The sequence below is a fragment of the Xanthomonas bonasiae genome (assembly GCF_014836395.1).
Classification (GTDB): Bacteria; Pseudomonadota; Gammaproteobacteria; order Xanthomonadales; family Xanthomonadaceae; genus Xanthomonas_A; species Xanthomonas_A bonasiae.
Genome location: NZ_JACSQX010000007.1, coordinates 80,344 through 138,014 on the forward strand (window position 1 = coordinate 80,344; position 57,671 = coordinate 138,014).

At 69.2% G+C, this 57,671-nt stretch carries 49 protein-coding genes (1 of these 49 running past the window's edge); 32 read left to right on the forward strand and 17 right to left on the reverse strand.

All coding sequences use genetic code 11. The annotated features are described in order from the left end of the window. Positions 1–76: 76 nt before the first annotated feature. From H9658_RS12600 to H9658_RS12620, 5 genes are all read right to left on the reverse strand, one after another. On the reverse strand, positions 77–1,618 hold the full coding sequence (locus H9658_RS12600; protein WP_191825594.1) for a GDSL-type esterase/lipase family protein: 1,542 nt from the start codon (positions 1,616–1,618) through the stop codon (positions 77–79). A gap of 134 nt (positions 1,619–1,752) precedes the next feature. Further along, a complete protein-coding gene (locus tag H9658_RS12605; RefSeq protein ID WP_179565825.1) occupies positions 1,753–3,330 on the reverse strand; it encodes a DHA2 family efflux MFS transporter permease subunit in 1,578 nt (525 codons plus the stop codon). Positions 3,331–3,338: 8 nt separating this feature from the next. Continuing rightward, positions 3,339–4,520: an HlyD family secretion protein gene (locus H9658_RS12610; RefSeq protein ID WP_179565827.1), complete on the reverse strand. Its 1,182-nt coding sequence runs from the start codon at positions 4,518–4,520 to the stop codon at positions 3,339–3,341. A gap of 10 nt (positions 4,521–4,530) precedes the next feature. Then, positions 4,531–6,015, reverse strand: a complete 1,485-nt coding sequence (locus H9658_RS12615) for an efflux transporter outer membrane subunit (RefSeq protein ID WP_191825595.1) — start codon at positions 6,013–6,015, stop codon at positions 4,531–4,533. An 8-nt stretch (positions 6,016–6,023) separates the two neighbouring features. Then, positions 6,024–6,473 carry a MarR family winged helix-turn-helix transcriptional regulator gene (locus tag H9658_RS12620; RefSeq protein ID WP_179565831.1) on the reverse strand — a complete coding sequence of 150 codons (450 nt, stop codon included), beginning with the start codon at positions 6,471–6,473 and terminating at the stop codon, positions 6,024–6,026. Positions 6,474–6,613: 140 nt separating this feature from the next. Between H9658_RS12620 and H9658_RS12625 the strand changes: the two genes are divergently transcribed. Together H9658_RS12625 and parC are read left to right on the forward strand one after the other, a co-directional pair. Then, positions 6,614–7,507: an AraC family transcriptional regulator gene (locus H9658_RS12625; RefSeq protein ID WP_191825596.1), complete on the forward strand. Its 894-nt coding sequence runs from the start codon at positions 6,614–6,616 to the stop codon at positions 7,505–7,507. A gap of 57 nt (positions 7,508–7,564) precedes the next feature. Further along, a complete protein-coding gene (gene parC, locus H9658_RS12630; RefSeq protein WP_191825597.1) occupies positions 7,565–9,808 on the forward strand; it encodes a DNA topoisomerase IV subunit A in 2,244 nt (747 codons plus the stop codon). A gap of 141 nt (positions 9,809–9,949) precedes the next feature. On the opposite strand, the gene bfr is transcribed toward parC, so the two are convergent. Continuing rightward, a complete protein-coding gene (gene bfr / locus H9658_RS12635; protein ID WP_191825598.1) occupies positions 9,950–10,435 on the reverse strand; it encodes a bacterioferritin in 486 nt (161 codons plus the stop codon). 222 nt (positions 10,436–10,657) lie between these two features. Here bfr and H9658_RS12640 point away from each other — a divergent pair, with 222 nt between their 5' ends. From H9658_RS12640 to H9658_RS12650, 3 genes are all read left to right on the forward strand, one after another. Next, positions 10,658–13,036 carry a penicillin acylase family protein gene (locus H9658_RS12640; protein ID WP_191825599.1) on the forward strand — a complete coding sequence of 793 codons (2,379 nt, stop codon included), beginning with the start codon at positions 10,658–10,660 and terminating at the stop codon, positions 13,034–13,036. Positions 13,037–13,141: 105 nt separating this feature from the next. Beyond that, positions 13,142–14,182: a right-handed parallel beta-helix repeat-containing protein gene (locus H9658_RS12645; protein WP_179565845.1), complete on the forward strand. Its 1,041-nt coding sequence runs from the start codon at positions 13,142–13,144 to the stop codon at positions 14,180–14,182. A gap of 216 nt (positions 14,183–14,398) precedes the next feature. Beyond that, positions 14,399–15,475 (forward strand): GGDEF domain-containing protein, encoded by a 1,077-nt coding sequence (locus tag H9658_RS12650; protein WP_191825600.1) that lies wholly within the window; start codon positions 14,399–14,401, stop codon positions 15,473–15,475. A 105-nt stretch (positions 15,476–15,580) separates the two neighbouring features. On the opposite strand, the gene asnB is transcribed toward H9658_RS12650, so the two are convergent. The 7 genes from asnB to map all read right to left on the reverse strand — a co-directional run bounded on the left by asnB (position 15,581) and on the right by map (position 24,100). Next, positions 15,581–17,275 (reverse strand): asparagine synthase B, encoded by a 1,695-nt coding sequence (gene asnB / locus H9658_RS12655; protein WP_191825601.1) that lies wholly within the window; start codon positions 17,273–17,275, stop codon positions 15,581–15,583. 298 nt (positions 17,276–17,573) lie between these two features. After that, positions 17,574–18,701: a succinyl-diaminopimelate desuccinylase gene (dapE, locus tag H9658_RS12660; RefSeq protein WP_191825602.1), complete on the reverse strand. Its 1,128-nt coding sequence runs from the start codon at positions 18,699–18,701 to the stop codon at positions 17,574–17,576. 157 nt (positions 18,702–18,858) lie between these two features. Further along, positions 18,859–19,215 carry an arsenate reductase gene (locus tag H9658_RS12665; protein WP_179565853.1) on the reverse strand — a complete coding sequence of 119 codons (357 nt, stop codon included), beginning with the start codon at positions 19,213–19,215 and terminating at the stop codon, positions 18,859–18,861. A 1-nt stretch (position 19,216) separates the two neighbouring features. Further along, the gene (locus H9658_RS12670; RefSeq protein WP_318241341.1) at positions 19,217–19,630 is read right to left on the reverse strand and encodes a hypothetical protein; all 414 of its coding nucleotides are present in this window, start codon (positions 19,628–19,630) and stop codon (positions 19,217–19,219) included. Positions 19,631–19,674: 44 nt separating this feature from the next. After that, the gene (gene dapD, locus H9658_RS12675) at positions 19,675–20,688 is read right to left on the reverse strand and encodes a 2,3,4,5-tetrahydropyridine-2,6-dicarboxylate N-succinyltransferase (RefSeq protein ID WP_191825603.1); all 1,014 of its coding nucleotides are present in this window, start codon (positions 20,686–20,688) and stop codon (positions 19,675–19,677) included. After that, positions 20,688–23,294: a [protein-PII] uridylyltransferase gene (locus H9658_RS12680; RefSeq protein ID WP_191825762.1), complete on the reverse strand. Its 2,607-nt coding sequence runs from the start codon at positions 23,292–23,294 to the stop codon at positions 20,688–20,690. The genes dapD and H9658_RS12680 overlap by 1 nt, the downstream gene beginning before the upstream one ends. A gap of 29 nt (positions 23,295–23,323) precedes the next feature. After that, a complete protein-coding gene (map, locus tag H9658_RS12685) occupies positions 23,324–24,100 on the reverse strand; it encodes a type I methionyl aminopeptidase (protein ID WP_225209945.1) in 777 nt (258 codons plus the stop codon). A 226-nt stretch (positions 24,101–24,326) separates the two neighbouring features. Between map and H9658_RS12690 the strand changes: the two genes are divergently transcribed. From H9658_RS12690 to H9658_RS12790, 21 genes are all read left to right on the forward strand, one after another. Then, positions 24,327–24,830, forward strand: a complete 504-nt coding sequence (locus H9658_RS12690; protein WP_191825604.1) for a Csu type fimbrial protein — start codon at positions 24,327–24,329, stop codon at positions 24,828–24,830. Positions 24,831–24,842: 12 nt separating this feature from the next. Beyond that, complete coding sequence (locus H9658_RS12695) at positions 24,843–25,580, forward strand: fimbrial biogenesis chaperone (RefSeq protein ID WP_191825605.1); 738 nt, start codon at positions 24,843–24,845, stop codon at positions 25,578–25,580. Continuing rightward, a complete protein-coding gene (locus H9658_RS12700) occupies positions 25,534–27,897 on the forward strand; it encodes a fimbria/pilus outer membrane usher protein (RefSeq protein WP_191825606.1) in 2,364 nt (787 codons plus the stop codon). Before H9658_RS12695 ends, H9658_RS12700 begins: the two co-directional genes overlap by 47 nt. Next, positions 27,894–28,910 (forward strand): Csu type fimbrial protein, encoded by a 1,017-nt coding sequence (locus H9658_RS12705; protein WP_191825607.1) that lies wholly within the window; start codon positions 27,894–27,896, stop codon positions 28,908–28,910. Before H9658_RS12700 ends, H9658_RS12705 begins: the two co-directional genes overlap by 4 nt. Positions 28,911–28,992: 82 nt before the next feature. After that, on the forward strand, positions 28,993–29,310 hold the full coding sequence (locus H9658_RS12710; protein ID WP_185822788.1) for a hypothetical protein: 318 nt from the start codon (positions 28,993–28,995) through the stop codon (positions 29,308–29,310). Further along, on the forward strand, positions 29,311–30,021 hold the full coding sequence (locus H9658_RS12715; RefSeq protein WP_191825608.1) for a fimbrial biogenesis chaperone: 711 nt from the start codon (positions 29,311–29,313) through the stop codon (positions 30,019–30,021). Positions 30,022–30,302: 281 nt separating this feature from the next. Beyond that, entirely contained in the window at positions 30,303–31,106 is an 804-nt protein-coding gene (gene rpsB, locus H9658_RS12720; RefSeq protein WP_191825609.1) for a 30S ribosomal protein S2, read from the forward strand. A gap of 148 nt (positions 31,107–31,254) precedes the next feature. After that, entirely contained in the window at positions 31,255–32,133 is an 879-nt protein-coding gene (gene tsf, locus H9658_RS12725; protein ID WP_191825610.1) for a translation elongation factor Ts, read from the forward strand. 114 nt (positions 32,134–32,247) lie between these two features. Next, positions 32,248–33,753, forward strand: a complete 1,506-nt coding sequence (locus H9658_RS12730; protein WP_191825611.1) for a sensor domain-containing diguanylate cyclase — start codon at positions 32,248–32,250, stop codon at positions 33,751–33,753. A 93-nt stretch (positions 33,754–33,846) separates the two neighbouring features. Beyond that, positions 33,847–34,569: a UMP kinase gene (gene pyrH, locus H9658_RS12735; protein WP_191825612.1), complete on the forward strand. Its 723-nt coding sequence runs from the start codon at positions 33,847–33,849 to the stop codon at positions 34,567–34,569. Between the two features lie 203 nt (positions 34,570–34,772). Further along, positions 34,773–35,330 (forward strand): ribosome recycling factor, encoded by a 558-nt coding sequence (gene frr / locus H9658_RS12740; protein WP_179565877.1) that lies wholly within the window; start codon positions 34,773–34,775, stop codon positions 35,328–35,330. A gap of 38 nt (positions 35,331–35,368) precedes the next feature. Further along, on the forward strand, positions 35,369–36,106 hold the full coding sequence (uppS, locus tag H9658_RS12745) for a polyprenyl diphosphate synthase (protein ID WP_179565878.1): 738 nt from the start codon (positions 35,369–35,371) through the stop codon (positions 36,104–36,106). Then, positions 36,103–36,927: a phosphatidate cytidylyltransferase gene (locus tag H9658_RS12750; protein WP_179565879.1), complete on the forward strand. Its 825-nt coding sequence runs from the start codon at positions 36,103–36,105 to the stop codon at positions 36,925–36,927. The genes uppS and H9658_RS12750 overlap by 4 nt, the downstream gene beginning before the upstream one ends. A 2-nt stretch (positions 36,928–36,929) precedes the next feature. Next, positions 36,930–38,117, forward strand: coding sequence for a 1-deoxy-D-xylulose-5-phosphate reductoisomerase (dxr, locus tag H9658_RS12755; RefSeq protein WP_179565880.1), 1,188 nt, complete (start codon positions 36,930–36,932; stop codon positions 38,115–38,117). 26 nt (positions 38,118–38,143) lie between these two features. Continuing rightward, on the forward strand, positions 38,144–39,508 hold the full coding sequence (gene rseP, locus H9658_RS12760) for an RIP metalloprotease RseP (protein ID WP_191825613.1): 1,365 nt from the start codon (positions 38,144–38,146) through the stop codon (positions 39,506–39,508). An 86-nt stretch (positions 39,509–39,594) separates the two neighbouring features. Next, positions 39,595–41,961: an outer membrane protein assembly factor BamA gene (gene bamA, locus H9658_RS12765; protein WP_179565882.1), complete on the forward strand. Its 2,367-nt coding sequence runs from the start codon at positions 39,595–39,597 to the stop codon at positions 41,959–41,961. Between the two features lie 411 nt (positions 41,962–42,372). Next, entirely contained in the window at positions 42,373–43,395 is a 1,023-nt protein-coding gene (gene lpxD / locus H9658_RS12770) for a UDP-3-O-(3-hydroxymyristoyl)glucosamine N-acyltransferase (RefSeq protein WP_179565884.1), read from the forward strand. Continuing rightward, positions 43,392–43,847, forward strand: coding sequence for a 3-hydroxyacyl-ACP dehydratase FabZ (gene fabZ / locus H9658_RS12775; RefSeq protein ID WP_179565886.1), 456 nt, complete (start codon positions 43,392–43,394; stop codon positions 43,845–43,847). Before lpxD ends, fabZ begins: the two co-directional genes overlap by 4 nt. Before the next feature lie 19 nt (positions 43,848–43,866). Then, positions 43,867–44,658, forward strand: coding sequence for an acyl-ACP--UDP-N-acetylglucosamine O-acyltransferase (gene lpxA, locus H9658_RS12780; protein WP_179565888.1), 792 nt, complete (start codon positions 43,867–43,869; stop codon positions 44,656–44,658). Further along, positions 44,655–45,965, forward strand: a complete 1,311-nt coding sequence (gene lpxB, locus H9658_RS12785; RefSeq protein WP_225209946.1) for a lipid-A-disaccharide synthase — start codon at positions 44,655–44,657, stop codon at positions 45,963–45,965. Before lpxA ends, lpxB begins: the two co-directional genes overlap by 4 nt. Beyond that, positions 45,962–46,681 carry a ribonuclease HII gene (locus tag H9658_RS12790; protein ID WP_191825614.1) on the forward strand — a complete coding sequence of 240 codons (720 nt, stop codon included), beginning with the start codon at positions 45,962–45,964 and terminating at the stop codon, positions 46,679–46,681. The genes lpxB and H9658_RS12790 overlap by 4 nt, the downstream gene beginning before the upstream one ends. Positions 46,682–46,962: 281 nt before the next feature. Here H9658_RS12790 and H9658_RS12795 read toward each other — a convergent pair whose 3' ends face one another. Continuing rightward, positions 46,963–47,145: a hypothetical protein gene (locus H9658_RS12795; protein ID WP_191825615.1), complete on the reverse strand. Its 183-nt coding sequence runs from the start codon at positions 47,143–47,145 to the stop codon at positions 46,963–46,965. A gap of 577 nt (positions 47,146–47,722) precedes the next feature. On the opposite strand from H9658_RS12795, the gene dnaE reads away from it, so the two are divergent. From dnaE to H9658_RS12810, 3 genes are all read left to right on the forward strand, one after another. Further along, a complete protein-coding gene (dnaE, locus tag H9658_RS12800; protein ID WP_191825616.1) occupies positions 47,723–51,313 on the forward strand; it encodes a DNA polymerase III subunit alpha in 3,591 nt (1,196 codons plus the stop codon). A 187-nt stretch (positions 51,314–51,500) separates the two neighbouring features. Continuing rightward, a complete protein-coding gene (locus H9658_RS12805) occupies positions 51,501–52,460 on the forward strand; it encodes an acetyl-CoA carboxylase carboxyltransferase subunit alpha (protein WP_179565896.1) in 960 nt (319 codons plus the stop codon). Positions 52,461–52,484: 24 nt separating this feature from the next. Continuing rightward, the gene (locus H9658_RS12810) at positions 52,485–53,243 is read left to right on the forward strand and encodes a tetratricopeptide repeat protein (protein WP_191825617.1); all 759 of its coding nucleotides are present in this window, start codon (positions 52,485–52,487) and stop codon (positions 53,241–53,243) included. Positions 53,244–53,306: 63 nt separating this feature from the next. Here H9658_RS12810 and H9658_RS12815 read toward each other — a convergent pair whose 3' ends face one another. Next, positions 53,307–53,762, reverse strand: coding sequence for a CopD family protein (locus tag H9658_RS12815; RefSeq protein ID WP_191825618.1), 456 nt, complete (start codon positions 53,760–53,762; stop codon positions 53,307–53,309). Positions 53,763–53,843: 81 nt separating this feature from the next. On the opposite strand from H9658_RS12815, the gene H9658_RS12820 reads away from it, so the two are divergent. Both H9658_RS12820 and H9658_RS12825 read left to right on the forward strand, forming a co-directional pair. Continuing rightward, the gene (locus H9658_RS12820) at positions 53,844–54,449 is read left to right on the forward strand and encodes a class I SAM-dependent DNA methyltransferase (RefSeq protein ID WP_179565902.1); all 606 of its coding nucleotides are present in this window, start codon (positions 53,844–53,846) and stop codon (positions 54,447–54,449) included. Between the two features lie 63 nt (positions 54,450–54,512). Beyond that, positions 54,513–55,823, forward strand: a complete 1,311-nt coding sequence (locus tag H9658_RS12825; protein ID WP_191825619.1) for a polyhydroxyalkanoate depolymerase — start codon at positions 54,513–54,515, stop codon at positions 55,821–55,823. 46 nt (positions 55,824–55,869) lie between these two features. On the opposite strand, the gene H9658_RS12830 is transcribed toward H9658_RS12825, so the two are convergent. Together H9658_RS12830 and H9658_RS12835 are read right to left on the reverse strand one after the other, a co-directional pair. Then, a complete protein-coding gene (locus tag H9658_RS12830) occupies positions 55,870–56,790 on the reverse strand; it encodes a sensor domain-containing protein (protein ID WP_191825620.1) in 921 nt (306 codons plus the stop codon). After that, positions 56,787–57,152, reverse strand: a complete 366-nt coding sequence (locus tag H9658_RS12835; RefSeq protein ID WP_191825621.1) for a PadR family transcriptional regulator — start codon at positions 57,150–57,152, stop codon at positions 56,787–56,789. The genes H9658_RS12830 and H9658_RS12835 overlap by 4 nt, the downstream gene beginning before the upstream one ends. A gap of 160 nt (positions 57,153–57,312) precedes the next feature. Here H9658_RS12835 and H9658_RS12840 point away from each other — a divergent pair, with 160 nt between their 5' ends. Next, positions 57,313–57,671: the start of an XVIPCD domain-containing protein gene (locus H9658_RS12840; protein WP_191825622.1), read on the forward strand. It continues 1,411 nt past the right edge of the window; only the first 359 of its 1,770 coding nucleotides appear in the window; its start codon is at positions 57,313–57,315; its stop codon lies beyond the right edge, outside the window.

Genomic DNA, 57,671 nt, shown 5'->3' on the forward strand with positions numbered 1-57,671 from the left:
CCGCCGCGACAGGCCCCTTCGGCACGCTCCGGGCGCGGCCGAAGCCGCTCCTACAGGGGCTTCCCGGCAGCGCGCTTCAACCGCCGACGCCGATCTCGCGCAGCGCCTCGCCCCAGATCCGGTAACCGTCCTCGCTGGGATGGGTGCTGTCGGGCATCAGCGCCTGCGGCAGGCGCCCGTCGGGTTGCAGGAAGCGCGCGCCGATGTCCAGCCAGCGCACCGCCGGATCGTGGCCGAAACGCGCGGCCAGCAGGCGGTTGGTCTGCGCGATCGGGGCGCGCAGCGGCGCGTCGGCGGCGAAACCGCGCGGCAGGATGCCCATCAGCACGATCTTGCTGCGCGGCAGCCGCTGGCGCACCTCGGCGACCACCGCGGCCACGCCGTCGGCCGCTTCCTGCGGCGTGCTGGCCCGCGCATGGTCGGTGCCGGTCAGGTTGTTGGTACCGATGTTGATCACCACCCAGCGCGGCGCCAACCCGTCCACTTCGCCCTGCCGCAGCCGCCACAGCACGTTCTGGGTGCGATCCCAGCCGAAGCCCAGGTTCAGCACCCTGGACGCGCCGAAGGTGCGCTGCCAGGCCTGCGCGCCGCCGACCCGGGTGGCCTGCGGCGGCCCGCCCCAGAAGTGGGTGATCGAGTCGCCGAGCATCACCACGTCGGGCCGCAACCCACGCGCCGCCTCCAGCGCCGCATGGTGGCGCGCGTACCAGTCGTAGGAATCCTGCTCCAGCCACGGCACCGGCACGAGCGCGGGATTGACCTCGGTCATCGCCGCCAGCGGCACCCGCGGCGGCTCGCCGAGCAGGCGCGCCAGGGTCGGCTCGATCGCCTCGGCCATGCGCCGCTGGCCGCGCGTATCCGGGTGCAGGGCGTCGCCCGGCGGATGCAGCCGCGGATCGTAGAACAGGCTCTGGTCGAGCGCGCCGTCCTTGCGGAACACCGCGCCGATGTCGAGATAGGCGACGCGCGGATTGTCGCCGTAGCGCACCGCCAGCGCGCGGTTGACCTCGGCGTCGCGTGCGCGCTTCTGCGCCGATCCGGCGCTGGGCAGCAGGCCGAGCAGCAGGATCCGCGTCTTCGGCAGCCGCTGTTCCAGGGTCGCCACCACCGCGTCGATGCCGAGCACGGTGTCGGCGGCGCTTTGCCGCTCGTGGCCGGTGTTGTTGGTGCCGATCAGCAGCATCGCGACCTTGGGCTGCAAGCCATCCACTTCGCCGTGCTGCAGCCGCCACAGCACATGTTCGGTGGCATCGCCGCTGAAACCCAGGTTCAGCGCGCCGCGGCTGCCGTAGAAGGTCTGCCAGGTCGGCTGGAAATCCTCGTCCGGCGCGTTCGCCTTGTCGTAGTTGTGGGTGATCGAATCGCCGATCAGCAGCAGCGGCGTATCCGGATGCGCGCGCACCTGCTCCAGCACCTGCTGGTGGCGCTGCGCCCACCAGGCTTCGTGCAGACGGTCGGTCGGGGTGATCGCCGCCACGTTCGGCTCGGCCTGCGCGCTGCCGACGCCGAGGGCGCCGAGGCACAGCAGCAGCGCTGCACACTGCCGGGCGCGTGCAGCGCCGCGGCGCGGCCGCGAGGAATCCGAGCGGGACCACAAGGCGCGCAGAAAACGCTGCATGTCCGAACCTGCCGATGCTTGCGAGGGAGCGGCATTCTGGTCCGCCGCGCGCCGCGGCGGCAAGCGCGCCTGCCGCCGCCGCACAAACGAAACCCCGCACGCGGCGGGGTTTCGTCGTTGCCGGCGCGGCGGACTCAGTGACCGCCCGCCGCGGCCGCGCCGCCGCCGCCCGCGAACGGCGGCTTGGCCAGCCACAGGAAGAAGATGATGCCCAGGAACGTCCAGCCCAGCAGGTAGAAGATGTCGTTGAAGCCCATCTGCGAGGCCTGGTGGTTGATGGTGTTGTTGAGGAAGGCGGCACCGGTCTGCAGGTCGCCCTGCCCCATCGCCTGCACCTGCTCCTGCATCCCCGGCGTGTACGTGGAGATGTGCTCGGTCAGGTGCGCGTGGTGCAGCTGCGTGCGCTTGGCCCACAGGTAGGTGGTCAGCGAGGCGGCGAAGCTGCCGCCCAGCGTGCGCAGGAACGTGGCCAGGCCGGAACCGGCGGCGATCTCGCGCCCGTCCAGGTCCGACAGCAGGATCTGCAGCACCGGCATGAAGAACAGCGCCACGCCCACGCCCATCAGCAACTGCACCCCGGCCACGTGGGCGAAATCGACCTGCAGGTTGAAGTCCGAACGCATGAAGCTGGTCGCCGCCATGAAGATGAAGGCGATGCTGGCGAGCATGCGCAGGTCGAAGCGCGAGGCGTACTTGCCGACGAACGGGGTCATCAGCACCGGCAGGATGCCGATCGGCGCGGTGGCCAGGCCGGCCCAGATCGCGGTGTAGCCCATGTCGCGCTGCAGCCACTGCGGGATCAGCAGCGACACGCTGAAGAACGCGGCGTAGGCCACGATCAGCGCCATGGTGCCGGCGCGGAAGTTGCGGTGGCGGAACAGGCGCAGGTTGACGATCGGATCCTTGTCGGTCAGCTCCCAGATCAGGAACACCGCCAGCGCCACCGCCGAGATCGCGGCCAGCACCACGATCTTGTCCGAACTGAACCAGTCCTCGTCGTTGCCCAGGTCCAGCACCAGCTGCAGGCAGCCGACGCCGATGATCAGGGTGATCAGGCCGACGTAGTCCATGCGCGGGCGCTCGGTCGGTTCCGGACGGCCGCGCAGCTGCGAGCCGACCACGAGCGCGGCGATGATGCCCAGCGGCACGTTGATCAGGAAGATCCATTCCCAGCTGTAGTTGTCGGTGATCCAGCCGCCCAGGATCGGGCCGGCGATCGGCGCGACCACGGTGATCATCGCCAGCAGCGCCAGCGCCTGCCCGCGTTTCTCGCGCGGGTAGATCGACACCAGCAGGCTCTGCGTGATCGGATACATCGGCCCGCACACGAAGCCCTGGATCGCGCGCGACACCACCAGCATGCCCATGCTCTGCGCCAGGCCGCACAGCAGCGAGGCGATGGTGAAGGACAGCGTGGCCCACACGAACAGCTTGGTCTCGCCGAAGCGCCGGCTCAAAAAGCCGGTCAGCGGCAGCGCGATCGCATTGCTGACCGCGAACGAGGTGATGACCCAGGTCGCCTGCTGCGAACTGGCGCCGAGGTTGCCGGCGATGGTCGGCAACGAGACGTTGGCGATGGTGGTATCGAGCACCTGCATGAACGAGGCCATCGCCAGGCCCACCGTGCACAACGCCACGCTGGGCGGGCGGAACGCGGCGGCCGGAGCGCCCGGAGCGCCGGGCGCGGCAGGAGTGGCAGCTTGGTTGGACATGACCGGACTCAGTTCGCCTTGGCGGCGTCGGGCAGGTTGGCGTGGATGATCTGCGCGATGGCCTCGTCGGCCTGGCCCAGCTGCTGCGCATAGACGTCGGTATCCAGCAGCGTGCCGGTGGCGAACTTGGTCGGCAGCACGCCGCCGTTCTGCTGGTGCAGGTTCACGTCCACCTTCATCGACAGGCCGATGCGCAGCGGATTCTGCGCCAGCTGCTTGGGATCGATGGCGATGCGCACCGGCACGCGCTGCACGATCTTGATCCAGTTGCCGCTGGCGTTCTGCGCCGGCAGCAGCGAGAACGCGCTACCGGTGCCCAGGCCCAGGCTCTGCACCGTGCCCTGGTAGCGCACCGCGCCGCCGTACAGGTCCGACTCCAGTTCCACCGGCTGGCCCAGGCGCATGTGCTTGAGCTGGGTTTCCTTGAAGTTGGCTTCCACCCACACCTGCTCCAGCGGCACCACCGCCATCAGCGCGGTGCCGGGCTGCACGCGCTGGCCGACCTGCACCGAACGCCGCGCGACGTAGCCGGACACCGGCGCGACGATCGCGCTGCGGGCATTGTTGAGGAACGCCTGGCGCACCTGCGCGGCGGCGGCCTGCACGTCGGGCTGGTGGGCCACGCCGTTGTCGTCGATCAGCGCGCGGTTGCGCTCCACCGTCTCACGCGAACCGCTGACCGCGGCCTCGGCGGCGGCCAGCTGGTCGCGCGCATGCGCCAGTTCCTCGGCGGAGATCGCGCCGGTGGCGACCAGGCTGCTGCGGCGGGCGACGTCGGCGCGGGCGCGCTGCAGGGTCACCTGCTGCGACGACAGTTCGGCCTGCGCGCCTTGCACGCTGCGGAACAGGCCGCGCACCTGGCGCACGGTGCGCGCCAGATTGGCCTCGGCCTGCTGCAGCGCGACCTGGGTGTCGGCCGGATCGAGCTTGACCAGCAACTGGCCGCGCTCCACGCGCATGCCGTCGTCGGCGCCGATGCTGACCACGGTGCCGGCCACCATCGGCGTGATCTGCACCAGGTTGCCCTGCACGTAGGCGTCGTCGGTGTCTTCATGCCAGCGGCCGGAGACGAAGTACCAGATCGCCAGCGCGATCAGCACCAGCACCACCAGCACGGCCAGGCCGCGCAGCAGCATGCCGCGCCGGCTCGGGGCGGGAGCGGAGGAATCGGGAGTCGTTGTCTGATTCATTGCAGCGGTCTCAGGAATGCGTGGAAGCGGAGGAGGTCGACGGCGCGTCGGCGGCGGAGGTGGCTTCGTAGCCGCCGCCCAGCGCCTGGTTCAGGCGCACCGACACCAGGATCTGGTTGGACTGCAGCGAGGCCAGGCGCTGCTGCGCCTCGAGCAACTGCTGCTGCACGCTCAGCACGTCCAGGTAGTTGCCGATGCCGGCGCGGTAGCGCTGCTGCGCCAGGTCGAAGGCGGCCTGCGCGGTGCCCACCGCCTGCGCCTGCTGTTGCGCCTGCTGGGCCAGCGAACGCGCCGCGCTGACCTGATCGGCGACCTCGCGCAGCGCCGCCACCAGCGCCTGGTTGTAGGTGGCCACCGCCAGGTCGTATTGCGCATCGCGCTCGGCCAGCTGGCTGCGCAGGCGACCGCTGTCGAACAGCGGCAAGCTCACGCTGGGCGCGAACACGCCGAGCAGTGCGTCGCCCTTGAACAGGTCGGCGGGATTGGTCGCGGCGACGCCGCCGAGCGCGAGCAGGTTGATGGTCGGATAGAACTGCGCCTTGGCCGCGCCAATGCTCTGCGACGCCGCCTCGACCCGCCAGCGCGCGGCGACCACGTCCGGGCGGCGCCCGAGCAGATCGCTGGGCAGCACCGACGGCAATTGCACCGCCACTGGGTCGAGCGGCCGCGGGCGCTCGATCTCAAGCCCGCGATCCGGGCCGCGGCCGAGCAGCGCCGCCAGCGCGGTACGCGCCTCGTCGATCTGCTGCTGCGCCGCCTGCTGCTGCTGGCGCGCGGCCGGCACCCGCGCCTCGGCCTGGCGCAGCTGCAGGTTGCTGTCGATGCCGGCGCCGACCCGCTGCCGCACCAGCTTCAGGCTGTTGTCCGAGCGCGCCAGCTCTTCGCCGGCCAGGTCGTACAGGCGCCAGGCGTAGCCGAGCTGCGCATAGGCGCGGGCCACGCCGGCCGACAGGTCCAGGCGCGCGGCCTGCGCATCGACCTGCGCCGCATGCGCCTGGTCCACCGCCGCTTCCCAGGCCGCGCGCTTGCCGCCCCACAGGTCGAAGCCGTAGCTGAAGTCCAGCAGCGCCTGCTCGTTGTGGATGTACTTGCCGCCGATCTCGTCGCCGGCCAGTCCCTTGGGCAGTTGCAGGCCGGTATAGCCGGCCGACAGCGACAGCTTGGCGCCGCGGTCGGCATTGGCCGCGCCGGCCTGCGCCTGCGCCAGGCGCAGCCGCGCGTCGGCCGCTTCCAGGTTCGGCGTGCCCTGCAGCGCCTCGGCGATCAGCGCGTCGAGCTGCGGGTCGCCCAGCGCCTTCCACCAGTCCTGCTGCGGCCAGGCGGCCGGCGCCAGCTGGTCGGCGGCCAGGGTCTTGCCGGCCTGCAATTGCCGGTCGGCATCGAGCCGGCGGCCCTGCGGTTCCAGGCCACGGCTGCTGGCGCAGGCGGCCAGCGCCAGGGTGAGTGCCGCGGCCGCGAACGGGCGCAGGCGATGGGACGAAGCGGAGAGGTTCATAAGCGGAGTCATGGCGAATTGAGGGAGTCGCGGACGCGGGTCAACAACGATGTGAGGTGTTCGCGCTCGTCGGCCGAGAGGTCGCGCAGCGCGCTGGCGATGGCCTCGTCGCCACGCTGCTTGAGCTGCTGCCACAGCGCGCGGCCCTCGTCGGTCAGCACGATCTGCAGCGCGCGGCGGTCCTGCGCATGCGCTTCACGGCGTACCCAGCCCAGGTCCTGGAACTTGTCCAGCAGGCGGGTGACCGCGCTGGGGTTCTGGTCGATGGCCTGGGCCAACTCGTTGGCGGTGCAGGGCGACATGTACGCCAGCGCCTTCATGCCGATGTAGTGGCTGAAACCCAGGCCGAGCTGGAGTTCGGTCATCGAGGCGTCCAGGCGGCGCATCAGCCCGTCGCGCACCTGCCGCAGCAGCAGGCCGAACGAGGGTGGACCAGGGAGGGAGGGAGCGCAGTTCATGGGCGCCAATTATTTTCATTTGGAAATATATGTCAAGAAAATATCGCGGAAATAATTAAATGCTGCGTTGCAATAGCGGAACGCTGGCGAGCGGCTACTCTATCCCCGCAGCGGCCTGGCCCAGTATTACAATCGAGACAATGGATATCGAAAACCAGCCATTCGCCTCCCTCCCCTCGCCACAGCGCGGCGCATCGGCCGACCTGCACGATCCGCGCATCGCCGAATGGTTCGATCAGGCCGACGGTCCGCCGCTGCTGGCGTTCCTGGCGCAGACCCCGGTCGCGCTGGAACACGAGGTGGACTGGCACCGGCATGTCCGCGGGCAGATGATCTGCGTGGAAGAGGGCTTGCTCGGCACCCGCACCGAGCACGGCCACTGGACGCTGCCGCCCGGTTGCGCCGGCTGGATGCCGCCGCAGGAGCTGCACACGGTGCAAATCGCCGGACCGCTGCGCATCTATGTGCTGCTGGTCCACCCGGCAGCCTGCGCGGAGCTGGCCGATCGTCCGTGCGTGATCGGCATGAACGGCCTGCTGCGCGAGCTGCTGCTGCGGGTGGCCGCGTGGGGCATGCCGCAGGCCCTGGATGCGGACCAGCAGCGGATCTGCGCGGTGCTGCTGGACGAACTGCGCCAGGCGCCGATCGAGCGCCTGCACCTGCCCATGCCCAGCGACCGCCGCCTGCTGCGCATCGCCGCGCAATTGCTGGCCACCCCTGCCGATCACCGCTCGCTGGCGCAGTGGGCGCAGTGGGCCGGACTGTCGCCGCGCAGCTTGAGCCGGCATTTCCGCGAGGAAACCGGGCTCAGCTTCGCCGGCTGGCGGCAGCAGGCGCGACTGGCCGAGGCGCTGCGCCAGCTCAGCGACGGCGCCAGCGTCGCCGACGCCGCGCATCGGCTCGGCTACAGTAGTCCCAGCGCCTTCGTCACCGCCTTCCGCAGCCATTTCGGCAGTCCGCCGGCACGCTATCTTGCCGCTGCCGGCCGCGCCGGCGCGACGCGCGGCTTGGCATCGCCGGCCGCATCCGGATAATCGACCGGCTGACCTGCGGCGCCCGCCGCCGCGTTCCCCTATAGGTATTTCCTGCGCATGACCGATCTCGCCCGCCCCGCCTTCCATGGTTTCGAACAGCTGCCGCTGCGCGAATACGCCGAACGCGCCTATCTCGACTACTCCATGTACGTGGTGCTGGACCGCGCCCTGCCGTTCCTCGGCGACGGCCTGAAACCGGTGCAGCGGCGCATCATCTACGCGATGAGCGAGCTGGGCCTGAACGCCACGGCCAAGCCGAAGAAGTCCGCGCGCACCGTCGGCGACGTGATCGGCAAATACCACCCGCATGGCGACAGCGCCTGCTACGAGGCGCTGGTGCTGATGGCGCAGCCGTTCTCCTACCGCTACCCGCTGATCGAAGGCCAGGGCAACTTCGGCTCCACCGACGACCCGAAGTCGTTCGCGGCGATGCGCTACACCGAATCCAAGCTGACCCCGATCGCCGAAGTGCTGCTCGGCGAGCTCGGCCAGGGCACGGTGGACTGGTCGCCGAATTTCGACGGCACCATGGACGAGCCGACCTGGATGCCGGCGCGGCTGCCGCACCTGCTGCTCAACGGCACCACCGGCATCGCCGTGGGCATGGCCACCGACGTGCCGCCGCACAACCTCAACGAGATCGTCAGCGCGCTGATCCGCCTGCTCGACGATCCCGACGCCAGCGTCGCCGACCTGTGCGAACACGTGCGCGGCCCGGACTACCCGACCACCGCCGAGATCATCACCCCGGCCGCCGACCTGCGCGCGATCTACGAGACCGGGCACGGCAGCGTGCGTGCGCGCGCCACGTTCCAGAAGGAACACGCCAACATCGTGGTCACCGCGCTGCCCTACCAGGTGTCGCCGTCGAAGGTGATCGAGCAGATCGCGCAGCAGATGCGCGCCAAGAAGCTGCCGTGGCTGGAAGACATCCGCGACGAATCCGACCACGCCAACCCGGTGCGGGTGGTGCTGGTGCCGCGCTCCAACCGGGTCGACGCCGAGCAGCTGATGGGCCACCTGTTCGCCACCACCGACCTGGAGCGCAGCTACCGGGTCAATCTCAACGTGATCGGCCTGGACGGCCGCCCGCAGGTCAAGAACCTCAAGACCCTGCTGGAGGAGTGGCTGCGCTTCCGCAGCGACACCGTGGTGCGCCGGCTCAACCATCGCCTGGAGAAGGTCGAGCGCCGCCTGCACCTGTTGGAAGGCCTGCTGGTCGCGTTCCTCAACCTGGACGAAGTGATCCGCATCATCCGCAGCGAGGACGAGCCGAAGCCGGCGCTGATCGCGCGCTTCGCGCTCAGCGAGGAACAGGCCGACTACATCCTGGAAACCCGCCTGCGCCAGCTGGCGCGGCTGGAGGAGATGAAGATCCGCGGCGAGCAGGACGCGCTGGCCAAGGAGCGCGAACAGCTGCAGGCGGTGCTGGCCAGCAAGACCAAGCTGAAGAAGATGATCAAGGACGAACTGGTCGCCGACGCCAAGAAGTTCGGCGACGCGCGGCGCTCGCCGCTGGTGCAGCGCGGCGCGGCGCAGGCGATCGACGAGACCGAACTGGTACCGAGCGAGCCGATGACCATCGTGATGTCGGAGAAGGGCTGGATCCGCGCGGCCAAGGGCCACGACGTGGACCCGGCCGGCCTGTCCTACCGCGACGGCGACAGCCTGCTGGCCGCGGTGCGCGGGCGCAGCACGCAGCAGGTGGCGTTCCTGGATTCGGAAGGCCGCGCCTACTCCACGCTGGCGCATTCGCTGCCGTCGGCGCGCGGCAACGGCGAGCCGCTGACCGGGCGTTTCTCGCCGGCCTCCGGCGCGTCGTTCCAGGCCATGGCCAGCGGCGAGAACGACAGCCGGCTGGTGCTGGCGTCCTCCCACGGCTATGGCTTCGTCACCCGCTTCGAGAACCTGACCAGCCGCAACAAGGCCGGCAAGGCGATGCTCAACCTGACCCCGAACGCCAAGGTGCTGACGCCGGCGTCGGTGAGCAACCTGGACACCGACCGCATCGTCGCGGTGACCAGCGCCGGCCACCTGCTGGCGTTCCCGATCGCCGACCTGCCCGAGCTGGACAAGGGCAAGGGCAACAAGATCATCGACATCCCCAAGGCCAAGCTCGGCACCGAGCGGGTGGTGGCGATCGCCGCGGTCGCGCCGGGCAACACGCTGCTGGTGAAGAGCGGCCAGCGCACCATGTCGCTGTCGTTCAAGGATCTGGACGCCTACCTGGGCGTGCGCGCCAGCCGCGGCGGACTGCTGCCGCGCGGGTGGCAGAAGGTGGACGATCTGGCGGTGGAGTGATTGAAGAGCCGGGATTGGGGATTGGGGATTCGCAACAGCGAATAGCGCAAAGCAAAATCGGCCCTTTTGGGCCGATTTTTTTTGCCTCGCCATGCATCGGCGGTGAGCGGTAGGACTCTGCCGAGTCCCTAGTCCCGCAAGTTACTCCACCACCCCACCGCCACCGATCTTCGAGGTCTGGTACAGCGCCATGCCCAGGCGCTTGATCAAGCCCAGCTGCTGTTCCAGCCACCAGGCGTGGTCTTCTTCGGTGTCCTGCAGCTGCTTGAGCAGGATGTCGCGGCTGACGTAGTCGCCGCGCTCTTCGCACAACTTCATGCCGGCGGCCAGGTTCGCGCGCACTTCGTATTCGACCTTCAGGTCCTTTTCCAGCATCTCCTCGACCGTGCGCCCCGGCTCGAACGCATGCGGACGCATGTCCGGGTCGCCTTCCAGGAACAGGATGCGCCGCAGCAGCGCATCGGCGTGCTCGGTCTCCTCTTCCATCTCGTGGTTGATGCGCGCGTACAGCGCCTGCAGGCCCTGGTCCTCGTAGCGCCGCGAGTGGATGAAATATTGATCGCGTGCGGCGAGTTCGCCGCGCAGCAGGTCCTTGAGGCATTGCACAACTTCAGGATGTCCCTTCATGGGGCAGGCTCCGTAACGTCTAAGGCGGCCATAGTGCCCGAGCCGCGCGCACCGCGTTCCAATCGGAATCATTAGCATCCCGATTTTCCATCGGCACGGACGCGTGCAGCGGCGCGAGCGAAGCTGACCCCGGCCCAACCGCTCGCGAACGCCCGCCGGATGTACGCAAGAACGACACGCAGTCGCGTCTAGAATCCAGGATTGGCCGGCGGAGATGCCTGGATGCGGAGCAAGTGGAAACGGGGACTGCTGTGGCTGGCGGCGCTGGCGATCGGACTGGTGTTGGCGACATGGCTGCTGCTGCGCGGCAGCCTGGCCACGCTAGACGGCCAGGTCGATCTGGATGGGCTGGCGGCGCCGGTGCGGATCCAGCGCGACGCGCAGGGCACGGTCACCATCGACGCCGGCAACGAGGCCGATGCGATGCGTGCGCTCGGCTATGTGCATGCGCAGGAACGCTACTTCCAGATGGACCTGATGCGCCGCGCCGCGGCCGGCGAACTGTCCGACCTGGTCGGCAACGCCACGCTCGGGGTGGACAAGCAGCGCCGCATGCATCGCCTGCGCGCGCACGCCGCCGCGCAGCTGGCCAGCTTCGGCGGCAGCCATGCCGCGGCGCTGCAGGCCTACAGCGCCGGCGTCAATCGCGGCCTGCACGCGCTGCGGGTACGGCCGTGGCCCTACCTGCTGCTGGTCAAGGCGCCGCGCGATTGGCAGCCGGTGGACTCGGTGCTGGCCGGCGACGCGATGTATTTCGATCTGCAAGGCCGCCAGCTCGAGCGCGAACTGTCGCTGTATCGCCTGCAACAGCACTTGCCGGCACCGCTGTTCGCACTGCTGCGCCACGACGGCAGCAGTTGGGACGCGGCACTGGACGCCCCGGCGCGCGGCGACGCCACGCTGCCCGACGCCAGCCTGGTCGACCTGCGCACCCTGCCCGATGCCCCGCGCGATGGCAGCACCGCGGACCATGCCGCACCGGGCAGCAACAACTGGGCCATCGCCGGCAGCCGCAGCGCCGACGGCCGCGCCATCGTCGCCAACGACATGCATCTGCAGTTGGGCGCGCCCAGCCTGTGGTTCCGCGTGCGCCTGCGCTATGCCGACGCGCAGGCGCCGGGCGGCCGCGTGGACGTCACCGGCTTTTCGCTGCCCGGCCTGCCGGCGGTGATCGTCGGCAGCAACGGTCACATCGCCTGGGGCTTCACCAACAGCTACGCCGACACCAGCGACTGGTACCGGTTGACGCCGTGCGCGGCCACGCCGCAGCCCGGCTGCACCGCGGTCGTTCATCGCCGCGAAAGGATCAAGGTGGCCGGCGGCCTGGACGTCACGCTGGACGTGGAAGACACCGCGTACGGCCCGATCCTGCAGCACGAGCCGGACGGCACCGCGCTGGCGCAACGCTGGGTGGCGCAGTTGCCCGGCGCGCTGAACCTGGGCCTGGCCGACCTGGCCCGCGCCGATTCGCTCGCCAGCGCTTTCGCCAGCGCGCAGCACATCGCCACCCCGGCGCAGAACCTGGTGCTGGCCGACAGCGCCGGGCATATCGGCTGGCGCGTGCTCGGCGCGCTGCCGCTGCGCGGACCCAATTGCCGCAGCGACGCACTGGTCCATGACGTCAGCGCGGCGGTACCGGCAGCGCAGCGCTGCGCGCCCTGGCCGGTCTCCACTGCGCATTCGCCGCAGCGGATCGATCCTGCCGACGGGCAACTGTGGACCGCCAATGCGCGCGTCGTCGGCGGCGACGAATTGGCCATCCTCGGCGATGGCGGCTACGCGCTGGGCGCGCGCGCGCAGCAGATCCGCGACGACCTGCGCCTGCATCCGCAGCTGGACGAACGTCAACTGCTGTCGATCCAGCTCGACGATCGCGCGCTGCTGCTGCAACGCTGGTGGACCTTGCTGCAGCAACGCGACGGCGGCGCCGCCACGCCTGCGCTGCATGCGCTGGCGCAGGCCGGCAAGCATTGGGAGGGCCGCGCCAGCACCGATTCGGTGAGTTACCGGCTGGTGCGCGCCTGGCGCCTGGCGCTGCTGACCCGGATCCGCGACGGCCTGATCGCCCCGGCGCGTGCCGAACTCGGCGCCGACTACGCCATGCCGCCGCTGCCGCAGCTGGAAGCGGTGGCCTGGCCGATGCTGCAGCAGCAACCGGCGCACCTGCTGCCGCGCCGCTACGCCAGCTGGCAGGCCTTGCTGGAGGATGCCGCCGCCGAGGTCCGCGACCAACCCGACCAGGACGCGCCGTTGCCGCAGCGCCGTTGGGGCGAACAGAACACCGCCGCGATCTGCCATCCGCTGGCGCGCTCGCTGCCGGGAGTGCTGCGGCGGTGGCTGTGCATGCCGACCGAGGGCTTGCCCGGCGACAACGACATGCCGCGGGTGCAGCGTCCGGACTTCGGCGCGTCCGAGCGCATGGTGGTCGCGCCCGGCCACGAAGCCGACGGCATCGCGCACATGCCCGGCGGCCAGAGCGAGCATCCGCTGTCGCCGTTCTGGGGCGCCGGCCACGACGACTGGGTGCAGGGCCGCGCATCGCCGTTCCTGCCCGGCCCGGCCCGCTACACGCTGACATTACGGCCACCTGCGCGACAATGAAGCCCCTGTCGCGCTGATGCGCATCACGCGATCCGACCTGCCGCCGCGGCCCGCGCGCGGTGCCTGCGGTCCTCCCCTCCCTCCCCCAAGCGGAGCCTGTATCCGATGAATGTCCGTCCCCTGCTCGCCCTGTTGTTGCCGCTCGCCGCCTGCCTGTCGAGCGGCTGCGCCACGGCCGCCGCCCCCGCCTCTGCCGCCACCGACTGCAGCGTGCGCGCCGAGCCGGGCGACGACCTGCAGGCCGCGGTGGACCGCGTGCCCAACGACGGCAAGCCGGCCACGGTATGCCTGACCGCCGGCGATTTCCACGTGACCAAGCTGCTGTCGATTCAGCGCGACGGCCTGCGCCTGCGCGGCCAGGGCGACGCCACCGTGCTGCGCATGCAGGACGGCGTGCAGCAGCCGGTGATCGTGGTCGGCGACTACCAGAACGAACGCCCGCAGCGGCCGATCCGCGATGTCGTGGTCGAGCAGTTGCAGATCGTGGGCGGCAGCGCCGAGAAGGAATTCATGCCCGAGCGCCCGTACCTGAGCAACAGCCTGGTGGTGGTGCGCGCCGGCCAGAACATCCGCCTGTCCGGGCTGCGCGTGAGCAAGTGCCGCAGCGCCTGCCTGCTCAGCGAGTACGACAGCCGCGACCTGCTGATCGAGCGCAACGACGTGTCCGGCGCGATCTGGGACGGCGTGTCGTTCAACCGCACCGCCAAGGTCAAGCTGATCGACAACTACATCCACGACAACGTCGCCGCCGGCATCACCACCGAGCACCTGGAAGACAGCGAGATCCGCAACAACCGCCTGGAACGCAACGGCAGCCAGGGCGTGTACCTGGCCGACGCGCGGCGCAACCTGTTCGTCGGCAACCAGTTCACCGGCAACAAGGGCGCCGGCATCTACCTGGCCTGCTCGATCCGCCAGCGCACCCCGGAGATCCTGTGCTGGGACAACAGCATGAGCCAGGACAACACCTTCGAGAACAATATCTTCAAGGACAATCCCTACACCTACACGATCGGCGTGGACCGCGCCGCCAACTGCAGCGGCCCGGACTTCCGCCAGAACCTGTGGCGCAAGAACAACCAGGCCGACGCCTCCGGCGTGGACATCCAGCCGGAGCGCTACGGGCGCTGCATGCGCTTCGAGTGAGGCCGGGACTCGGGACTCGGGACCGGAAGAACGGAAGTCGGTAGAGCCTCGGATCGCGGCAGCGCGCTTTCCCGAGTCCCGGGTCCCGGGTCCCGTTCCCCTCAAGCACATCCCGGCCAGGCCGATAACCGGGGATCGATCCTGGGCAATCGAGGCACCGCACCGTGGGCATCGCCCACGCCAAGACCCGACAGCCGCAGGTCTTGAAGGGCACAGATGACGTACCAGACCCACATCCGCCAGGTGCTGGCACCTTCCATCATGGCGGTGCAGTGGCTGACCATCGTGGTGTGGCTGGCGACCCTGCTGCTCAATCCGCACCTGCAGCGGCCGCTGGACCACGCCTATGCGCTGGCCTTCGCCGCCCTGCTCGGCACGGCGGCGAGTTCGGCGCTAGCCAGGCGGTTCTGGCAGTGGCGCTTGAGCGGTGCGCTGTACGTACTGGCGCTGGCCGCGGCCTACCGGCTCGAACTGCACGGCATGGGGCGGCACGGCGACTTCTGGCTGCTGCCGGTGTCGGTCACGCTGTGCCTGGGCGTCAACCTGCTGTTCCTGTTCTCGCGCGACTACCTGCTGGTGCTGGCCTGCACCTGGTCGATCATGCTGGTGGCGCATCCAGCGCCGATCCCGGCAAGGTCCGACCTTCCGTTGCTCGCGCTGCTGGTCGCGGCGGTGTCGCTGATCGGCTTCGCGCTCAACCGCATGTTCGTGCGCAGCATGCGCACCACGTTTGCGCTGCAGGAAGACTACCGGCGCATCTCCGAAACCGATGCGCTGACCGGGCTGGCCAACCGGCGCGCGCTGACCGAGCAGCTACAGACCCTGGCCGCCGCACACGGCGAGCGCGCATTGCATTTCGCGATGCTGGACATCGACGACTTCAAGCAGGTCAACGACACCCACGGCCACGATGTCGGCGATGCGGTGCTGCTGGCGCTGGCCGCGGAACTGGCGCGACTGGGTGACGGCTGCCGGGTCGGCCGGCTCGGCGGCGAGGAGTTCGGCATCCTGTTCGAACGCATGAGCGATGCGCAGGTCGGCGAGTTGCTGCATCGGTTGTTGGACCGTGTATGCATGCTGCGGGTGAACGACGTGGCGTTCGCGTTCAGCGCCGGGGTCGCGCGGCTGCACCCCGGCGGCACGGTGTCGGACCTGCTCAAGCGTGCGGACCGCGCGCTGTACGCGGCCAAGCGCGAGGGCAAGGGCCGCATCCGCATCGAAGCCGGCGCCGGCGCGACGACCGCGGACCGCGCCAGCGAACACGGCGGCCCGCTGCCGCAGCCATCGGAGTGAGCCGCGGCCGCTGCGCAGGCGGCCGCACGATCGCGGCAATCGCCGTACTGCCAAGCATCGCCGCTGCCGCGTAGCGCCGGCACGTCGCCGGCGCTACGCGCGGGTTCACGCCCCCAGCGCCTGCTCGTGCACTCCGGCCACCGCGCGGCCGGACGGATCGGCCATCGTCGCGAAGCTCGCATCCCAGGCGATCGCCGCCGGCGAGGAACAGGCGATCGACTTGCCGCCGGGCACGGTCTCGGCCGCGGCCGGCGTGGGGAACGCGCGCTCGAACAGCGTGCGGTAGTAATAGGCTTCCTTGGTCTGCGGCGGGTTGACCGGGAAGCGCTTGTCGGCCGCAGCCAGTTCGCGGTCGCTGACCTGCGCTTCGGCGTGCGCCTTGAGCCCGTCGATCCAGCCGTAGCCGACGCCGTCGCTGAACTGCTCCTTCTGCCGCCACAGGATCGAATCGGGCAGGTAGCCTTCGAAGGCCTCGCGCAGCACGCCTTTTTCCATGCGGATCGCGCCGCTGCTGGTCTTGTCGATCATCTTGTACTGCGCGTCCATGCGCATCGCCACGTCCAGGAACTCCACGTCCAGGAACGGCACGCGCGGCTCCACGCCCCAGGCCATCATCGACTTGTTGGCGCGCAGGCAGTCGTAGTTGTACAGCGCGTCGAGCTTGCGGATCAGCTCCTCGTGGAATTCGCGCGCGTTCGGCGCCTTGTGGAAGTACAGGTAGCCGCCGAAGATCTCGTCGCTGCCCTCGCCGGACAGCACCATCTTCACCCCCATCGCCTTGATCCGCCGCGCCAGCAGGAACATCGGCGTGGACGCGCGGATGGTGGTGACGTCGTAGGTCTCGATGTGCCGGATCACTTCCGGCAGCGCGTCCAGTCCTTCCTCGAAGGTGTATTCGAAGCCGTGGTGCACGGTGCCCAGCGACTCGCCGGCGATCGCCGCGGCGGCCAGGTCGGGCGAGCCCTTCAGGCCGATCGCGAACGAATGCAGGCGCGGCCACCAGGCCTCGGCCTCGTCGTTGTCCTCGATGCGCTTGCGCGCGAACCGCGCCGCCACCGCCGCGACCAGCGACGAATCCAGCCCGCCGGACAGCAGCACGCCGTACGGCACGTCGGTCATCAGCTGGCGGTGCACGGCGCGCTCGAACGCCTCGCGCAGTTCCTGCTTGCCGACCTGTACGCCCTGCACGGCGTCGTAGTCGCGCCACGGCTTGCGGTAATACTGCTGCAGTTCGCCGCTGGCGCTGTCGTAGTAATGGCCGGGCGGGAACTGGGCGACGTCGGCGCAGCTGTCGGCCAGCGACTTCATCTCCGAGGCCACGCGCAGCCGGCCTTGCTGGTCGTGGCCCCAGTACAGCGGGCACACGCCCATCGGATCGCGCGCGATCAGCACGCGGCCGGCGGCCTTGTCCCACAGCGCGAAGGCGAAGATGCCGTTGAGCCGGTTGAGCAGCGCGGCCGGCGTCTGCTCGCGGTATAGCGCATTGATCACCTCGCAATCCGAGCCGGTCTGGAACGCGTACGGCTGGGTCAGCTGCTTCTTCAGTTCGCGGTGGTTGTAGATCTCGCCGTTGACCGCCAGCGCAAGTTGCCCGTCTTCGGAGAGCAACGGCTGCGAGCCGCCGGCCGGATCGACGATGGCCAGGCGCTCATGCACCAGGATCGCGCCGTCGTCGACATACACGCCGCTCCAGTCCGGACCGCGATGGCGCTGCCGCTGCGAGCAGTCCAGCGCCTGCCGGCGCAGCGCCTGCAGGTCGTCGCCCGGTTGCAGGCCGAAGATGCCGAAGATCGAACACATGGAAAAGCTCCTGGATGGTGTGTGGGGGTAACAGGTCGTTGCGGCGATGGTCTGCAGCGGTTGCCAGCCGGCACCGCGCTGCGGCGAAAAATCTCACACATAAAAAAAACCCGCATCGGCCGATGCGGGTTTTCTGGATACTGGGCGTGGTGTTTCGGTAGCGCCTAGTCGCAGACCCGCATCGGCCGCGCACGATTATTCGCCAGCGCATTATTGCGGCCGTTGGCGTGGATCGGGCGGAGGGCGGACAGCGAGGTCATGCGGCGAACGTAACCCGGCTAGCGCAACGGCGCAACTGTTACGACAGCAACCGTTCGATCAGGCGCAGGTACAGCGCCGGCAGCGCCTCCAGGTCGGCGACGCGCACATGCTCGTCCACCTGGTGGATGCTGGCGTTGACCGGACCGACCTCGATGCATTGCGCGCCCAGCGGCGCGATGAAGCGCGCATCGGAGGTGCCGCCGCCGGTACTCTCCTCTGGCGCCGCGCCGGCGAAGTCGCCCAGCACTTCGCGCGCGACGCTGCGCAGGCGCCCTTCCGGGGTGTAGAACGGCTCGCCGCTGCGGTGCCAGCGCAGCGTGTAGTCCAGGCCGTGGCGGTCGAGCAGCGCGGCGATCTCCGCTTCCAGCCGCGGCGCGTCCCAGTGCGGGTTGTAGCGCAGGTTGAAGGCCACCTGCAGGTCGCCGGGGATCACGTTGTTGGCGCCGGTGCCGGCATGCACGTTGGAGATCTGCAGGCTGGTCGGCGGGAAGCTTTCGTAGCCGTCGTCCCAATGCCGCGCGACCAGCTCGGCCAGCGCCGGTGCGGCCAGGTGAATCGGATTGCGCGCCTTGTGCGGATAGGCCACATGGCCCTGCACGCCCTGCACCGCAAGCGTGGCGGACAGGCTGCCGCGGCGGCCGACGCGCAGCAGGTCGCCGAGCCGTTCGGTGGAGGACGGTTCGCCGGTGATGCACCAGTCGATGCGCTCGCCGCGCGCGCGGAAGGTCTCGGCGACCTTGCGCACGCCATCCAGCGCGTCGCCTTCCTCGTCGGAGGTCAGCAGCAATGCCAGTGTGCCGGGATGCTGCGGATGCGCGGCGGCGAACCGTTCGGCGGCGACCACGAACGCGGCCACCCCGCTCTTCATGTCGGCGGCGCCGCGTCCGTACAGCACACCGTCGCGGATCTGCGGCACGAACGGATCGCTGGCCCAGGCCTCGCGCGGCCCCGGCGGCACCACGTCGGTATGGCCGAGCAGCGCCAGCACCGGCGCGCCGCTGCCGTGCGTGGCCCACAGGTTGTCGACCTGGCCGAAACGCAGCCGTTCGATGGCGAAGCCGGCACGCGCCAGCCGCTGCGCGATCAGGTCCTGGCAGCCGGCGTCGTCGGGCGTGACCGACGGGCGGGCGATCAGGTCGCAGGTGAGGTCAACGACGTCGGTCATGGCGGGGAATCACTGTAGGAGCGGCTTCAGCCGCGACAAGATGCAAGAGTGTCACGCACGCCATCCATTGCGAACGATCCAGGTCCGATGGGGTTCTGACGTCACGGTCGCGGCGGAAGCCGCTCCTACAGGGAGCGCAACTGCGCGCGACCGACGCTCAGCCCACGCCGAAGCGCTGCTTGAAGCCGTTGTCCGAGAATCCCTGGCTGAGCTGGCCGTCGTCGGTGACCACCAGCGGCCGCCGGATCAGCTGCGGGTATTCGCGCAGCAGCAGTTTCCATTCGGCGTCGGACCCCGGCGTTTTCTTGTTGTCCGGCAGCTGCCGCCAGGTGGTCGAGGATTTGTTGATCAGCGCATCGAAGCCGCCGGCCTTGCCGGCCCACTCGACCAGGGTCTCCGGGCTCGGCTTGTGTTCGCGGTAATCGACGAACGCATAGGCCACGCCGAAGCGGTCCAGCCACTTGGTCGCCTTCTTGCAGGTATCGCAGTTCTTCAGTCCGTACAGCGTGGTCATGTCATGGAGTTCCTGTGGTTGCGCGGCGCGCATCGGCGCGCGCCATCAGGCCTGCGGCAAGCAGTTCGGGCGACTGCCCGCGGGCAGGCAAGAAGATCACCGGTGCATCCGCGGCCTGCACCCGCAGCGCCAGGCGCACCGGCGGAATCAGCCAGGCCGGCTCGACCGCGCGCAGCTCGCGCAGGTCGATGCGCTGCCGCTGCCCCTGGCGCTCGACCAGCAAGGCATCGCCGGCGTCGTAGACCTGCGCCCAGCGCGCCGGTTGCCGCAGCCAACGCAGGGCCATCGCCACCACCAGCGCCGGCACGATCCAATGCCACGGCCCGCCGGTCGGAACCGTAGGGTCGCGGGTCAGCACGCCGACCGTGTAGAGCACGACCCAGCCCAGCCAGAACGCCGGGATGCCCCGCCCCACGCGGCCCGGGAGAGGATGCCGTGGGCGCGCGCCCGGTTGCGTGCTCAATCGGCCAGGCCGCGCAGCAGGTCGTTGACGCTGGTCTTGCTGCGGGTCTTGGCATCGACCTGCTTGACGATCACCGCGCAGTACAGCGAGTGCGAGCCGTCCTTGGACGGCAGCTGGCCGGACACCACCACGCTGTACGGCGGCACGTAGCCGTAGGAGACCTCGCCGGTGGCGCGGTTGTAGATGCGCGTGCTCTGGCCGATGAACACGCCCATGCCGATCACGCTGTGGTGGCCGACCACCACGCCTTCCACCACTTCCGAACGCGCGCCGATGAAGCAGTGGTCCTCGATGATGGTCGGGCTGGCCTGCAGCGGCTCGAGCACGCCGCCGATGCCGGCGCCGCCGGACAGGTGGCAGTGCTTGCCGATCTGCGCGCACGACCCCACCGTGGCCCAGGTATCGACCATGGTGCCCTCGCCCACGTGCGCGCCGATGTTGGTGAAGCTCGGCATCAGCACCACGTCCTTGCCGAAGTAGCTGCCGCGGCGCGCGATCGCGCCCGGTACCACGCGCACGCCGGCCTTGCGGAACTCGGCCTCGTGGTAACCGGCGAAGCGCGACTCGACCTTGTCCCAGAACGGCGCCGGCTGCGCCTCGACCACGGCCATCTCGTTGACCCGGAAATACAGCAGCACCGCCTTCTTCAGCCACTCGTTGACCTTCCAGCCGCCGTGCCCGTCGGGCTCGGCGACGCGGAACTCGCCGCTTTCCAGGCCATCGATGACGCGGTTGACCACCGGCCGGGTCGAGCCTTCGATCTCGTCCAGGGTCAGGGCGGCACGGCGCTCGAAGGCGCTGTCGATGGTGAACTTCAGTTCGTCGGCGCTGGGGCCGGCAGCCGGCTTGGAACGCACCGGCTTGGCCGGCGATTTCGGCGCGGCCACCGGCTTGGCGGCGGCGCCGGGGGGGGCGGGCTTCCTGGCCGCGGCCTTCTTCGCGGCGGTCTTGCTGGCGGCGGCGGTCTTGGCAGCAGGCTTGTTGGCGGCGGCAGGCTTCTTGGTGGCCATTAGCGGGATTCTCCAGGCGGGGTATCGGGGTCCAGACAGGCCTGCAGTGCGGCGTGCAGCGCCTGGCGGGAGGAATCGGGCAACGGCAGGTTGTGCTCGTCGGTGATCTGGAACACGTCCTCGGCGCGCTCGCCGAAGGTGGCGATGCGCGCGTCGTGCACGCGCAGCTGCTGGCGGCGCAGCACCTGCGCCACGTTCGACAGCAGCCCGGGCCGGTCCGGCGCGACCAGGCTCAGGCGGGTGCGGCGGCCGTCCACGCTCTCGCGGAATTCGATGCGCGGGGCGAAGCGGAAATGCCGCAGCTGGCGCGGCACCACGCGCCGCGCCGGGCGCAGCCGGGTCAGGTCGCCGGACAGCGCCTCGCGCAGCGCCGCTTCCAGCTGCGCGGTGTCGCCGCTGGCGAAGGCATCGGCCGGCATCACCTCGAAGGTATCGAAGATCGCCTCGTGCGGCGCGTCGAGCACGCGCGCGCGGTGGATGCCGTAGCCGAGCCGGTCCAGGGTCATCACGATCGCGGCGAACAGGCCGTCGCGGTCGGGCGAATAGACGAACACTTCCAGCGCGTCGTCGTCCGGGGTGACCGGGCGCACCTTGACCAGGGTGCCGCCCAGTTCCACTTCCATCAGCGAGCTCGCCTGCCAGGCCAGCTGTTCGGGGCGGAAGCGCAGGAAGCTCTCGTCCGGCATGCCGGCGAACTGGCGGTCGATGACCGCGTCGTCGTGACCCTGGATGTGCATCAGCGCGCGGGTCGCCTCGCGCGCCTCCTGCACCCGCTCGGCGAACGGGCGCGGATGCTCCAGACCATCGCGCAGCGCGCGCCGCGCGGCGAAGTACAGGTCGGCCAGCAGCCGGTCCTTCCACGCGTTCCACAGCTTGGGGCTGGTGCCGGCGATGTCGGCGCAGGTCAGCAGGTACAGATAGTCCAGGCGCTCGCGGTCGCCGACCAGGGTGGCGAAGCGGTGGATCACGTCCGCATCGGAGATGTCCTGCTTCTGCGCGGTCACCGACATGCGCAGGTGCTGCTCGACCAGCCACACCACCAGGTCGGTATCGGCCGCACTGAGTCCGTGGCCGGCGCAGAACGCGCGCGCATCCACCGCGCCGAGTTCGGAATGGTCGCCGCCGCGGCCCTTGGCGATGTCGTGGAACAGCCCGGCCAGCAGCAGCAGCTCCGGCTTGCGCAGCCGCGGCCACACCTCGTGCGCGATCGAGAAACGGTCGTCGGCGCGGGCGCTGGCGAACACCGCGATGTTCTTCAGCACCATCAGCGTGTGCTGGTCCACCGTGTACACATGGAACAGGTCGAACTGCATACGCCCGGAGACCTGCGCGAACGCCGGGATCCATTGCCCGAGCACGCCCAGCCGCGCCATCCGGGTCAGCGTCTGCACCGCGCGCGGACCGCGCAGCAGCGCCAGGAACCGCTCGCGCGCCAGCGCGCTGGCGCTGCCGTAAGCGGGCAACTGCGGCAGCGCTTCGGCCAGCGCGCGCGCGGTCAGCGAATGCAGGCCGCGCACCTCGCCATGCGCGGCCCAGATCGCGAACAGCGCGAACACCTGCACCGGATCGGCCTGCGGCCAGGTCTCGGCATCGGCGGCCAGGTAGCCGCGGCGCAGCGAGAAGCCGGCGCCCAGCGGCTGCGGCTGCGCCTCGCCGTCGAACTGTTCCTCGAAGCGCTGCAGCAGGCGATCGCTGAGCCGGCGCACGATCGCCGCGCTGCGGTAGAAGCGCTGCATCATCTTCTCCACGCCCAGGCTCTCGGCGTCGTCGGAGAAGCCCAGCCGCTGCGCCAGAGTCTTCTGGTAGTCGAAGCGCAGGCGCTCCTCCGGGCGGTTGGCGACCAGGTGCAGCCCGTAGCGCAAGCGCGCCAGCTCGCGGCGCTCGCGGCGCAGCGCCGCGGCTTCGTCGCTGCCGACGTGGCCGAGTCCGACCAGCGCCTCCAGGTCGCGCACGCCGAACGCACGCAACGCCATCCAGCCAAGCGTGTGCAGGTCGCGCAGGCCGCCCGGACCGTCCTTGATGTCCGGCTCCAGGTTGTCGGCGGTGTCGCCGAAACGCTGGTGGCGGGTCTGCAGTTCCTCGCGCTTGGCCAGGAAGAACGCGCGCGGCGTCCACACCTGCTGCGGCGCGATCGCCGCGGCCAGCGCCGCCCGCGCGGCCGCATCGGCGAGCAGCGGGCGCGCCTCGATCAGCGCGGTCAGCACGGTCTGGTCGGCGCAGGCGGTGGTGCATTGCGCGGCCGAACGCACCGCATGGCTGACCGGCACGCCGGCATCCCAGAGCAGCGCGAACAGCCGCGCCAGCGCCTGCTCGTGGGCGCGCTGGCGCTCGGGTTCGCCGAACACCAGCAGGTCGATGTCCGAGCGCGGAAACAGCTCGCCGCGGCCGTAGCCGCCGACCGCGTACAGCGCCAGCCCGGCATCGCGCGGCAGGCAGCGGTTCCAGGCATGCTTGATCAGTTGGTCCAGCGCGCGCGCGCGCAGCGCCAGCAGGCGGTCGATGTCGTCGCCCTGGTCGAAGCGCTTGCACAGCCGCGCGTCGGCCTGGACCAGCAGCTGCCGGGCCGCCGCGGCCCACTCGGCATCGTCGGCGGCCGCGTCGGGCATGCCGGCATCGGTACCGGCCGGCAACAGGCTCACGGCTCGCCGAGGCCGCCGGGCGACAGGGTCAGCACTTCCACGCCGTCCTCGGTGACCGCGATCATGTGCTCCCACTGGGCCGACAGCTTGCGGTCCTTGGTCACCACGGTCCAGCCGTCCGGCAGCACGCGGGTATGGCGCGCGCCTTCGTTGATCATCGGCTCGATGGTGAAGGTCATGCCCTGCTTCAGCACCAGGCCTTCGCCGGGGCGGCCGTAATGCAGCACCTGCGGCTCGTCGTGGTAGACCTTGCCGATGCCGTGGCCGCAGTACTCGCGCACCACGCTGAAACGCTCGCCTTCGGCGTACTGCTGGATCGCGTGGCCGACGTCGCCGAGCGTGGCGCCCGGGCGCACCGCGCGGATGCCGCGCCACATCGCCTCGTAGGTGGCCTCGACCAGCCGCCGCGCCATCACCGACGGAGTGCCGACGTAGTACATGCGGCTGGTGTCGCCATGCCAGCCGTCCTTGATCACGGTGACGTCGATATTGACGATGTCGCCGTCCTTCAGGACCTTGCTGTCGCTGGGGATGCCGTGGCAGATCACGTTGTTCACCGAGCTGCATACCGTCTTCGGGTAGCCGCGGTAGCCGACGTTGGCCGGCACCGCCTGCTGCACGTTGACGATGTGGTCGTGGCAGATGCGGTCAAGCTCGGCCGTGGTGACACCGGGCTTCACATGCGGCCCGATAATGTCGAGCACTTCGGCGGCCAGGCGGCCGGCGATGCGCATCTTCTCGATGTCCTGGGGAGTTTTCAGATTGACGGTCATACCCGCCATTATCGCTCATTCGGGGCTTTCCTGAACGCGCCCGTGCGTACTGCCGGTTTTTCGGCACCGGGCTGCCGCCCCACCGTCTTCACAAACTTCAACCCGCGAAATCGGGGTTGTCATCAAAACCGAAAACTAGATGCACATCCAGAAATATGTGCACTGGCCCACACTTTGCATTGGCTCGGGCACCGACGGACTCCGTCATTCCGAAGAGCCTCACCTCATGCAAGCATTCCACCGTGCACTCGCCATCACCGCCTTGCTGGCCGCCGGGACCGGCGTGGCTTACGCCCAGACCGACTCGCGCACCTTCAACGTCAAGATCCAGATCACCAGCGTCTGCGACATCCAGACCGCCCCGACCGACGTCGATTTCGGCAGCGTCAACTCCACCCAGACCTCGATCAACAGCACCGGCACGTTGAACGTGCGCTGCACCTCGGGCACCCCGTACAACATCGCGCTCAACGCCGGCAGCGGCTCCGGCGCGACGGTGACCTCGCGCACCATGGGCAGCGCCGATGCGGGCAATACCGCACGCGTGCCGTACGCCCTGTACCGCAACTCGGCGCGTACCCAGAACTGGGGTTCGACCATCGGCAGCGACACCCAGGCCGGCACCGGCAATGGCGCGGTGCAACCGCTCGTCGTCTATGGCCAGGTCGCCAGCACCAACTACCCCGCCGGCGCGTACAGCGACGTCGTCACCGCCACCGTCACCTGGTAACCGGAGCGCTCCATGTCCCTGCACCGAATCCTTTCGTTGCGCCTGCCGATCGCCGCCGCGCTGTGGCTGGCGGCGATCCTGGCGGCCGATGCCGCCAGCCTGCAGGTCGCACCGACCTCGGTGCAGCTGACCGCGGAACAGTCGGCGCAGGGCCTGTGGCTGAGCAACAGCGGCGATACGCCGCTGCAGGCGCAGGTGCGGGTGTTCCGCTGGCGCCAGCAGGACGGCGAGGACCTGCTCGACCCCAGCGACAGGATCGCGATCAGCCCGCCGATGCTGGAACTGGCGCCGCACTCGCGGCAACTGGTGCGCATCATCCGCCTGGACGATGCGCCCAGGACCACCGAGGAGACCTATCGGGTCCTGGTCGACGAACTGCCGTCGGCAGACGCCACGGCCAGCGCGTCCGGCCTGCAGTTCGTGCTGCGCTACTCGGTGCCCATCTTCGTCAAGCCCGCGGCCGCCGCGGCCCCCGCGCTGCAGGCACGGCTGATCCGCGACGCCGCCGCACCGGCCCTGGAGGTCGTCAACCGGGGCAGCCAGCACGCGCAGCTGGTGGACCTGCATTTCGTCGCCAGCGACGGCACCCGTGCCGCGATCGCCGACGGCCTGGCCGGCTACGTGCTGCCGGGCCAACACAAGCGCTGGCCGCTCCCTCCTGCGCTGGTACGTGCCGACGGCACGTTCAAGGCCACGATCAACGGTGAGCCCATTGCTCAGTCGCTCGCGCTGGACGCACAGGCTCCTTGAGCTGCTGCTGGCGCTGTGGGCAAGCGCCGCGCAGCTCGCCGCCGCCCAGCCTGGCGGCCCGCCGCCGGACCGGGAAACGCTGTATCTGGAGGTCACCCTGAACGAAACCCGCAAGCCCGGGCTGTTCCGCTTCCAGCGCGACGGCGCGCGCATGCTCGCCGATGCGGCCACGCTGCGTCAGCTGGGCCTGCGCATCGACGCCGACACCGACACCGCGGCGATCGCCCTGGAAGACCTGGACGGGGTGCGCTATCGCTACGACGCCGGCCTGCAGCAACTGGCGATCGATGCGCCGGTGGCGCTGCTCGACGTGCCGCTGACCCGCATCGACGCGCAGGACAGCGGCCCGGCGCTGCCGGCGACCAGTTCGCCCGGCGCCCTGCTCGACTACGACGTGTACGCCAGCCGCCAGGGCAGCGCCAGCAACCTCACCACCAGCGGCGAATTGCGCGCCTTCGGCCTGGGCGGCGGCCTGTTCGGCCAAGCCATGTTCCGACAATCCTTCGTCGCCCGCCTCTACCGCGAGCCGCAGCGCGACTGGCGCAGCCAGGCGATCCGCCTGGACACGCAGTGGCAGTGGTCGCTGCCCGACCGCATGACCAGCGTGGTGCTCGGCGACACGCTCAGCAGCAGCACCAGCTGGAGCCGCACGCTGCGCCTGGGCGGCGTGCGCGTGGGCCGCGATTTCGGCCTGCAGCCGTACCGCGTGACCACCCCGCTGCCGGAATTCCTCGGCGAGGTGACCGTACCCTCGAGCGTGGACCTGTACGTCAACGGCATCCGCCAGTACGGCTCGGAGTTGCCGGCCGGACCGTTCCAGCTGTCGGCGGCGCCCGGCGTGGACGGCGCCGGCAACGCGCAGCTGGTGATCACCGACGCCTACGGCCGCAGCCGGTCGGTCGAATTCCCGTTCTATGCCACCCAGGACCTGCTGGCCGATGGCCTGGACGACTGGTCGCTGGCGCTGGGCCGGGTCCGCGAAGGCTATGGCAGCGACGCCTTCGCCTATGCCGGCGACACGGTCGGCAGCGCCAGCTGGCGCCGCGGCCTCAGCGCCGGCTTCACCGCCGAGGCCCATGCCGAGGCCGGTGCCGGCATCCGCAACGCCGGCGCCGGCGGCATCTGGCTGCTGCCGCGGGCCGGGGTGGTCGGTGCATCGCTGGCGCACAGCCAGGGCAATGGCCTGAGCGGCCGCCAGTACGCGCTCAGCTACCGCTGGAACAACGGCCGCTTCAACGTCTCGGTGGATACCCAGCGCGCGCAGCGCGGCTATCGCGACGTGGCCTCGCAGTACGGCGCGCCGCCGCCGCGGATCAGCGAACGCGCGCTGGCCGGCGTCAATTGGGATCAGGTGGGCAACGTGTCGATGAGCTATGTGCGCTTGGCCTACCCGGACAGCGGCGACGTGCGCTATGCCAGCCTGTTCTGGACCCGCACGCTGCCGTGGCAGTCCTCGCTGAACCTGAGCGTCAACCAGAATCTGGACCAGGCCAGCGATCGCAGCGTGTACCTGGGCTGGTCGATCGCGCTCAGCGGCGCGCGCCAGGCCAGCGTCGCGCTGCAGCGGGTCGGCGAGCGCATGAGCGTGGCGGCCGATCTCAGCCGCTCGGCCGCCGCCGACGGCGGCAGCGGCTGGCGGCTGCAGGCGCGCAGCGGCCAGGACAGCGCCGGCGGCCTGGCCGAGGCCACCTGGCGGCGCGACACCGCACGCTATGCCGCGGGCCTGGCCAGCTACGGCGGCCAGGCCTACGGCTATGCCGAAGCCTCCGGCGGCCTGGCCTGGATCGGCGGCGGCTGGTTCCCCAGCCGCGATCTGGACCAGGCCTTCGCCCTGGTCTCCACCGGCGGCATCGCCGACGTGCCGGTGCTGCTGGAAAACCGCCCGATCGGGGTCACCGACGCGCGCGGCTTCCTGCTGATCACGCCGCTGATGGGCTGGCAGCACAACCAGGTGTCGATCGATCCAATGCGCCTGCCGCCGCAGATGCGTCCGGAGCGGGTCGACCAGATCGTGGTGCCGCGCGACCGCACCGGCGTGGTGGTGGACTTCCCGATCCGCAGCAGCGACGGCGTCCTGGTGCAGTTGCACGATGCGCGCGACGCGCCGCTGCCGGTCGGCAGCCGGGTGCGCGGCCCGGGCATCGCCGCGGTGGTCGGCTACGACGGCGAGGCCTACCTGGAAGGGCTGAAGCCCGGCCGCAACGAACTGGAGGTGGACATGGCCGCGGGCAGCTGCAGGGTCACGATCGAACACACGCCGCAACGGCGCCCGGCCCGCCTGGGACTGCTGCGCTGCAGCGCAGAGCCGGCGCCGTGACCCGCGGCGCATGGCAGTGCGGCGCCTTGCTGGCGCTGGCCGTGGCGCTGGCGCCCGCGCCGGCCGCCGCCGCCACCACCTGCACGGCGGTGACCACCGCGCTGGATTTCGGCAACGTCTCGGCCAGCGCGGCGACCGACAGCAGCGCGCAGATCACGGTCACCTGCCAGACCGGCGCGCTCAGCATCCTGGGCACGATCTATGTGCGCATGTGCCTGAACATCGGCGAGGGCGCGCAAGGCGGCGGCCTGGGCATCGCGGCGCGGCGCATGCTCAACCCGCTCAGCGACAGCCTCGGCTTCCAGCTGTACCGCGACAGCGCCCGCAGCCTGATCTGGGGCAGCGCACTGAACGCCTCCACGCCGCTGCAGGTGGACCTGACCTATTCGTCGCTGCTGACCGGCGGCAGCGGCAGCGCCAGCTACACCATCTATGGACGCGTCCCGCTGCAGAGCGGCATCGCCACCGGGCTGTACCAGAACAGCTTCAGCGGGGTGTTCACCAATCTGCAATACCGCTACGACGAACCGCTGATCGGCACCCCGGCCAGCATGCCCGCCTCCTGCACCACCGGCGGCACCGGCGGCGCCACCGCGGCGCAGTTCCCGTTCGTGAGTTCGGCCAACGCGGCCACGCTGTGCACCATCGCCAGCATCGCCGACCTGGACTTCGGCAGCCAGTCCGGCCTGGTCGACAGCGCACTGAACTACACCACCGCGCTGAGCATGAACTGCCGCCGGCGCACCGCCTGGCAGGTCAGCCTGGACAACGGCCAGTACGCCAGCGGCAACATCCGGCGCATGCGCAATGCCGCAGGCCAGTACCTGCGCTACGAGCTGTACCGCGACGCGGCACGCAGCCAGCGCTGGGGCAGCACCCTGAACAGCGATACCCAGACCGGCACCGGGACCGGCAGCACCCAATCGCTGACCCTGTACGGCCAGGTGCCGGCCGCACAGACCCCGCCCCCGGGCAGCTACAGCGACGTGGTCAAGGTGACTGTGACCTACTGAGAGGTAAACGCCGGCGCGGACGCGGTAAAGTTGCTGCACGGCACGCCGTTATCTGTCGCATCCTCTTGGGAATACCACCATCATGACCGCCAGCCCGTTCATGCAATCGCTGCTGCTCGCTGGCCTATGCGCCGTCTGCGCGAGCGCGGCGGCGCAGAATCCCGGCGCGAACGAAAACACGGCGTTCCGGGTCGGCATCCGCCTGATGGGCAGCTGCGAGATCGACACCGCCGGCCGCAGCCAGCCGGGCGCGGCCGCCGCGCAGGTGGCCTGCAGCCGCCCGCTGCCCTACCAGGTCAACATCGATGGCACCGCCGCGCCCAACGCGCTGGCGCTGAGCCTGAGTCTGGCCGAAGGATTGCCGCGCCAGGATTCGCGCTACGCCACGGTCGCGTTCTAAGTGAGCGGCCGCTCTCGCGGTTGGATCGCCGGCCTGCTGCTGGCGCTGCTGCCGAGCCTGGCCGCGGCCGCCGGCGTGCGCATCAGCCCGACCATCGTGCAGATCCCGCCCGGCGCCCAGACCGCCGAGATCTGGTTGAGCAATACCCAGGACCGGACCTGGCAGGCGCAGGCCAAGCTGTACCGTTGGCACCAGGCCGAAGGCATGGAGCAATTGCAGGCGACCGACGACGTCCAGGTCAGCCCGCGCCTGATCGACATCCCCGCGCAGGGGCGGCAGCTGCTGCGGGTGGTGCGTACCGGGCCGGCCGCGACCGACGGCGAGCTCGCCTACCGCCTGGTGCTGGAAGAACGCCCGGACGCGGACGCAGCCGCCGATCCGCGCCTGCTGCTGCGCTATTCCACCCCGGTGTTCCTGTCCCCGCCCGGTACCGCACCGGCCGCCGCGCTCAGCGCCAGCCTGGTGGCCGGCGCCTACGGCCCCGAACTGCAGGTGCGCAACCGCGGCAAGGCGCACGCGCGGCTCAGCGACCTGAGCCACGTCGGCGCCGACGGGCGCCAGCTGACCCTGTTCCACAACCTGGCCGGCTACGTGCTGGCCGGGGAACAGAAGCGCTGGCCGTTGCCGGTCGAGTTCGGCACCGCGCGCGGCGGCCATTTCGCCGCCCGGCTCGACAACCAGGCCGAGCTGCAGCCGCTGCTGGCCGAATGACCCAGCCGGCGCGCATTTGCGCGCCGGGCCGCAGCCCGTTATAGTTCCGCTGCTTTGTTGCGCCCGCCAGGGCCAGCGAACCGTCAACGTCGGACGCACCGGCGAATACACACCTGCTGCCATCGCCCGTGCCGGGGTGCTCCGCGAGGAGTTCGGTCACGGAGGCTGCAGGGAGGCCCAACCCCGGAATCGTCGTGCACGCCGTCGCAGGCCTGCACGTCCATGCGCGGCTTCACCCTACTTGCCCGCGCACGGCCGGTTCCCCATCAGGAGTCACTGCAATGCCCCAAGTCACCATGCGTCAGATGCTGGAAGCCGGCGTCCACTTCGGCCACCAGACCCGCTACTGGAACCCCAAGATGGCGCCGTACATCTTCGGCGCGCGCGGCAAGATCCACATCATCAACCTCGAGAAGACGGTTCCGCTGTTCAACGACGCGATGAACTTCATCTCCAGCGTCGCGCAGAAGCGCGGCACCATCCTGTTCCTGGGCACCAAGCGCAGCGCCCGCGACTCGGTGAAGGAAGAAGCCGAGCGTTGCGGCCAGCCGTTCATGACCCAGCGCTGGCTGGGCGGCACGCTGACCAACTTCCGCACCGTCAAGCAGTCGGTGGCGCGCCTGAAGGAACTGGAAGCGGCCGAAACCGACGGCACCTTCGAAAAGCTGGTCAAGCACGAAGTGCTGACCCTGCGCCGCGAGCGCGAGAAGCTGCTGGCCTCGCTGGGCGGCATCAAGGAAATGAACCGCCTGCCCGACGCGCTGTTCGTCATCGACATCGGCCATGAAGACATCGCCATCAAGGAAGCCAAGAAGCTCGGCATCCCGGTGATCGCGGTGGTCGACACCAACTACAACCCGGAACTGGTGGACTACGCCATCCCGGGCAACGACGACGCCATCCGTGCCGTGCAGCTGTACGCCCGCGCCGCCGCCGACGCCGTGCTGGAAGGCAAGGCCGCCGCGCCGAACGCCGCCAGCGTGCGCGAGGAAGAGTTCAGCAGCGAAGCCGGCGACGACAAGGGCCGCGGCCCGCGCAAGAACGGCAAGAAGGCCGAAGAAGCCGCCGCTCCCGCCGCCGAGTAATCGGCGCGCCATGCGATTGCGCGAGCATGCGCAATCGCGACCCGGCGCGCGCTGCGCGCCCGGGTCCGCGGGCGCCGCAAGCGCCCGTTTCCCAGAATTCCCGGCCGGCCGCAAACCGGCCCTTTCCCACCTTTTGTGAGGTCACCCCGTGGAAATCACCGCTTCCCTGGTCAAGGAACTGCGCGAGCGCACCGGCGCCGGCATGATGGAATGCAAGAAGGCGCTCACCGAGAACGCCGGCCATATCGACAACGCCGCCGAGTGGCTGCGCAAGTCGGGCCTGGCCAAGGCCGACAAGAAGGCTGACCGCGTCGCCGCCGAAGGCCGCATCGCGATGGCCCAGGACGGCGGCAAGGCCGTGCTGGTCGAGATCAACTCCGAGACCGACTTCGTCGCCAAGGACAACAACTTCCTGGCCTTCACCGAAGCCGTGGCCCAGGCCGCGCTGAACTCCGGCGCCGCCGACGCCGAAGCGCTGAAGAGCGCCAAGCTGCCCGGCGGCGAGACCGTCGAGGAAGCCCGCGCCGCGGTCATCGCCAAGGTCGGCGAGAACGTGCAGGTGCGCCGCCTGGTGCGCATCGACAGCGCCAACAACGTCGCCGCCTACGTGCACGGCGGCCGCATCGGCGTGCTGGTCGAGGTCAAGGGTGGCGACATCGAGCTGGCCCGCGGCATCGCCATGCACATCGCGGCGATGAACCCGCCGCACGTGAAGGCGTCCGACGTCCCGGCCGACTTCGTCGCCAAGGAAAAGGAAATCGAGCTGGCCAAGATGTCGGAAAAGGACAAGGCCAAGCCGGCCGACATCCTGGAGAAGATCATCAGCGGCAAGATCGCCAAGATCGTCAACGAAGTCACCCTGTACGGCCAGCCCTACGTGCTGAACACCGACCAGAGCGTGGAGCAGGCGGTCAAGGCCGCCGGTGCCGACGTGGTCGGTTTCCAGCGTCTGGCCGTGGGCGAAGGCATCGAGAAGGTGGTGGAAGACTACGCCGCCGAAGTGATGAAGCAGGCCGGCCTGGCCTGAGTCCGGCCCGCCCGGAGAAAAAAAGCCGCGCTTGTCGCGGCTTTTTTTTTGCCGGTGGTACGCTCTGCGGGCAGGGACGCATCGCTGTCCCCATCACACTTCCCGCGGAACCGCATGCGCCCTGAACTCGAAGCCATCCTGGCTCACTCCCGCAACCTGCCCTCGCCGCCCGGGATTGCGCTGCGCATCATCGACCTGGCCCAGGATCCGGACGTCGATCTGGCCACCACCGCCGACACCATCGCGATGGACATGGCGCTGAGCGCGCGCATGCTGCGCATCGCCAATTCGCCGCTGTACGCCAGCCGGCGCCGCATCGACAACCTCGGCCAGGCGCTGACCATGCTCGGGCTCAACGCCGCGCTGAGCCTGGCGCTGGGCTTCTCGATGGTGCAGAGCCTGCGCGACGGCGCCGGTGCCGGCGACCTGCAGGAACGGGTCTGGCGGCGCAGCGTGCTGTCGGCGCTGGCCAGCCGCCTGCTCGGCCAGGCCATGGGCCTGCGCAAGCAGGAGGAACTGATGCTGGCCGGGCTGCTGCAGGATATGGGTGCGCTAGCCCTGCTGCACATCTGCCACGACGACTACGCGCCCCTGCTGCGCGAAGCCGGCGGCAGCGGCAGCGAGACCCTGATCGCCATGGAGCGCGAGCGGCTCGGCTGCGACCACGCCGAGGTCGGCGCCTGGCTGGCGCAGAAGTGGAAACTGCCCGGCTACCTGCAGCGCAGCATCGGCCACAGCGCCGGCACCGAACTGGCGCCGGACACCTTCGGCAAGTGCGTGCTGCTGTCCGGCAGCGTCGCCGACATCTGGCTGAGCAGCGACGTCGACGCCGCGCGCGGCCAGGCGATGGAGCGCGCCTATCGCGAACTGCAGCTGGACAGCCGCCGCTTCGACGAGGTGATCGCCGGCATGGCCGAAGCCCTGCCGGTCATCGGTCCGATCTTCGACGTGCGCATCGCGCAGCCGGAGCGGATCGACGCGATCATCAGCCATGCCCGCGAACTGATGGTGCTGCGCAACCTGCGCCAGATCCAGGAAGCCACCCTCGCCCGGCACCAGGCCGACGAATCGGAACACCGCGCGCGGCGCCTGGCCGAGCAGGCCAGCCGCGACGCGCTGACCGGGGTGTACAACCGGCACCAGCTGGACATCCTGCTCAGCCAGCAGTTCGACCTGGCCAGCCGCCACGACTGGCCGCTGTCGATCGCCTTCATCGACCTGGACGACTTCAAGAAGATCAACGACGCGCATGGTCACCTGATCGGCGACCAGGTGCTGCGCGCGTTCGCGCAGGCCCTGCAGCCACTGTTGCGCGGCAGCGACACCGTGGCGCGCTTCGGCGGCGAGGAATTCCTGGTGCTGCTGCCCAACACCAGCGAGGAGGCCGCGCTGAGCGTGATCAGGCGCGTCCTCCTCGAGATCGTGCAGCGGCCGATGGTCGAATTGCAGAGCGGGCCGCTGCACATCAGCTTCTCCGCCGGCGTCGCCACCCAGGGCGGGCGCGAGCGCTTCGGCACCGCGCAGGAACTGCTGCAGGCTGCCGACGATATGCTCTACAGCTCCAAGCACGGCGGCCGCAACCGCGTCACCGCGCGTTCGTTCCGCGACACCCTGGCCTGAACCGGGCCACTGCACGCACGCATGCGCGCGGCAGATTCCGCGCCGCGCTTCGGCTAGAATCGCGTGGTTTGCCCGTCCCCCCACGAGGTCACCATGTCCCAGCTCGCCTATCGCCGCATCCTGTTGAAACTTTCCGGCGAAGCGCTGATGGGGGATGGGGATTACGGCATCGACCCCAAGGTCATCAACCGCCTCGCCCATGAAGTGATCGAGGCGCAGCAGGCCGGCGCGGAAGTGGCGCTGGTGATCGGCGGCGGCAACATCTTCCGCGGCGCCGGCCTGGCCGCCGGCGGCATGGACCGGGTCACCGGCGACCACATGGGCATGCTGGCCACTGTCATCAACGCGCTGGCGATGCAGGACGCGCTGGAAAAGCTCGGCGCCAAGGTGCGGGTGATGAGCGCGATCAAGATCAACGACGTGTGCGAGGACTTCATCCGCCGCCGCGCGATCCGGCACCTGGAAAAGGGCCGCATCGCGATCTTCGCCGCCGGCACCGGCAACCCGTTCTTCACCACCGACTCCGGCGCGGCGCTGCGCGCGATCGAGATCGGCGCCGACCTGCTGCTGAAGGCGACCAAGGTCGATGGCGTGTACGACAAGGATCCGAAGAAGCACGCCGACGCGGTGCGTTTCGACAGCCTGACCTACGACGAAGTGATCGTGCGCAACCTGGAAGTGATGGACACCGCCGCCTTCGCCCTGGCCCGCGACAGCGACCTGCCGCTGCGCATCTTCAACATGGGCCAGCCCGGCGAGCTGCTGAAGATCCTGCACGGCGCGGAGATCGGCACGTTGGTCAAAGGCCGTAGCTGATAACGGCCGGGATTGGGGATTGGGGATTGGGGATTGGGGATTCGCAAGAGCGTTGCGCGCTGCAACATTGACGCGGAGGCTACTTCCCGCGGCGCGCGGTTGAGTCAATCGTGCTGGGAACTGCCTTTGCCATTCCCCATTCCCGATTCCCCATTCCCAGCAGGCTATAATCGTCCGATTCAGATTCAGCACGGACACCGGCGATGCTCAACGAAATCAAACAAGACGCACAGACCCGCATGGCCAAGAGCATCGATGCGCTGCGCCATACGCTCATCAAAGTGCGTACCGGCCGCGCCTCGACTGCCCTGGTCGAACATCTGAAAGTCAATTACTACGGTTCGGAAATGCCGCTGAGCCAGGTCGCCAGCGTGGCCGTGGCCGATGCCCGCTCGCTGACCATCAGCCCGTGGGAAAAGCAGATGGTCAGCGCGGTCGAGAAGGCGATCCTGGCCTCGGACCTGGGCCTGACCCCGAACACCTCCGGCACCACCATCCGCCTCAACCTGCCCGCGCTGACCGAAGAGCGCCGCCGCGAGCTGTCCAAGGTCGTGCATAGCGAAGGCGAGGACAGCAAGGTCGCGATCCGCAACATCCGCCGCGACGCCAACCAGCAGATCAAGGATCTGCTGAAGGACAAGCAGGTCACCGAGGACGAGGCCCGCGCCGCCGAGGACGACATCCAGAAGCTGACCGACAAGGCGATCAAGGACGTCGACGACGTGGTCAAGGGCAAGGAACAGGAACTGATGGCGGTCTGAGCCTGCGCCTCGCGGCCATGCCTTCCGACCCCCGCCCCATGTCCCTGCCCCGCCACATCGCCATCATCATGGATGGCAACGGCCGCTGGGCGCAGCGCCGCCGCCGGCCGCGCGTGATCGGCCACCGCGCCGGCGCGCGCGCGGTCAACCGCACCATCGACTTCTGCCTGGAACGCGGCATCCCCGCGCTGACCCTGTTCGCCTTCTCCAGCGAGAACTGGGGCCGGCCGCAGGAAGAAGTGGACGCGCTGATGAAGCTGTTCCTGCATGCGCTGGACCGCGAGGTCGAGGAACTGCAGCGGCGCGGCGTGCGCGTGCGCTTCATCGGCGACCGCTCGCGCTTCGCGCCGTCGCTGCGCGAGCGCATGGCCCAGGCCGAAGCCGGCACCCAGCACAACCAGGCCCTGCACCTGTCGATCGCGGCCAGCTACGGCGGCCGCCAGGACATCGCCCAGGCCGCGCGGGCGCTGGCCGAAGAGGTCGCGGCCGGACGCCTGCGCCCCGAGCAGATCGACGAGACCCTGCTGTCGGCGCACATGGCGCTGGCCGACCTGCCGCCGCCGGACCTGTTCATCCGCACCGGCGGCGACGTGCGCATCAGCAATTTCCTGCTGTGGCAGCTGGCCTACACCGAACTGTGGTTCACCGAGACCCTGTGGCCCGAGTTCGGCCCCGAGGTGCTGCAACAAGCCTTGGACGACTACGCCAGCCGCGAGCGGCGTTTCGGCCTGACCAGCGCGCAAGTCGCCCCGGCGACGGAGAACACACCCGCATGACCCGTACCCGTGTCATCGCCGCGCTGATCATGGCCCCACTGGCCATTTGCGCCATCCTGCTGCTGCCGACGCAATGGCTGGCGGCCCTGGCCGCGCTGATCTTCCTGATCGGCCTGTGGGAATGGCTGAAGCTGGCGGAGGTCGACGACACCTTGCCGCGCACCATCCTGCTGGTGCTGAACCTGCTGCTGATGGTGCTGCTGGTGTGGGCCTCGGCCGGCTCGCTGGTGCTGTTCCAGCTGACCACCCTGGTCGGCGTCGGCTGGTGGTGCGTGGCGCTGCTGTGGCTGCGCTTCTTCCAGTTCGGCTCCGACCACGCCACCTACGCGCGGGTGTTCAAGCTCGCCGCCGGCACCCTGGCGATCGTTCCGGCCTGGGCCGCGCTGGGCCTGATCCATGCCAGCGAGCCGAACGGGCACCGCTGGCTGCTGACCGCGCTGGTCACGGTGTGGGCCGCCGATTCCGGCGCCTATTTCGCCGGGCGCCAGTTCGGCAAGCACAAGCTGGCGCCGCGGATCAGCCCCAACAAGACCGTCGAAGGCCTGCTCGGCGGGCTGCTGGCCGGCCTGATCTGCGCCGCCGGCTTCGGCTGGCTGGCCGGGGTCACCCTGCCGCAGTTGCCCGGCCTGCTGATCGTGGCCGCGGTCAGCGTGTTGGCCTCGGTGGTCGGCGACCTGTTCGAGAGCCTGCTCAAGCGCCACGTCGGCGCCAAGGACTCGGGCAACGTGATCCCCGGCCATGGCGGCGTGCTGGACCGCGTCGACGGCGTGCTGGCGGCGCTGCCGATCTTCGCGCTGGGCAAAGAGATCTTCGGATTCTGAACATGGCCGATGCCGTCCGCTCCATCGCCGTGCTCGGCGCCACCGGCTCGATCGGCGCCTCCGCGCTGGACGTGATCGCGCGTCACCCGCAGCGGCTGCGCGCCAGCGTGCTGGCCGCCGGCGGCAACGTCGCCGGGCTGCTGGCGCTGTGCGCCGTGCACCGGCCGGCGCACGCGGTGATCGCCGACCCGGCCCTGTACCCGGCGCTGCGCGACGGGCTGCGCGATGCCGGGCTGCGCACCCAGGCGCATGCCGGCGCCGCCGCGCTGGAGCAGCTGGTGGCCAGCGACGCCTGCGACAGCGTGGTCGCCGCCATCGTCGGCGCCGCCGGCCTGGCCTCGACCCTGGCCGCGGCCCGCGCCGGCAAGCGCCTGCTGCTGGCCAACAAGGAATCGCTGGTGCTGGCCGGCGAGCTGGTCACCGCCACGGCCGCCGCGGCCGGCGCCGAGATCATCCCGATCGACAGCGAACACAGCGCGATCTTCCAGTGCCTGCGCTCGCGCCAGACCGGCGCCGAGGTGCGGCGGGTGCTGCTGACCGCGTCTGGCGGCCCGTTCCGCGGCTGGGACCGCAGCCGGCTGCAGGGCGTGACCCCGGCGCAGGCAGTGGCGCATCCGAAGTGGTCGATGGGCCCGAAGATCTCGGTCGACTCGGCCACCCTGATGAACAAGGGCCTGGAAGTGATCGAGGCGCACCACCTGTTCGCGCTGCCGCCGTCGCGCATCGAGGTGCTGGTGCACCCGCAGAGCCTGGTGCACTCGCTGGTGGAGTTCATCGACGGTTCCACCTTGGCGCAGATGGGTTTGCCGGACATGCGCACCACCCTGGCGGTGGGCCTGGGCTGGCCGGAGCGGATCGAATCCGGAGTCGCCGGACTGGACCTGCTGGCCCATGGCCGCCTGGACTTCGAACCCGCGGACCTGGACGCCTTCCCCTGCCTGGGCCTGGCCTGGCGCGCGATGCAGGTCGGCGGCAGCGCGCCGGCGATCCTGAACGCGGCCAACGAAGTGGCTGTTTCAGCTTTTCTTCAGGGCCGTATCGGTTTCCTATCGATTCCTGCGCTGGTCGAGAACGCCCTGACCGTGCTGCCCGCGGGCGCGGCCGACTCCCTGGACGCGCTGCTGGCGGCGGACGCGCAATCGCGCAAGATCACCGAACTCGCCATTGCCCGCCAGCCTGCCCATGTCTGACACGCACGCCCCTATGAGCCACGCGCATGGGTGACTTCATCGGGTCCGTCTGGTGGATGATCGTCAGCCTGGGCGTGCTGGTGACCTTCCACGAGTTCGGCCACTTCTGGGTGGCCCGCCGCTGCGGGGTCAAGGTGCTGCGCTTCTCGGTGGGCTTCGGCAAGCCGCTGTGGTCGTACTACGACCGTCACGGCACGGAGTTCGCGATCGCCGCGATTCCGCTGGGCGGCTACGTGAAGATGCTCGACGAACGCGAGGGCGAGGTCGCCCCGGCCGAGCGCGACCAGGCCTTCAACACCAAGAGCGTGTGGCAGCGCATCGCCATCGTCGCCGCCGGCCCGATCGCCAATCTGGTGCTGTGCGTGGCGCTACTGTGGGCGATGTTCGTGATCGGCAAGCAGGATTACGCGGCGGTGGTCGGCCGCGCCGAGGGCCTGGCGCTGCAGGCCGGGCTGCAGCCGGGCGAGCGCATCGTGCGCATCGGCGAGCGCGAGGTCTCCAGCTGGAGCGATGCCAGCATGCAGCTGACCGTGGCGGCGATGGATGCCGCGGACGTGCGCATCCAGACCGAGGACACGCGCGACGGCGCCAGCCGCGTGCATACGCTGCGCCTGTCGCAGTTGCCTGCCGGCTTCGACGAACAGCAGGTGCCGCGCCTGGCCGGCCTCACCTGGCGCTTCAGCCTGCAGCCGGCGATCGTCTCCAAGGTCACTCCGGGTTCGGCCGCCGACGGCGTGCTGCGCCCCGGCGACCTGATCCTGGCGGTGGATGGCGCCTCGGTCGCCGGCGCCGACCAGGTCGCGCCGCAGGTCCAGGCCCTGGCCAGGAACGGCGGCAGCGGCCTGGTCGAGGTCGAGCGCAACGGCGAACGGCTGGCGCTGGAGGTGCGTCTCACCCCCAGCAAGGACCCGCGCGTGAAGGGCCTGTCGCTGGGCGTGGGCCTCGGCCAGGAAGACCGTCCGCCGCCGGCGTTCGACGCCAAGCTGCAGTACGGCCCGCTGGCGGCGATCCCGGTCGCGTTCCGCGAAACCGGCAAGCTGGCCGGGGATACCCTGGGGCTGATCCGGCGCATGCTGACCGGCCAGGCCTCGATCAAGAACGTGTCCGGGCCGATCACCATCGCCAAGGTGGCCAACGTCTCGGCCCAGCAGGGGCCGGACTGGTTCCTGTATTTCCTGGCGCTGCTGTCGCTGAGCCTGGCGATCATGAACCTGCTGCCGATTCCAATCTTGGACGGCGGGCACTTGCTGTATTACCTTATTGAGTTGGTCAAGGGCAGCCCGCTGAGCGAGCGTGCCATGGCTGCGGGGCAGTTCGTCGGTCTGACGATGCTGGCCGGGCTGATGGGGTTGGCGTTCTACAACGACATCTTCGGCCAGGTCCTGCGATGAACCCGATGCTGATCCACTCGACCCCGCTGTCGTCGTCTTACGCCGGCGCCCATGCAACAACGATATCGACCTCTACCGGACGTGACATGACGCGATTTCCCACTCGCCGCCTGCTAGCCCTCGCCCTCGCCGCCAGCCTCAGCTTGCCGGTTCTGGCCCAGGCGACGGAGCCCTTCACCGCCAGCGACATCCGCGTCGACGGGCTGCAACGCATCTCCTCCGGCACCGTGTTCACCTATCTTCCGGTGGAACGCGGCGACACGGTCGACGATGCCAAGGTCGGCGAAGCGATCCGCGCGCTGTACCGCACCGGCTTCTTCGAGGACGTGCAGGTCGATCGCCAGGGCAACATCCTGGTGGTCACGGTCAAGGAACGTCCGGCGATCAACAAGCTGACCGTCACCGGCAACAAGGACATCAAGAGCGAAGAGCTGCTCAAGGGCCTGTCCGACATCGGCCTGACCGAGGGCGGCACCTTCGACCGGCTGAGCCTGGACCGGGTGACCCAGGAACTGACCCGCCAGTACAACAACCGCGGCAAGTACAACGTCGAGATCACTCCGACGGTGAGCCCGCTGGACCGCAACCGGGTCGACGTGGCGATCGCGATCAAGGAAGGCAAGGCCGCCAAGATCCAGCACGTCAACCTGATCGGCACCGAGAAGTTCGCCACCGAGGACATCCTGGAGAACTGGGAGTCGCGCGAGCACAACTGGCTGTCGTGGTACCGCCGCGACGACCAGTACTCCAAGGAAAAGCTGTCCGGCGACCTGGAGAAGCTCAACTCCTGGTACCTGGACCGCGGCTACGTCGATTTCAGCGTCGATTCCACCCAGGTGGCGATCAGCCCCGACAAGCGCGACATGTACCTGACCGCCGGCATCACCGAGGGCGAGCAGTACAAGATCTCCGACATCAAGGTCACCGGCGACACCGTGCTGCCGCAGGAAGAGGTCGAGAAGCTGGTGATCCCGAAGCCGGGCGACACCTTCTCGCGCGCGCTGCTGGAATTCAGCTCCGACGCGATCACCAACACCCTCAGCAACATCGGCTACGCCTTCGCCAAGGTCAACCCGATCCCCACCACCGACCGCGAGAAGCGCACCGTCGCGATCAATCTGCAGGTGGTGCCGGGTCCGCGCGTGTCGGTCCGCCGCATCGTGTTCAAGGGCAACACCCGCACCTCCGACGAAGTGCTGCGCCGCGAGATGCGCCAGTTCGAGAACAGCTGGTACTCGCAGGCCGCGATCGACCGTTCCAAGGTCCGCCTGCAGCGCCTGGGCTACTTCGAGTCGGTGGACGTGGAAACGCCGCCGGTCCCGGGCAGCAACGACAAGGTCGACGTGGTCTACAGCGTCAAGGAAACCACCTCGGGCAGCTTCACCTTCGGCCTGGGCTATTCGCAGACCTACGGCGTGACCACCTCGATCCAGCTGTCGCAGAACAACTTCCTGGGCGGCGGCAACCGCGTCTCGGTGGACGCCTCGCGCAGCAGCTACCAGGAGCGCTACGCGTTCTCCTACACCAACCCGTTCTTCACCGACGACGGCGTGTCGCTGGGCTATAACATCTCCTACCGCAAGCTGGACTACTCCGACTTCGGTACCGCCCAGTACAACAGTAAGAACGGCGCGGCGCAGATGATCTTCGGCGTGCCGATCACCGAGAACGACACCGTCTCGCTGATGTTCGGCATCGACAGCAACCAGATCACCACCTACGCCGGCTACACCCCGCAGGCGATCATCAACTACATCGATGCGATCGGCCAGCGCACCTTCCACGCCTGGCGCAGCGAACTGGGCTGGGCGCGCGACACCCGCAACGACTACTTCATGCCGACCCGCGGCATGTACCAGCGCGTCGGCCTGGAAGCCACCCTGCCCGGCTCCACCGTCGAGTACTGGAAGCTGAACTACCAGATCTCCAAGTACTGGCCGATCATCCCCTCGATCGTGCTCAACACCCGCGCCGAATTCGGCTACGGCGACAGCTACGGCAGCGACGTCAGCCGCACCATCACCAACGCCGACGGCACCACCCGCACGGTCACCGCCTCGGGCCTGCCGTTCTACGAGAACTTCTACGCCGGCGGCACCAACTCGGTGCGCGGCTTCGAGGACAACACCCTCGGTCCGCGTTCGGAAGCCACCGCTTCGTACAGCCGCGGGCAGCCGCTGGGTGGCTCGTTCAAGACCGTGGGCTCGGCGGAACTGTACTTCCCGAAGCTGTTCGACAGCCCCTCGGCGCGCGTCTCCGCGTTCGTCGACGTCGGCAACGTGTTCAACGGCGTGGACAACTACAAGACCAACGAACTGCGCGCCTCCACCGGCGTGGCCTTGCTGTGGCGCGCACCGGTCGGTCCGATCTCGATCAGCTACGCGCTCCCGCTGAAGAAGGAAGACAACGACGAGATCGAGCGTCTGCAGTTCACCTTTGGTGGGCAGTTCTGACGAACTGCCCGCTCCGGGCTCCCGCTTCGCGGGAACCCGGAGCTCGGGGCTTGGCAACCAAATCCCCGCGCCTTCGGCGCGCCCCCTTTACTAAAGGGGTGAGCGCGTCATCGCGTTCGCGCTGACGCCCCACGATTCGCTGCGCGAACCGCGGGCCCCGGCTCGTCTTCTCCCAAATCCCCGCGCCTGTCGGCGCGCCCCCTTTACTAAAGGGGGCTTTTGTCAGAATTGGATGACCGCGATCTGACCGAAGCAGAAGGTTTTCTGCTTGGTTGATCGTGGCATGGCCCTCAAGCGGGGGCTTTTCTGGCGTTGGTTGATGGCGGCCTTGAGCATTGGCCGATCCTGGCCTGTTCGGCCTGCGCGCAGGGGCAGCATGACCGTGCCGATGGCACACGGTAGAATCCCGGCGTGAATACTCCTTCCCATACCGCACACGAGATCGCCGAGCGCTTCGGCCTGCAGCTGCATGGCGACGGCGCCGTCGCCGTGCATGGCGTCGCCACGCTGGCGCATGCCGGCCCCGGGCAGCTCAGTTTCCTGGCCAATCCGCGCTATCGCGCGCAGCTCGCCGACAGCGCCGCAGCGGTGGTGGTGCTGCGCGCCGACGACGCCGAGGCGGCGCCCGGTACCGCGCTGATCGCGCGCGATCCGTACGTCGCCTTCGCCAAGATCGCCGCGCTGTTCGACGTGGCGCCGGCGCGTCCGCCCGGCATCCATCCCAGCGCCAGCATCGACCCCAGCGCGCAGATCGCCGCCGGTGCGCACATCGGCGCCTTCGTCAGCATCGGCGCGCGCAGCGTGGTCGGCGACGGCTGCGTGATCGGCCCGGGCAGCGTGATCGGCGACGATTGCCAGGTCGGCGACGGCTGCGAACTGATCGCCCGCGTCACCCTGGTCACCCGCGTGCGCCTGGGCAAGCGCGTGCGCATCCATCCCGGCGCGGTGCTCGGCGCCGATGGCTTCGGCCTGGCGATGGACGCCGGCCACTGGATCAAGGTGCCGCAGCTCGGCGGCGTGACGATCGGCGACGATTGCGAGATCGGCGCCAACGCCTGCGTCGACCGCGGCGCGCTGGAAGACACCACGCTCGAGGAAGACGTGCGGCTGGACAACCTGGTGCAGGTCGCGCACAACGTGCACATCGGCGCGCACAGCGCGATCGCCGGCTGCACCGGCATCGCCGGCAGCGCCAAGATCGGCCGCTACTGCATGCTCGGCGGCGCGGTCGGCGTGGTCGGCCACCTGGAAATCTGCGACAAGGTGGTGATCACCGGCAAGTCGGTGGTGCGCAACTCCATCCATGAGCCGGGCGAGTATTCCTCCGGCACCCCGTTGACCGACAACCGCACGTGGCGCAAGAACGCCGCGCGCTTCAAGCAGCTCGATGCCCTGGCCCGTCGCATCCTGTCTGTAAGCAAGGAGAAGCAATGAGCCACGACCAGACCCTGCCGGACATCCAGCAGATCCAGAAGTTGATCCCGCACCGCTACCCGTTCCTGCTGGTGGACAAGGTGGTGTCGCTCGACTTCGAGAACCGCAAGATCGTCGCGCACAAGAACGTCAGCGTGAACGAGCCGTTCTTCCAGGGCCATTTCCCCGGCCAGCCGATCATGCCCGGCGTGCTGATCATCGAGGCGCTGGCCCAGGCCGGCGGCGTGCTGACCCAGCTCGCGCTGGGCCGCGATGCGCAGTCCAAGCTGTTCTACATGGTCAAGGTCGACAAGGCCCGCTTCAGCAGCCAGGTCGTGCCCGGCGACGTGCTGGAGCTGCATGTGGAAATCAAGCGGGTGATCCGCAACATGGCCGTGTACTACGGCGAAGCCAAGGTGGACGGCAAGGTCGTCGCCTGCGCCGAGGTGCTGTGCGCCGGCACCCGCGAATGAGCCAGGCAGGAGACCTGCAATGAGCGACAACGCCCCTCTCATCCATCCCACCGCGGTGATCGATCCGTCGGCGACGCTGGCGGCGGACGTGCGCGTCGGCGCCTTCACCCTGATCGGCGCCGAAGTCGAGATCGGCGAAGGCAGCGTGATCGGCCCGCACTGCAGCATCGTCGGCCCGACCCGCATCGGCCGCGGCAACCACCTGGTCGGCCACGTCGCGCTCGGCGGCGATCCGCAGGACAAGAAGTTCGCCGGCGAACGCACCGAACTGGTGGTCGGCGACCGCAACGTGATCCGCGAGTTCGTGACCGTCAGCCGCGGCACCGGCAACGGCGGCGGCATCACCCGGGTCGGCAGCGACAACTGGTTCCTGGCCTACACCCACGTCGCCCACGACTGCGTGGTCGGCGACCATTGCGTGTTTTCCAACAACACCACCCTGGCCGGGCATGTCGAAGTCGGCGACCACGTGATCATCAGCGGCTTCGCCGGCGCGCACCAGTTCTGCCGCATCGGCGACCACGCCTTCCTCGGCATGGGCGCGCTGATCAATGGCGACGTGCCGCCGTTCACCATGGTCGGCGGCAATTCGCTGGGACGCCCGCGCGGCATCAACAGCGAAGGCCTCAAGCGCCGCGGTTTCGATACCGAGCGCCTGGCCGCGATCAAGCGCGCCTACCGCGCGCTGTACGTGGCCGGCCTGCCGCTGGCCGAGGCCAAGCAACAACTGGCGGTGCTGGCCGAAAGCAGCGAGGACGTGCGCGCGATGCTGGAATTCATCGAAGCCAGCGAGCGGCCGTTGTTGCGATGAAAGCCGGGAGTCGGGATTCGGGATTGGGGATTGGCAACGGCGGCACCACGGCCGCCGGCGACCTCGCTCCTGCCTCGACGAATCCCCAATCCCCAATCCCCAATCCCGGCGCAGCCAAGCTGCGCATCGCCCTGGTCGCCGGCGAAGCCTCCGGCGACCAGCTTGGCGCCGGGTTGATCGAGGCGCTGCGCGCGCGCCATCCGGATGCCGAATTCGCCGGTATCGGTGGCGACGCGATGCGCAACGCCGGCTGCCAGACCTGGTTCGATGCCAGCGAACTGGCGGTGATGGGCCTGATGGAGGTGCTGCGGCACCTGCCGCGGTTGCTGAAACTGCGTCGCGAGCTGCGCCAGCGCCTGCTGGACTGGCGCCCGGACGTGTTCGTCGGCATCGATGCGCCCGACTTCAACCTCGGCGTGGAGCGCTGGCTCAAGCAGCGCGGCATCCGCACCGTGCATTACGTGAGCCCGTCGGTGTGGGCCTGGCGCGAGCGGCGCGCGGCCAAGATCGGCGCCAGCGCCGACCGGGTGCTGTGCCTGTTCCCGATGGAACCGCCGATCTACGCCAGGCACGGCGTGGATGCGCGCTTCGTCGGCCACCCGATGGCCGACGCGATCGCGCTGCACGAGGGCCGCGATGCGGCGCGCGCCGAACTCGGCCTGCCGGCCGGCGCGACCGTGCTGGCGGTGCTGCCGGGCAGCCGCCTGGGCGAGATCGGCCGGCTCGGCGATACCTTCTTCGCCGCCGCCTGGCAGGTGCTGCAGCAGACGCCCGGCGCGCACGTGGTGGTACCGGCCGCCAATCCCGCGTGCAAGGCCTTGCTGGCCGAGCAGCTGTCGCGCTCGGCGTTGCCGGTGGTGTATTCGCACCTGCTCGACGGCCAGGCCCGCACCGCCCTGCTCGCCGCCGACGTGGTGCTGCTCGCGTCCGGGACGGCGACGCTGGAGGCGATGCTGGTGAAGCGGCCGATGGTGGTCGGCTACAAGGTCGCGCCGCTGACCTACCGCATCGTCAAGGCGCTGGGCCTGCTGAAGGTCGACCGTTACGCGCTGCCCAACATCCTCGCCGGGCGCGACCTGGCGCCGGAACTGATGCAGGACGCCTGCACCCCGGACGCGCTCGCCGCCGCGCTGCTGCACTGGCTGCGCGACCCGCAGGCGGTGGCCGCGCTGCAGCCCGAGTACGCGCGCCTGCACCAGTTGCTGCGCCAGGACGCCTCCGCGCGTGCGGCCGATGCGGTGCTCGAATTGCTGGAAGGCCGGGATTCGGGAATGGGGATTCGGGATTCGGGAAAAGCAACGGCATGAAGCGCTCCGATCCCCCATCGCCGCAGCGGGAACTGCTCTGCGAATCCCCAATCCCGAATGCCGAATCCCGGCGGCTCTACGCCGGCGTCGACGAAGCCGGGCGCGGACCGCTGGCCGGGCCGGTCGCGGTGGCCGCGGTGGTGTTCGATCCGGCGCGCACCCGCATCAACGGCCTGGACGACTCCAAGCAGCTGACCGCCGCGAGACGCGAGACGCTGTACGCGCGCATCGTCGAGCGCGCGCTGGCCTGGCAGGTGGTGCTGATCGAGGCCGAGGAGATCGACCGGCTGAACATCTACCAGGCCACCATGCTGGGCATGCGCCGCGCGGTCGAGGGCGTGGCGCACGTGGCCGGTTTCGCGCGCATCGACGGCAACCGCGTGCCCAAGGGCCTGCCCTGCGCCGCCGAGGCGCTGGTCGGCGGCGACGGCCTGGACCGCGCGATCATGGCCGCCTCGATCGTGGCCAAGGTCACCCGCGACCGCATCATGCAGCGGCTGCACGAACAGCATCCGCACTACGGCTTCGACCTGCACAAGGGCTACGCCACCCCGGCGCACCTGGCCGCGCTGGCCGCGCATGGCCCGTGCCCGCAGCACCGGCGCAGCTTCGCGCCGGTACGGCGCGCGCTGGGCCTGGCCGAGGCCCCGAGCACCTGGGACGTGCCCTGCACCGCGGACGCGGACCTGCTGGCGGCGGATCCGCAGCCGGCCTGAGCGCCGCCGCGGCCATGGCCGTGCCAAGCGCCGCACCCATCGCCAGATATGGCCGCTGCCGGCGCAGGATCCATGGCCGGAAACGGTCGCGCAGGAGCCGGCCTCGCACAGGGCAACCGCGCCGCTGGCACTCCCGAAGATAATCGAATGAATATCGCGCAATGCGACCCGGAACTTTCCGGGATAATATAAAAATACAGAATCGAACATATTTCAGCCGCGGCCGCGCATTCCGGTCGCGCGGGCAAAGCGGCGACCCGAAACGGGTCGCCGCGGCTCGCTCAGTTGAAGTAATCGGAGATGACGTCGGACCAGGTGTCCAGGTAGCACTGCACAGAATCGCCGCCGCTCAGCTGCTGGCACGGCGCGAAGCGGTCGCTCACGTCGCTCAGGCTCTGCGCGGATGCGCTGGACACGGCGCCGAACAGCATCAGCGCGCCCATCACCGGAATCAACTTCTTCATGGAGTTTCTCCTGATCACGCCGTGGGGGTTCACGGCGAGCGAGACGCTATCACCTGATATTCGAATGCGTGGCCAGGTCGAGCGAGTTGACCGCCGAAGATAATAATTTTTCAGAATGGATTCATTTCCCCAGCGCGTCCCCATTTCGCCCCCGACCCACGTAACGCATTGAAAGCAAAACGCATCCGCGCACCCTACGCAGAGGTACTGATAACTGTACCGACATGTACCGTTTAGGCCGACGCAGTCAACTTGCATTCAGAAATCCAACCCACCCTAACGGCCCGCGCTCCGGTTTTGCGCAGCTTTGGCGCATCGACCGGTGGCGAGGCACGCGGCGGCCGCGCGCTCCGGTAACGACCGCTGGCGGAGGACGGCACATCGGCCACCCCTGCCTCTTCGCCCGCGCAGACCCACGCCGTTCAGCCGAGGTCCTGCGCCCACAGCTGAACGGGCGCCCCGCCCAATCGCCTCGCCAGGCCCGTTGCATCGGACTCCGGACCCGGCAACGGCCCTGTCAAGCCTTGCCCGTCCCCGCCCCCGCCGCTAACCTGCCCGGGCATCGTTCTGGTTCCGCATGTCCACTTCCCGCTTCGCTCATCTGCACGTCCACACCGAGTTCTCGCTGGCGGATTCGACCATCCGTGTGCCCGAGAAACCGGATCAGGCCGACCCGAAGAAAGCCAAGCAGGCCAACCTGCTCAGCCGTGCGGTCGAACTGGAGTTGCCCGCGCTCGCGGTCACCGATCTCAACAACCTGTTCGCGCTGGTCAAGTTCTACAAGGCGGCCGAAGGCGTGGGCATCAAGCCGATCGCCGGTGCCGACCTGCTGATCGCCGACAGCGCCGGCGAGACGCCGTGGCGGCTCACCGTGCTGTGCCGCAACCGCGACGGCTACCTGAGCCTGTCGCGCCTGCTGACCCGCGCCTGGCTGGAAGGCCACCGCAACGAAGGCGGCGTGGCGATCCGCCCGGAGTGGTTGCAGACCGGCAGCGACAACCTGTTCGCGCTGGCCGGGCGCGACAGCCTGGCCGGACGCCTGGCCAGCGAAGGCCGCCACGATCTGGCCGAGCAGCAACTGGCCGACTGGCAACGCATCTTCGGCGACGGCCTGCACCTGGAACTGACCCGCACCGGCCGCGACGGCGAGGACGCGTTCAACCAGTTCGCGCTGCATGCCGCCGGCACCCGCGGCTTGCCGGTGGTGGCCAGCAACGACGTGCGCTTCCTGTACGCCAGCGATTTCGCCGCGCACGAGGCACGCGTGTGCATTTCCTCCGGCCGCGTGCTCGACGACCCCAAGCGCCCGCGCGACTACAGCGACCAGCAATACCTGAAGTCGTCGGAGGAAATGGCCGCGCTGTTCGCCGACATTCCCGACGCGCTGGACAACACGCTGGCGCTGGCGCAGCGCTGCAACATCGAGATGCAGCTGGGCACCTACTTCCTGCCCGCGTATCCGGTGCCCGACAACGAGACGCTGGACAGCTGGATCCGCAGCCAGTCGCGCGACGGCCTGGCCGCGCGCCTGGAGAAGAATCCGCTGGCGCCGGGCAAGACCCGCCAGGACTACGTCGACCGGCTCGAGTTCGAGCTGGACACGATCATCAAGATGGGCTTCCCCGGCTACTTCCTGATCGTGGCCGACTTCATCCAGTGGGGCAAGAACCAGGGCATCCCGATCGGCCCGGGCCGCGGCTCCGGCGCCGGCTCGCTGGTGGCGTGGGCGCTGCAGATCACCGACCTGGATCCGCTGCCCTACAACCTGCTGTTCGAGCGCTTCCTCAATCCCGAACGCGTGTCGATGCCCGACTTCGACATCGACTTCTGCATGGACCGCCGCGACGAGGTCATCGACTACGTCGCGCGCAAGTACGGGCGCGACCGGGTCAGCCAGATCATCACCTACGGCACCATGGCGGCCAAGGCGGTGGTGCGCGACTGCGGCCGCGTGCTCGGCTTCCCGTACGGCCTGGTCGACGGCGTGGCCAAGCTGATCCCCAACATCCTCGGCATCACGCTGAAGGACGCGATGGGCGAAGGCAAGGACAGCGAGATGGCCTCGCCGGAGCTGATCCAGCGCTACCAGAGCGAGGACGACGTCCGCGACCTGATGGACCTGGCGCGGCAGCTGGAGGACCTGACCCGCAACGCCGGCAAGCACGCCGGCGGCGTGGTCATCGCGCCGACGCCGCTGTCCGACTTCTGCCCGCTGTTCGCCGAACACGACGTCGACAACCTGGGCAAGAACCCGGTCACCCAGTTCGACAAGGACGACGTCGAGCAGGTCGGCCTGGTCAAGTTCGACTTCCTCGGCCTGCGCACGCTGACCATCATCGACTGGGCGGTGAAGGCGATCAACGTGCGCCATGCGCGCGCCGGCATCCCGCCGGTGGACATCACTGCGATCCCGCTCGACGATGCGCCCACCTACAAGGGCATCTTCGCTTCGGGCAACACCGGCGCGGTGTTCCAGTTCGAATCCTCGGGCATGCGCCGGCTGCTGAAGGACGCCAAGCCCGACCGCTTCGAGGACCTGATCGCGCTGGTGTCGCTGTACCGCCCCGGCCCGATGGACCTGATCCCGGACTTCAACGCGCGCAAGCACGGCCAGCAGGAGATCATCTACCCCGATCCGCGCACCGAAGCGATCCTGAAGGACACCTACGGCATCATGGTGTACCAGGAGCAGGTGATGCAGATGGCGCAGATCGTCGGCGCCTACTCGCTGGGCGGCGCCGACCTGTTGCGCCGCGCGATGGGCAAGAAGGTGCCGGCCGAGATGGCCAAGCACCGCGAGATCTTCCGCGAGGGCGCGGCCAAGGGCGGCGTCGGCGAGGCCAAGGCCGACGAAATCTTCGACCTGATGGAGAAGTTCGCCGGCTACGGCTTCAACAAGTCGCACGCCGCCGCCTACGCGCTGGTCAGCTACCAGACCGCATGGCTGAAGCGGCACTACCCGGCCGAGTTCATGGCCGCGACGCTGTCCTCGGACATGGACAACACCGACAAGGTGGTCGGCTTCCTCGACGAGGTGCGCAACCTCGGCCTGACCGTGCTGCCGCCGCGGCTCAACGCCTCGGCCTACATGTTCGAAGCGGCCACCCCGGACACCATCCAGTACGGCCTGGGCGCGATCAAGGGCGTGGGCCGCGGCGCCTGCGAGGCGATCGTGGCCGAGCGCGAGCGCGGCGGCGAATACGCCTCGCTGCTGGATTTCTGCACCCGCGTGGAATCGGCCAAGCTCAACAAGCGCACCCTGGAAGCGCTGATCAACGCCGGCGCGATGGACGGGCTGGGCAGCAACCGCGCCACCCTGATGCTGCAGCTGCCGGAGGTGATGAAGGCCACCGAGCAGATGGCGCGCGAGCGCGCCTCCGGGCAGAACTCGCTGTTCGGCGGCGCCGACACCAGTGCCCCGGCGCTGCGCCTGGACCTGCCGGAGAGCAAGGAATGGCCGCTGGGCCAGCTGCTGACCGGCGAGCGCGAGACGCTGGGCTTCTACCTCAGCGGCCACCCGTTCGATCCCTACCGCGAGGAAGTGCGCGAGCTGGTCGGCTGCGACCTGAGCGCGCTGGAAAAGATCTGCGCGCAATCCGGCGGCGGACGCGGCGGTGGCGGCGACGGCGAAAAACGCGCCTGGCGCCCGGAAACCAGCGCGATCCTCGCCGGCCAGGTGGTCGGCGTGCGGCGCAAGGGCGACAGCCAGGTGTTCGTGCAACTCGAGGACGGCCGCGGCCGGGTCGAGTGCAGCGCGTTCACCGACGCCATCGCCGAGTTCGGCCACCTGCTCACCCGCGACCGCATCCTGATCGTCAAGGGCGGCGTGCGCGAGGACGAATTCAACGGCGGCTATGCGATGCGCATCCGCCAGTGCTGGGACTACGAACAGATCTGCACCCACCACGCGCAGCGCCTGTCGCTGCGCCTGGACCTGCGCCAGCGCAGCACCTGGCCGCGCATCGACGCCTTGCTGGCGCGCCACCGCCCCGGCAAGACGCCGCTGCGCCTGGACCTGCTGCTGCAGTCCGAACAAGGCGCGGTGGCCGGCATGCTCGACCTCAACGGCAGCCACGCGGTGCGCGTGGACCCGCAACTGCTGGACACCCTGCGCGCCGACCCGGGCGTGCGCGCGGTGAAGGTGAAGTACAGCCCGCCGTGGGCGTGAGAAGCCGGGATTTGGGATTGGGGATTCGTAGGAGCGGGATCCGCGCTGTCCGCAGCGTCAGGAGCGCCGGCTTTTTCGAATCCCGAATCCCCAATCCCGAACCCCGGCCCCCCAACCGCACGGCCCCGTACGGGTGACCGACATCGGTTCGGCTAAACTGCGTCCCTTACGTTCACGACGGCCTCCAATGAATCCGAACTACCTCGACTTCGAGCAACCCATCGCCGATCTGGAAGCCAAGATCCAGGAACTGCGCAACGCCAGCACCGGCCCGGCGGTCAACGTCGAGACCGAGGTGCGCGCGCTGCAGGACAAGCTGCGGGTGCGCACCGCGCAGATCTTCCGCGACCTGTCGTCGTGGCAGATCTCGCAGCTGGCGCGGCATCCGCAGCGTCCGTACACGCTGGACTACATCAACGTGTTCTGCGACGAGTTCCAGGAACTGGCCGGCGACCGCGCGTTCGCCGACGACAAGGCGATCGTCGGCGGCCTGGGCCGCATCGACGGGCGCCCGGTGGTCATCATCGGCCACCAGAAGGGCCGCGACACCAAGACCAAGGTCGCGCGCAACTTCGGCATGCCGCGTCCGGAGGGCTACCGCAAGGCGCTGCGGCTGATGAAGCTGGCCGAGCGCTTCAAGCTGCCGCTGCTGACCTTCATCGACACCCCTGGCGCCTATCCCGGCATCGGCGCGGAAGAACGCGGCCAGAGCGAGGCGATCGCGCGCAACCTGCTGGAGATGGCCGAGCTCAAAGTGCCGGTGATCTGCACCGTGATCGGCGAAGGCGGCTCCGGCGGCGCGCTGGCGATCGGCGTCGGCGACCGCACGCTGATGCTGGAGTACGGCACCTATTCGGTGATCTCGCCGGAAGGCTGCGCCTCGATCCTGTGGAAGGACGCGGCCAAGGCCAAGGACGCCGCCGAGCAACTGGGCCTGACCGCCAAGCGCCTGTCCGCGCTGGGCCTGGTCGACAAGGTCGTGCGCGAGCCGATCGGCGGCGCGCACCGCAACCCCACGCAGATGGCCAAGCGCCTGAAGGCGGTGTTGCTCAACGAACTGGACGCGCTGGAAAAACTGCCGGTCGAGCAATTGCTGCAGAAGCGCTACGAGCGCCTGCGCGGCTACGGGGCGTACGAAGCGGCCTGATCGCGACACAAGGAAGCGTTGTCCATGAATCCCATCGTCCTGCTGTCGCTGGCCTTGCAGCTGGCCTGCTGCGTGCACGTGGTGCGCAGCGGCCGCCCGCTGTACTGGATCTTCATCCTGCTGATCTTTTCGTATCTCGGGATCCTGATCTACGTGATCGCCGAACTGCTGCCGGAATGGCGCAACGATCCGCGCGCGCGCCGCCACCTGCGCAAGGTCGGCGCCACGCTCGATCCGAACCGCGACAAGCGCACCGCCGGCAACCGCCTGGAACTGGCCGACACCGTGGACAACCGCCGGCAACTGGCCGAGGTGCACCTGGGCAACGGCGAATACGCGCAGGCGGCCGAGGTGTTCGAGAGCGGCTTGCGCGGCATCCACCGCGACGACCCCGGACTGCTGCTCGGACTGGCCAAGGCGCAGTTCGGCCTGGACCAGCCGGCCGCGGTGAAAGCCACGCTGGACCGGCTGATCGCCGCCAACCCGCAGTTCCGCTCGCACGACGGCCACCTGCTCTACGCGCGCGCCACCGAGGCGCTGGGCCAGACCGACGCGGCACTGGAAGAATACGCCGCGCTCGCCGACGACTACCCCGGCGAAGAAGCGCGCGTGCGCTACGCGCAACTGCTGCAGCGCGCGGGCCAGCCGCAGCGCGCCGGCGAAGTGTTCAACGAAGTGCTGAAGCGCTCCAGCCTGGCCCCGCGCTACTACCAGCGCGACCAACGCCAGTGGATCGACCTGGCCCGCAGCGAACTGAAGCAACTAGACAGCCGCAACGCCTAACGGCCCGGTAAAGAATCGGCGCCGGGATTTTCCAATCCCCAATCCCGAATCCCCAATCCCGGCTCAAAACGGCTTCGCCAACACCAACCAGATCACCACCAGCAGCGCCAGCACCGGCAGTTCGTTGAACAGCCGCAGCGCGCGCGAAGACGGCAGCGCGCGCGCCTGGCCCACGCCCTTGAGCCAGCGCCCGCTGAAGATGTAGTAGCCGAGCATCAGCGCCACCAGGCCCAGCTTGGCGTGCAGCCAGCCGCTGTGGCCGGGCGCGACCATGGTCGGGAAGTCGGGCAACACCTTGTAGCCCAGCCACAGGGTCAGCCCCAGCAGCAAGGCCAGGCCGAACATCATGTGGCCGAAGCGGTACAGGCGCCGCCCCATCAGCACCAGCCGCGCCTGCACGTCCGGCTGCCCCGTGCTCTCGGCGATGTTGACCAGGATCCGCGGCAGGTAGAACACCGCCGCCATCCATGCGACCACGAACAGCAGGTGCAGGGACTTGATCCACAGGTAGAGTTGCATGCGCTGGCTCCGGGTCGCTGGCGTAGGATGTCACGCCATTTTCGCCGATTCGCATCGCGCCCGCACGGACCACGACCCCGCATGGACAAACAGTACGACGCCGACTACTTCCAGCGCTGGTATCGCCGCGACGATATCGGCGGCAACGCGCGCCTGGCGCGCAAGGTCGCGCTCGCCGTCGCCCAGGCCGAGTACTACCTGGAACGGCCGATCCGCAGCGTGCTCGACATCGGCTGCGGCGAAGGCGCCTGGCGCGCGCCGCTGCTGAAGCTGCGGCCGAAACTGAGTTACCTGGGCTTCGACAGCAGCGAGTACGCGGTGGCGCGCTACGGCCGCCATCGCAATCTGCGCCCGGCGCGGTTCGGCGATTTCGCCTGGCTGCGGCCGTGCGCGCCGGTGGACCTGCTGGTGTGTTCGGACGTGCTGCACTACGTGCCCAACCGCGAATTGCGCCAGGGCCTGCCGGGCCTGGCCGACCTGTGCGGCGGGGTCGCGTTCCTGGAGACCTTCGCCATGGAGGACGCCTTCGACGGCGACCATGCCGGCTTCCAGCCACGTCCGGCGCGCTGGTACCGGCGCCAGTTTGGTGCACTCGGACTGCGCCCGGTCGGCAGTCATTGTTGGCTATCGCCAGCGCTGGCGGGGGATGCGGCGGCACTGGAAACGATTGGTCTGGTGCCCCATTAAGGTGCAACCACCTCGGATAGGATATGCTGCACGGCAGCATACGCTCAGGATGGAAACACCGGCATGCTCTACCAGTGGCACGAACTGACCCGCAACCTGCTCGCCCCCTGGGTCCACCAGGCAGCGGCCAACGCCAAGATCTTCTCCGACGCCAATAGCCTGTGGGCCACGCTCCCGGGCGCCGAGCGTCTGGCCGCGACCAACGAACTGCTGCACCGGCTCGGCAAGGACTACGAGAAGCCGGCCTGGGCGCTGGACCACGTCGAGGTCGATGGCCACCCGCTGCCGATCGTCGAGCAGGAAGTGCTGCGCAAGCCGTTCTGCCGCCTGCTGCGCTTCAAGCGTTTCAGCGACGACGCCAAGGTCGTGGCCGGGCTCAAGCAGCAGCCGGCGGTGCTGGTGGTGGCGCCGCTGTCCGGGCACCACGCCACGCTGCTGCGCGATACCGTGCGCACCCTGCTGCGCGACCACAAGGTCTACGTCACCGACTGGATCGACGCGCGCATGGTGCCGCAGAGCGACGGCGACTTCGGCCTGGACGACTACGTCAACTACGTGCAGGACTTCATCCGCCACATCGGCGCCGACAAGCTGCACGTGATCAGCGTGTGCCAGCCGACGGTGCCGGTGCTGGCCGCGGTGTCGCTGATGGCCGGACGCGGCGAAGCCACGCCGCGCTCGCTGGTGATGATGGGCGGGCCGATCGACGCGCGCCGCAGCCCGACCCAGGTCAACAACCTGGCCACGCGCAATCCGCTGTCGTGGTTCGAGCACAACGTCATCCACACCGTGCCGCAGACGTATCCGGGACATGGCCGCGCGGTGTATCCGGGCTTCCTGCAGCACACCGGATTCCTGGCGATGAACCCCAGCCGGCACTTCATGTCGCACTGGGATTTCTACGCCAACCTGGTCAAGGGCGACCTGCAGGACGCCGAGGCGCACCGCCGCTTCTACGACGAGTACAACGCGGTACTGGACATGCCGGCGACCTACTACCTGGACACGATCCGGGTGGTGTTCCAGGAATTCCTGCTGCCGCGCGGCGAATGGGTGATCGGCGGCGAGCGCGTGGATCCCTCCGCGATCCGCGACACCGCGCTGCTCAGCATCGAAGGCGAACTGGACGACATCTCCGGCCTGGGCCAGACCGCCGCCGCGCAGGACCTGTGCACCGGCATCGCCGCGCACCGCCGCCAGCATCTGGAAGTGGAAGGCGCCGGCCACTACGGCATCTTCAGCGGCCGCCGCTGGCGCGACATCGTCTATCCGCAGGTGCGTGCGTTCATCGCCGCCAATGCGTCGGCCACGGCGCAGGCGCCGAGCGGCAACGTCACCCCGCTCAAGCGCCGCGGCAGCCGCAAGGCCGGCTGAGCGGCGTACCGCGCGCGGCCGGCGCCTGCCGGCCGCCGCGTCAATGTCATTGCGCCGAGCTGTGCACCAACAGGTGCTTGGCCAGCATGCCGTGCAGCTTGCCGATGCCACGCGCCAGGTGCAGCATGGCGAACAGCAGCACGATGCCCAGCGCACTCCACAGCGGCAGCAGCCACGGCGCGCTTTCGGTGACGTTCCAGTCGACGAACATGACGTTGAACTGCTGCGGGAAGAAAAATCCCAGCGGTGCCGCCGCGAGCGCCAATCCCGTACTCAGCAGAGTAACGAACACGCTGAAATAGAAGATCCCCAGCGGCAGCATCAGCACGAAGTACAGCATCGTGGTCCAGGTCCGCGCGTCGGTGAACATCTGCCCGATGCGCCGCAGCCATGGCTGTTCGCGCGCGCTGTACAGCGGGCGCCGCGGCATGCGCTCGCCGAGCAGCACCTCGACGATGCGCCCTTCCACCAGCGACAGCAGCCGCACCGAACCGAAGAACAGCACCAGCAACGGCACGCCGATGATCAGCACCAGCATGCCCAGCGAGACGCTGACCCCGGCGACCACCCAGGTGAAGTAGAAGATGCCGGTGACCAGCGACAGCAGCATGTAGAAGAACGCGCCATAGGCGCGCGGATCGGCGGCCACGCCGAAGAAGCGGCCGAGCAGCGACTTGCGCCTGGGCGGCGCCGGCGGCTTCAGTGCGCGGTTCACCGTGACCTCGGTGTCGCGGTAGATCGCGGCCACCTCTTCCGGCGCGCCGTAGCTGCCGGCGACCTCGGCGATCACCTCGGCCTCGCTCTTGCCGGCCTGCTCGGCCAGCTCGGCGCGCAGGTATTCCTCGGCGTCGTACAGCGCGTCCTGGACCAGCGCCGGATCGGCGCCGGCCAGCGCCACGCGCAGTTGCGCCAGATAGTCGGGAATGGTGGCCGGCAACGGCCGCGCCTGGAGTTGTTCGCTGCTCATTCTGAAATCCCCTTCAGGACGGAATCGACGGAATCGCGGGTGGCGCGCCACGCCGCGGCCCACTGCTGCAAGGTGGCGTGGCCGGGGTCGGTGATGCGGTAGTAGCGCCGCGGCGGCCCGGCCACCGACGGCTCGACATGGCTGGACAGCAGCCCGGCCGCTTCCAGGTTGCGCAGCACCGGATACAGCGCGCTCTGCTTGCCGCTGAGCACGCCCTCGCCCACTTTTTCCAGGCGCTTGGCGATCAGGTAGCCGTACAGGGGTTCCTGGGCCTCGGCCAGCACCGCCAGCAGCGCGAGCGACACGGTGCCCGCGCTCAGCTCCTTCTGGAACTTCTTCAGCTGTGCATCCGGTTCGACCATGACCGCCCCCACTAGGTTGGAATGCATACTAGTGTTGAGTTGGGTATAGCGAATGTGCCGGTAGTCATAGCAGGCATAACGAACGCCTGACGCACCGGCAACATCGGCCTGGCTATCCTGCGCGCCGCTCGCGCCGGCAGGCGCCATCCAGGAGGAATGCATGAGTTCGACGACGCCCGCCGACGACGCCCAGGCCAACGACCCCACCTTCGCCAGCGCTGGCAGCAGCCGCAGCGCCGGTCCGTTGAAATGGAATCCGGCCGACGGCAGCGCCAGCGTGGAGCACACGCAGTCCCATGCGCTGGGCCGCAGCGGGCCGCTCGCGCACCAGTTCGTCTCCAGCCAGAGCGTGGGCGCCAGCCGGCGCACCGCCGACGGCAAGACCGAATTCGGCCTGGAGATGGAATTCCGCCAGGGCCACCAGCTCGACGCCGCCATCACCGGCCGCAACGCCGCGAGCCTCAGCAGCACGACCCAGCTCGGCGAGCGCGCGCGCTACAACGTCACCCTGCCCGGCGA

Coding starts and splice junctions, on each gene's coding strand:
- H9658_RS12645 (WP_179565845.1), top strand. CDS start 13,142: ATGAATGTCCGTCCCCTGCTCGCCCTGTTGTTGCCGCTCGCCGCCTGC.
- uppS (WP_179565878.1), top strand. CDS start 35,369: ATGTCCCTGCCCCGCCACATCGCCATCATCATGGATGGCAACGGCCGC.
- H9658_RS12680 (WP_191825762.1), bottom strand. CDS start 23,294: ATGCCCGACGCGGCCGCCGACGATGCCGAGTGGGCCGCGGCGGCCCGG.
- H9658_RS12625 (WP_191825596.1), top strand. CDS start 6,614: ATGGATATCGAAAACCAGCCATTCGCCTCCCTCCCCTCGCCACAGCGC.
- H9658_RS12650 (WP_191825600.1), top strand. CDS start 14,399: ATGACGTACCAGACCCACATCCGCCAGGTGCTGGCACCTTCCATCATG.
- H9658_RS12815 (WP_191825618.1), bottom strand. CDS start 53,762: ATGCAACTCTACCTGTGGATCAAGTCCCTGCACCTGCTGTTCGTGGTC.
- H9658_RS12640 (WP_191825599.1), top strand. CDS start 10,658: ATGCGGAGCAAGTGGAAACGGGGACTGCTGTGGCTGGCGGCGCTGGCG.
- H9658_RS12605 (WP_179565825.1), bottom strand. CDS start 3,330: ATGTCCAACCAAGCTGCCACTCCTGCCGCGCCCGGCGCTCCGGGCGCT.
- H9658_RS12600 (WP_191825594.1), bottom strand. CDS start 1,618: ATGCAGCGTTTTCTGCGCGCCTTGTGGTCCCGCTCGGATTCCTCGCGG.
- dapE (WP_191825602.1), bottom strand. CDS start 18,701: ATGACCGACGTCGTTGACCTCACCTGCGACCTGATCGCCCGCCCGTCG.
- H9658_RS12835 (WP_191825621.1), bottom strand. CDS start 57,152: ATGGTCGAACCGGATGCACAGCTGAAGAAGTTCCAGAAGGAGCTGAGC.
- frr (WP_179565877.1), top strand. CDS start 34,773: ATGCTCAACGAAATCAAACAAGACGCACAGACCCGCATGGCCAAGAGC.
- lpxA (WP_179565888.1), top strand. CDS start 43,867: ATGAGCGACAACGCCCCTCTCATCCATCCCACCGCGGTGATCGATCCG.
- dxr (WP_179565880.1), top strand. CDS start 36,930: ATGGCCGATGCCGTCCGCTCCATCGCCGTGCTCGGCGCCACCGGCTCG.
- H9658_RS12730 (WP_191825611.1), top strand. CDS start 32,248: ATGCGCCCTGAACTCGAAGCCATCCTGGCTCACTCCCGCAACCTGCCC.
- asnB (WP_191825601.1), bottom strand. CDS start 17,275: ATGTGTTCGATCTTCGGCATCTTCGGCCTGCAACCGGGCGACGACCTG.
- pyrH (WP_191825612.1), top strand. CDS start 33,847: ATGTCCCAGCTCGCCTATCGCCGCATCCTGTTGAAACTTTCCGGCGAA.
- H9658_RS12690 (WP_191825604.1), top strand. CDS start 24,327: ATGCAAGCATTCCACCGTGCACTCGCCATCACCGCCTTGCTGGCCGCC.
- H9658_RS12810 (WP_191825617.1), top strand. CDS start 52,485: ATGAATCCCATCGTCCTGCTGTCGCTGGCCTTGCAGCTGGCCTGCTGC.
- parC (WP_191825597.1), top strand. CDS start 7,565: ATGACCGATCTCGCCCGCCCCGCCTTCCATGGTTTCGAACAGCTGCCG.
- rseP (WP_191825613.1), top strand. CDS start 38,144: ATGGGTGACTTCATCGGGTCCGTCTGGTGGATGATCGTCAGCCTGGGC.
- fabZ (WP_179565886.1), top strand. CDS start 43,392: ATGAGCCACGACCAGACCCTGCCGGACATCCAGCAGATCCAGAAGTTG.
- H9658_RS12790 (WP_191825614.1), top strand. CDS start 45,962: ATGAAGCGCTCCGATCCCCCATCGCCGCAGCGGGAACTGCTCTGCGAA.
- H9658_RS12825 (WP_191825619.1), top strand. CDS start 54,513: ATGCTCTACCAGTGGCACGAACTGACCCGCAACCTGCTCGCCCCCTGG.
- H9658_RS12795 (WP_191825615.1), bottom strand. CDS start 47,145: ATGAAGAAGTTGATTCCGGTGATGGGCGCGCTGATGCTGTTCGGCGCC.
- H9658_RS12830 (WP_191825620.1), bottom strand. CDS start 56,790: ATGAGCAGCGAACAACTCCAGGCGCGGCCGTTGCCGGCCACCATTCCC.
- dapD (WP_191825603.1), bottom strand. CDS start 20,688: ATGGCCACCAAGAAGCCTGCCGCCGCCAACAAGCCTGCTGCCAAGACC.
- bamA (WP_179565882.1), top strand. CDS start 39,595: ATGACGCGATTTCCCACTCGCCGCCTGCTAGCCCTCGCCCTCGCCGCC.
- H9658_RS12620 (WP_179565831.1), bottom strand. CDS start 6,473: ATGAACTGCGCTCCCTCCCTCCCTGGTCCACCCTCGTTCGGCCTGCTG.
- bfr (WP_191825598.1), bottom strand. CDS start 10,435: ATGAAGGGACATCCTGAAGTTGTGCAATGCCTCAAGGACCTGCTGCGC.
- H9658_RS12710 (WP_185822788.1), top strand. CDS start 28,993: ATGACCGCCAGCCCGTTCATGCAATCGCTGCTGCTCGCTGGCCTATGC.
- H9658_RS12820 (WP_179565902.1), top strand. CDS start 53,844: ATGGACAAACAGTACGACGCCGACTACTTCCAGCGCTGGTATCGCCGC.
- rpsB (WP_191825609.1), top strand. CDS start 30,303: ATGCCCCAAGTCACCATGCGTCAGATGCTGGAAGCCGGCGTCCACTTC.
- dnaE (WP_191825616.1), top strand. CDS start 47,723: ATGTCCACTTCCCGCTTCGCTCATCTGCACGTCCACACCGAGTTCTCG.
- H9658_RS12665 (WP_179565853.1), bottom strand. CDS start 19,215: ATGACCACGCTGTACGGACTGAAGAACTGCGATACCTGCAAGAAGGCG.
- lpxB (WP_225209946.1), top strand. CDS start 44,655: ATGAAAGCCGGGAGTCGGGATTCGGGATTGGGGATTGGCAACGGCGGC.
- H9658_RS12750 (WP_179565879.1), top strand. CDS start 36,103: ATGACCCGTACCCGTGTCATCGCCGCGCTGATCATGGCCCCACTGGCC.
- H9658_RS12615 (WP_191825595.1), bottom strand. CDS start 6,015: ATGAACCTCTCCGCTTCGTCCCATCGCCTGCGCCCGTTCGCGGCCGCG.
- H9658_RS12610 (WP_179565827.1), bottom strand. CDS start 4,520: ATGAATCAGACAACGACTCCCGATTCCTCCGCTCCCGCCCCGAGCCGG.
- H9658_RS12805 (WP_179565896.1), top strand. CDS start 51,501: ATGAATCCGAACTACCTCGACTTCGAGCAACCCATCGCCGATCTGGAA.
- H9658_RS12695 (WP_191825605.1), top strand. CDS start 24,843: ATGTCCCTGCACCGAATCCTTTCGTTGCGCCTGCCGATCGCCGCCGCG.
- map (WP_225209945.1), bottom strand. CDS start 24,100: ATGACCGTCAATCTGAAAACTCCCCAGGACATCGAGAAGATGCGCATC.